This is a genomic window from Jannaschia sp. M317, from assembly GCF_025141175.1.
Classification (GTDB): Bacteria; Pseudomonadota; Alphaproteobacteria; order Rhodobacterales; family Rhodobacteraceae; genus Jannaschia.
In genome coordinates, this window is sequence record NZ_CP081155.1 from 3,233,708 (window position 1) to 3,290,786 (window position 57,079).

The 57,079-nt window shown below is 64.1% G+C and carries 52 protein-coding genes and 1 tRNA gene (2 of these 53 cut by a window edge); 32 read left to right on the forward strand and 21 right to left on the reverse strand.

Translation table 11 applies throughout. The features are described 5' to 3' along the window. Positions 1-88: the start of a PLP-dependent aminotransferase family protein gene (locus K3551_RS16530; protein WP_259915777.1), read on the reverse strand. 1,280 nt of this gene lie to the left of the window's left edge; only the first 88 of its 1,368 coding nucleotides appear in the window; the start codon lies at positions 86-88; its stop codon lies off the left edge, out of view. A 267-nt stretch (positions 89-355) separates the two neighbouring features. On the opposite strand from K3551_RS16530, the gene K3551_RS16535 reads away from it, so the two are divergent. The 8 genes from K3551_RS16535 to K3551_RS16570 all read left to right on the forward strand — a co-directional run bounded on the left by K3551_RS16535 (position 356) and on the right by K3551_RS16570 (position 6,881). Further along, on the forward strand, positions 356-838 hold the full coding sequence (locus K3551_RS16535; RefSeq protein WP_259915780.1) for an MSMEG_0572/Sll0783 family nitrogen starvation response protein: 483 nt from the start codon (positions 356-358) through the stop codon (positions 836-838). A 92-nt stretch (positions 839-930) separates the two neighbouring features. Continuing rightward, entirely contained in the window at positions 931-1,911 is a 981-nt protein-coding gene (locus tag K3551_RS16540) for a Nit6803 family nitrilase (RefSeq protein WP_259915782.1), read from the forward strand. Further along, positions 1,904-3,004 (forward strand): MSMEG_0568 family radical SAM protein, encoded by a 1,101-nt coding sequence (locus K3551_RS16545; protein ID WP_259915784.1) that lies wholly within the window; start codon positions 1,904-1,906, stop codon positions 3,002-3,004. Before K3551_RS16540 ends, K3551_RS16545 begins: the two co-directional genes overlap by 8 nt. Next, positions 3,001-3,549, forward strand: a complete 549-nt coding sequence (locus tag K3551_RS16550; RefSeq protein ID WP_259915785.1) for an MSMEG_0567/Sll0786 family nitrogen starvation N-acetyltransferase — start codon at positions 3,001-3,003, stop codon at positions 3,547-3,549. The genes K3551_RS16545 and K3551_RS16550 overlap by 4 nt, the downstream gene beginning before the upstream one ends. Next, entirely contained in the window at positions 3,546-4,532 is a 987-nt protein-coding gene (locus tag K3551_RS16555) for a sll0787 family AIR synthase-like protein (RefSeq protein WP_259915787.1), read from the forward strand. Before K3551_RS16550 ends, K3551_RS16555 begins: the two co-directional genes overlap by 4 nt. Beyond that, complete coding sequence (locus K3551_RS16560) at positions 4,525-4,803, forward strand: MSMEG_0570 family nitrogen starvation response protein (protein ID WP_259915789.1); 279 nt, start codon at positions 4,525-4,527, stop codon at positions 4,801-4,803. The genes K3551_RS16555 and K3551_RS16560 overlap by 8 nt, the downstream gene beginning before the upstream one ends. Before the next feature lie 9 nt (positions 4,804-4,812). Beyond that, the gene (locus K3551_RS16565) at positions 4,813-6,069 is read left to right on the forward strand and encodes an MSMEG_0569 family flavin-dependent oxidoreductase (RefSeq protein ID WP_259915790.1); all 1,257 of its coding nucleotides are present in this window, start codon (positions 4,813-4,815) and stop codon (positions 6,067-6,069) included. A 62-nt stretch (positions 6,070-6,131) separates the two neighbouring features. Further along, positions 6,132-6,881 carry a Pnap_2097 family protein gene (locus tag K3551_RS16570; protein WP_259915791.1) on the forward strand — a complete coding sequence of 250 codons (750 nt, stop codon included), beginning with the start codon at positions 6,132-6,134 and terminating at the stop codon, positions 6,879-6,881. Positions 6,882-7,026: 145 nt separating this feature from the next. On the opposite strand, the gene K3551_RS16575 is transcribed toward K3551_RS16570, so the two are convergent. After that, positions 7,027-8,121, reverse strand: coding sequence for a hypothetical protein (locus K3551_RS16575; RefSeq protein WP_259915793.1), 1,095 nt, complete (start codon positions 8,119-8,121; stop codon positions 7,027-7,029). A gap of 383 nt (positions 8,122-8,504) precedes the next feature. On the opposite strand from K3551_RS16575, the gene K3551_RS16580 reads away from it, so the two are divergent. Next, entirely contained in the window at positions 8,505-10,079 is a 1,575-nt protein-coding gene (locus K3551_RS16580) for a thioester domain-containing protein (protein WP_259915794.1), read from the forward strand. Between the two features lie 580 nt (positions 10,080-10,659). Here the strand turns inward: K3551_RS16580 and K3551_RS16585 are convergent. After that, positions 10,660-11,595, reverse strand: a complete 936-nt coding sequence (locus tag K3551_RS16585; protein ID WP_259915796.1) for a hydrogen peroxide-inducible genes activator — start codon at positions 11,593-11,595, stop codon at positions 10,660-10,662. Between the two features lie 117 nt (positions 11,596-11,712). On the opposite strand from K3551_RS16585, the gene katG reads away from it, so the two are divergent. Continuing rightward, complete coding sequence (katG, locus tag K3551_RS16590; protein WP_259915798.1) at positions 11,713-13,890, forward strand: catalase/peroxidase HPI; 2,178 nt, start codon at positions 11,713-11,715, stop codon at positions 13,888-13,890. 474 nt (positions 13,891-14,364) lie between these two features. Here katG and K3551_RS16595 read toward each other — a convergent pair. From K3551_RS16595 to K3551_RS16610, 4 genes are all read right to left on the reverse strand, one after another. Next, positions 14,365-14,441, reverse strand: a tRNA-Arg gene (locus K3551_RS16595). Positions 14,442-14,842: 401 nt separating this feature from the next. Beyond that, positions 14,843-16,228: a HAMP domain-containing sensor histidine kinase gene (locus tag K3551_RS16600; protein ID WP_259915800.1), complete on the reverse strand. Its 1,386-nt coding sequence runs from the start codon at positions 16,226-16,228 to the stop codon at positions 14,843-14,845. A 72-nt stretch (positions 16,229-16,300) separates the two neighbouring features. Then, positions 16,301-17,716 (reverse strand): NAD(P)/FAD-dependent oxidoreductase, encoded by a 1,416-nt coding sequence (locus tag K3551_RS16605; protein ID WP_259919666.1) that lies wholly within the window; start codon positions 17,714-17,716, stop codon positions 16,301-16,303. 47 nt (positions 17,717-17,763) lie between these two features. Next, positions 17,764-18,501, reverse strand: a complete 738-nt coding sequence (locus tag K3551_RS16610) for a TVP38/TMEM64 family protein (RefSeq protein ID WP_259915802.1) — start codon at positions 18,499-18,501, stop codon at positions 17,764-17,766. Between the two features lie 372 nt (positions 18,502-18,873). Between K3551_RS16610 and rpmH the strand changes: the two genes are divergently transcribed. The 11 genes from rpmH to argB all read left to right on the forward strand — a co-directional run bounded on the left by rpmH (position 18,874) and on the right by argB (position 27,860). Further along, positions 18,874-19,008, forward strand: a complete 135-nt coding sequence (rpmH, locus tag K3551_RS16615; protein WP_104020418.1) for a 50S ribosomal protein L34 — start codon at positions 18,874-18,876, stop codon at positions 19,006-19,008. 8 nt (positions 19,009-19,016) lie between these two features. Next, entirely contained in the window at positions 19,017-19,400 is a 384-nt protein-coding gene (rnpA, locus tag K3551_RS16620) for a ribonuclease P protein component (protein WP_259915807.1), read from the forward strand. An 81-nt stretch (positions 19,401-19,481) separates the two neighbouring features. After that, positions 19,482-19,703 (forward strand): membrane protein insertion efficiency factor YidD, encoded by a 222-nt coding sequence (gene yidD, locus K3551_RS16625; protein ID WP_259915809.1) that lies wholly within the window; start codon positions 19,482-19,484, stop codon positions 19,701-19,703. A gap of 306 nt (positions 19,704-20,009) precedes the next feature. Further along, positions 20,010-20,225, forward strand: a complete 216-nt coding sequence (locus K3551_RS16630; RefSeq protein WP_259915811.1) for a hypothetical protein — start codon at positions 20,010-20,012, stop codon at positions 20,223-20,225. 77 nt (positions 20,226-20,302) lie between these two features. Then, positions 20,303-21,202 (forward strand): tRNA 2-thiocytidine(32) synthetase TtcA, encoded by a 900-nt coding sequence (ttcA, locus tag K3551_RS16635; RefSeq protein WP_259915813.1) that lies wholly within the window; start codon positions 20,303-20,305, stop codon positions 21,200-21,202. A gap of 55 nt (positions 21,203-21,257) precedes the next feature. Further along, the gene (locus K3551_RS16640; RefSeq protein WP_259915815.1) at positions 21,258-22,811 is read left to right on the forward strand and encodes a bifunctional diguanylate cyclase/phosphodiesterase; all 1,554 of its coding nucleotides are present in this window, start codon (positions 21,258-21,260) and stop codon (positions 22,809-22,811) included. Positions 22,812-23,067: 256 nt separating this feature from the next. After that, a complete protein-coding gene (gene yidC / locus K3551_RS16645) occupies positions 23,068-24,921 on the forward strand; it encodes a membrane protein insertase YidC (RefSeq protein WP_259915817.1) in 1,854 nt (617 codons plus the stop codon). Further along, positions 24,918-25,646, forward strand: a complete 729-nt coding sequence (locus K3551_RS16650) for an MOSC domain-containing protein (RefSeq protein WP_259915819.1) — start codon at positions 24,918-24,920, stop codon at positions 25,644-25,646. The genes yidC and K3551_RS16650 overlap by 4 nt, the downstream gene beginning before the upstream one ends. Before the next feature lie 29 nt (positions 25,647-25,675). Continuing rightward, on the forward strand, positions 25,676-26,287 hold the full coding sequence (locus tag K3551_RS19950) for a CatB-related O-acetyltransferase (protein ID WP_409197434.1): 612 nt from the start codon (positions 25,676-25,678) through the stop codon (positions 26,285-26,287). Further along, the gene (gene yihA, locus K3551_RS16660; protein WP_259915827.1) at positions 26,284-26,937 is read left to right on the forward strand and encodes a ribosome biogenesis GTP-binding protein YihA/YsxC; all 654 of its coding nucleotides are present in this window, start codon (positions 26,284-26,286) and stop codon (positions 26,935-26,937) included. The genes K3551_RS19950 and yihA overlap by 4 nt, the downstream gene beginning before the upstream one ends. 53 nt (positions 26,938-26,990) lie before the next feature. Continuing rightward, a complete protein-coding gene (gene argB, locus K3551_RS16665; RefSeq protein WP_259915828.1) occupies positions 26,991-27,860 on the forward strand; it encodes an acetylglutamate kinase in 870 nt (289 codons plus the stop codon). A 117-nt stretch (positions 27,861-27,977) separates the two neighbouring features. Here the strand turns inward: argB and K3551_RS16670 are convergent, their stop codons facing one another. Together K3551_RS16670 and kynU are read right to left on the reverse strand one after the other, a co-directional pair. Then, positions 27,978-29,255, reverse strand: coding sequence for a DUF3422 family protein (locus K3551_RS16670; protein WP_259915837.1), 1,278 nt, complete (start codon positions 29,253-29,255; stop codon positions 27,978-27,980). Positions 29,256-29,340: 85 nt separating this feature from the next. Next, entirely contained in the window at positions 29,341-30,540 is a 1,200-nt protein-coding gene (kynU, locus tag K3551_RS16675) for a kynureninase (RefSeq protein ID WP_259915838.1), read from the reverse strand. Between the two features lie 273 nt (positions 30,541-30,813). On the opposite strand from kynU, the gene K3551_RS16680 reads away from it, so the two are divergent. Beyond that, positions 30,814-32,388, forward strand: coding sequence for a Re/Si-specific NAD(P)(+) transhydrogenase subunit alpha (locus K3551_RS16680; RefSeq protein ID WP_259915844.1), 1,575 nt, complete (start codon positions 30,814-30,816; stop codon positions 32,386-32,388). Positions 32,389-32,403: 15 nt separating this feature from the next. Continuing rightward, positions 32,404-33,900 (forward strand): NAD(P)(+) transhydrogenase (Re/Si-specific) subunit beta, encoded by a 1,497-nt coding sequence (locus tag K3551_RS16685; protein WP_259915846.1) that lies wholly within the window; start codon positions 32,404-32,406, stop codon positions 33,898-33,900. 74 nt (positions 33,901-33,974) lie between these two features. On the opposite strand, the gene K3551_RS16690 is transcribed toward K3551_RS16685, so the two are convergent. From K3551_RS16690 to hppD, 10 genes are all read right to left on the reverse strand, one after another. Further along, complete coding sequence (locus K3551_RS16690) at positions 33,975-34,448, reverse strand: hypothetical protein (protein ID WP_259915848.1); 474 nt, start codon at positions 34,446-34,448, stop codon at positions 33,975-33,977. 255 nt (positions 34,449-34,703) lie between these two features. After that, on the reverse strand, positions 34,704-35,210 hold the full coding sequence (locus tag K3551_RS16695; protein WP_259915851.1) for a hypothetical protein: 507 nt from the start codon (positions 35,208-35,210) through the stop codon (positions 34,704-34,706). 72 nt (positions 35,211-35,282) lie between these two features. Further along, positions 35,283-35,966, reverse strand: a complete 684-nt coding sequence (locus tag K3551_RS16700; RefSeq protein ID WP_259915853.1) for a D-lyxose/D-mannose family sugar isomerase — start codon at positions 35,964-35,966, stop codon at positions 35,283-35,285. Position 35,967: 1 nt separating this feature from the next. Then, positions 35,968-36,966, reverse strand: coding sequence for an ABC transporter ATP-binding protein (locus K3551_RS16705; protein ID WP_259915855.1), 999 nt, complete (start codon positions 36,964-36,966; stop codon positions 35,968-35,970). Between the two features lie 3 nt (positions 36,967-36,969). Beyond that, a complete protein-coding gene (locus tag K3551_RS16710; RefSeq protein WP_259915863.1) occupies positions 36,970-38,214 on the reverse strand; it encodes an MGH1-like glycoside hydrolase domain-containing protein in 1,245 nt (414 codons plus the stop codon). A gap of 5 nt (positions 38,215-38,219) precedes the next feature. Next, positions 38,220-39,446, reverse strand: coding sequence for a carbohydrate ABC transporter permease (locus K3551_RS16715; protein WP_259915866.1), 1,227 nt, complete (start codon positions 39,444-39,446; stop codon positions 38,220-38,222). A gap of 106 nt (positions 39,447-39,552) precedes the next feature. Further along, the gene (locus K3551_RS16720; protein WP_259915867.1) at positions 39,553-40,809 is read right to left on the reverse strand and encodes a carbohydrate ABC transporter permease; all 1,257 of its coding nucleotides are present in this window, start codon (positions 40,807-40,809) and stop codon (positions 39,553-39,555) included. 55 nt (positions 40,810-40,864) lie between these two features. Next, on the reverse strand, positions 40,865-42,208 hold the full coding sequence (locus K3551_RS16725; protein WP_259915880.1) for an ABC transporter substrate-binding protein: 1,344 nt from the start codon (positions 42,206-42,208) through the stop codon (positions 40,865-40,867). Further along, positions 42,205-43,302, reverse strand: a complete 1,098-nt coding sequence (locus tag K3551_RS16730) for a LacI family DNA-binding transcriptional regulator (protein ID WP_259915882.1) — start codon at positions 43,300-43,302, stop codon at positions 42,205-42,207. The genes K3551_RS16725 and K3551_RS16730 overlap by 4 nt, the downstream gene beginning before the upstream one ends. A gap of 236 nt (positions 43,303-43,538) precedes the next feature. Continuing rightward, positions 43,539-44,645: a 4-hydroxyphenylpyruvate dioxygenase gene (gene hppD, locus K3551_RS16735; RefSeq protein WP_259915883.1), complete on the reverse strand. Its 1,107-nt coding sequence runs from the start codon at positions 44,643-44,645 to the stop codon at positions 43,539-43,541. A 141-nt stretch (positions 44,646-44,786) separates the two neighbouring features. Here hppD and K3551_RS16740 point away from each other — a divergent pair, with 141 nt between their 5' ends. Both K3551_RS16740 and K3551_RS16745 read left to right on the forward strand, forming a co-directional pair. Next, positions 44,787-45,239: an Lrp/AsnC family transcriptional regulator gene (locus K3551_RS16740; protein ID WP_259915885.1), complete on the forward strand. Its 453-nt coding sequence runs from the start codon at positions 44,787-44,789 to the stop codon at positions 45,237-45,239. Positions 45,240-45,338: 99 nt separating this feature from the next. Further along, complete coding sequence (locus K3551_RS16745) at positions 45,339-47,255, forward strand: monovalent cation:proton antiporter-2 (CPA2) family protein (protein ID WP_259915887.1); 1,917 nt, start codon at positions 45,339-45,341, stop codon at positions 47,253-47,255. 36 nt (positions 47,256-47,291) lie between these two features. On the opposite strand, the gene K3551_RS16750 is transcribed toward K3551_RS16745, so the two are convergent. Continuing rightward, positions 47,292-48,719, reverse strand: coding sequence for a Glu/Leu/Phe/Val dehydrogenase (locus K3551_RS16750; protein WP_259915889.1), 1,428 nt, complete (start codon positions 48,717-48,719; stop codon positions 47,292-47,294). A gap of 235 nt (positions 48,720-48,954) precedes the next feature. Between K3551_RS16750 and K3551_RS16755 the strand changes: the two genes are divergently transcribed. The 6 genes from K3551_RS16755 (at position 48,955) to K3551_RS16780 (ending at position 56,691) form a co-directional block, all read left to right on the forward strand. Further along, on the forward strand, positions 48,955-50,760 hold the full coding sequence (locus K3551_RS16755) for a TadE/TadG family type IV pilus assembly protein (protein ID WP_259915895.1): 1,806 nt from the start codon (positions 48,955-48,957) through the stop codon (positions 50,758-50,760). After that, positions 50,757-51,350 carry a TadE/TadG family type IV pilus assembly protein gene (locus K3551_RS16760; protein WP_259915896.1) on the forward strand — a complete coding sequence of 198 codons (594 nt, stop codon included), beginning with the start codon at positions 50,757-50,759 and terminating at the stop codon, positions 51,348-51,350. Before K3551_RS16755 ends, K3551_RS16760 begins: the two co-directional genes overlap by 4 nt. An 11-nt stretch (positions 51,351-51,361) precedes the next feature. Then, positions 51,362-52,297 (forward strand): TadE/TadG family type IV pilus assembly protein, encoded by a 936-nt coding sequence (locus K3551_RS16765; RefSeq protein WP_259915897.1) that lies wholly within the window; start codon positions 51,362-51,364, stop codon positions 52,295-52,297. 84 nt (positions 52,298-52,381) lie between these two features. Further along, positions 52,382-54,343, forward strand: a complete 1,962-nt coding sequence (gene dnaG / locus K3551_RS16770; RefSeq protein WP_259915899.1) for a DNA primase — start codon at positions 52,382-52,384, stop codon at positions 54,341-54,343. A gap of 84 nt (positions 54,344-54,427) precedes the next feature. Then, positions 54,428-56,410 (forward strand): RNA polymerase sigma factor RpoD, encoded by a 1,983-nt coding sequence (gene rpoD, locus K3551_RS16775; RefSeq protein ID WP_259915903.1) that lies wholly within the window; start codon positions 54,428-54,430, stop codon positions 56,408-56,410. A gap of 11 nt (positions 56,411-56,421) precedes the next feature. After that, a complete protein-coding gene (locus K3551_RS16780; protein WP_259915905.1) occupies positions 56,422-56,691 on the forward strand; it encodes an HlyU family transcriptional regulator in 270 nt (89 codons plus the stop codon). Positions 56,692-56,709: 18 nt separating this feature from the next. On the opposite strand, the gene K3551_RS16785 is transcribed toward K3551_RS16780, so the two are convergent. Then, on the reverse strand, positions 56,710-56,844 hold the full coding sequence (locus K3551_RS16785; protein ID WP_259915907.1) for a dodecin family protein: 135 nt from the start codon (positions 56,842-56,844) through the stop codon (positions 56,710-56,712). A gap of 155 nt (positions 56,845-56,999) precedes the next feature. On the opposite strand from K3551_RS16785, the gene K3551_RS16790 reads away from it, so the two are divergent. Continuing rightward, positions 57,000-57,079, forward strand: partial view of a thiol-disulfide oxidoreductase DCC family protein gene (locus tag K3551_RS16790; RefSeq protein WP_259915909.1) — the 5' portion only. The gene runs 382 nt beyond the window's last position; 80 of the gene's 462 nt are visible here — the first part of the coding sequence; the start codon lies at positions 57,000-57,002; its stop codon lies off the right edge, out of view.

Consider the following 57,079-nt stretch of genomic DNA (forward strand, 5'->3'; position numbering starts at 1 on the left):
GATCCTTCATGTCCTGCGCAATGCATTCCGCAATCGCGAGGTATCGAGGCTTGCCCGACTTTTCGATTCGCAGGGGCCAGTTGTCCATGACGTCTCCGGGGTCAGTGTCGCAGGGTGACCGTATTGTATGGATAATTCACCTACAATGCGGGCCGGGCCCATCCGGCACCGAAGGGCAGCGTGAGACCGGAAATGCCCATATAACCTTCAGCTCAAACCCTGAATGCCCAAGAATCCTACAAAGACATACAATCAATACAATTAGATTGATCGCATAATTGTATGGGTAAATAGCGCCCACCCTTGGAGCCGGTCAATCACAGGACATTGCCCCAGCGAACCACAGGAGATCGCAATGCCCGAAGTCACAACCCCGGCCCACAAGGACGGCGATTTTTTCGTAAACTACGAGGAAAAGGTTTTCGAAGACGTCCAGGCCAAGGAAGGCGAGAAAGCTCTCGTCACCTTTCACTCGGTGGCCTTCGAAGGCTCCATCGGATTGGTCAACATCCTGCAGGCCATCCGCCTTCAGCGGAAAGGGTTCGAGACCTCTGTCCTGCTTTACGGTCCCGGTGTTTCGCTTGGCGTGCAGCGTGGCTTTCCGACGCTGGGCGACGAGGCATTTCCGGGCGCACAGAACTACGCGGCCAATCTGACCAAGTTCATGAAGGAAGGCGGCAAGGTCTATGCCTGTCGCTTTGCTCTGCAGATGCTGATGGGCCACGGCGAGCCGTCGTTGCTGCCGGGTATCACGCCGATTGCCCCACAGGACGTGCTGGATCTCAAGCTGCTGCACATCCGTGACAATGCGGTGATCGTCGACACCTGGACGCTGTAGCCGCGTCGGCAGCGAGGCGGTGGTTTCGACCCCGCCTCGGCTGTCCCCTTTCCCAGTCAGACCCACAACGCCAGGCGTTCGCAGGAGGCCCCATGTCAGACCGTATTGTCCGTGCCGCAGCGGTTCAGATTGCCCCAGATCTGACAGGCCGTGCAGGCACCATCGAACGCGTCCTGAACGCGATTGCCGAAGCCGCCGAAAAGGGCGCGGACCTGATCGTCTTCCCCGAGACATTCGTTCCTTACTATCCGTATTTCTCGTTCGTGCTGCCGCCGATGTTGCAGGGCGCGGAACACCTGCGCCTCTATGACGAAGCCGTTGTCGTCCCCTCGCCCGAGACGCAGGCCGTCGCGGATGCGGCCCGCAAGCGGGGCGTCGTCGTCGTACTGGGCGTGAACGAGCGGGACAACGGATCGCTGTTCAACACGCAACTGATCTTTGACGCCGATGGATCGCTGGCCCTGAAACGGCGCAAGATCACGCCGACTTACCACGAACGGATGATCTGGGGGCAAGGCGACGGGGCCGGCCTGAAGGTGGTCGACACCAAGGTCGGACGCGTCGGGGCCCTGGCGTGCTGGGAACACTACAACCCCCTGGCCCGCTATGCGCTGATGTCTCAGCACGAGGAAATCCACGTCGGCCACTTCCCGGGCAGCCTGGTCGGTCCGATCTTTGGCGAACAGATCGAAGTCACGATGCGCCACCATGCGCTGGAATCCGGTGCCTTCGTCGTGAACGCCACGGGCTGGCTGACCGAAGAACAGATCCAGTCGATCAGTGACGATCCAAAGCTGCAGAAGGGTCTGCGCGACGGCTGCATGACCTGCATCATCTCGCCCGAGGGGCGCCACGTGGTGCCGCCGCTGACCGAAGGCGAAGGCATTCTCATCGCCGATCTGGACATGAAACTGATCACCAAGCGCAAGCGCATGATGGACAGCGTCGGCCATTATGCCCGGCCAGAGTTGCTGCATCTGGTCCACGACATGCGCCCGGCCCACCCGGTGCAGCGTGTCGAAAATGTCCACGATCTGACCACACCCGCAGAGACGGAGGCCGAAGATGTCTGAAGCTGATCTTATCAACGAGCTGCAAACCCACGGCATGCGCATGGTCGATCCGACCGTCGGCATGGAAAGCCGCCGGGGCGGGGCTGGTCCGACCGATCACAAGGCGGTCACGATCGGCGGATCGACCGTGATGGTTCCGGTCCACACGGCCCCGGCCTTCGACAGCCCCTACATCGTCCAGGCCCCCGATGCCGACGGCATGGCAGAGGTGACAAAGGCGGGCGTCTCGTTGGGTCGGCTGCGATTTCCGCAGCGTCCCAGGTTTTATGACCTCAAGACCGCCGACGGGATCGAATACCACAAGATCGCGACCCTGCATTCCAAGGACGTGCTGGCCACCACGGTCCTGCAGGAATGCATCCGCTATGCCAGCCGAAAGAAGACCTGCCAGTTCTGTTCGATCGGGCAATCGTTGGCTGCAGGCCGCACGACCGCGCACAAGACGCCGGCCCAATTGGCCGAAGTGGCCAAGGCCGCGGTCGAACTGGACGGCGTAAAGCACATGGTCATGACCACCGGCACCCCGGCGGGCCGGGACCGCGGCGCGCGGGTCATGGTCGAAAGTGCCGCGGCCATCAAGGCGGCCGTGGACCTGCCCATTCAAGGGCAATGCGAACCCCCGGAAGACGACGTCTGGCACGAACGCATGTTCACGGCCGGCATCGACAACCTGGGCATGCACCTGGAGGCGGTAACCCCCGAGGTGCGCGCCCGCGTCATGCCGGGCAAGGCGCAGGTATCGCTGGAAAAGTATTTCAGCAGCTTCAAGGCGGCTGTCCGCGTCTTTGGGCGCGGTCAGGTTTCGACCTATATCATCGCCGGGCTGGGCGACACGCCCGAGGCAATCTTGGAGACCTCGCAAGAGCTGTGCCGGATCGGCGTCTATCCCTTCGTTGTGCCCTTCGTGCCGGTGTCCGGCACCCCGATGGAAAGCCATCCCGCGCCCGACGCGGCCTTCATGGCCAGCATTCTGCGCCCCCTGTCCGGCATGATCCTGCGTGCCGGCATGAGCGCCGAGACATCGAAGGCGGGCTGCGCCAAATGCGGGGCCTGCTCGGCACTGTCGACCTATGAAAAGCTGAGGGTCGCATGAGCTTTCACAGCCCCCGCAGCTTTCTGTCGCCGGATTTCATCATCCGCGCCGCCGCGCGCCCATGGGAGCTGAACGGCCTGCGGCAGCTGCGCCATCAGGTTTTTGTCGAGGAACAGGGCATCTTCGACACCGACGACCGGGATGCCATAGATGACATCGCCCTGCCTCTGGTCGCGATCAGCACCTTTGCCTCCGAGGCCGATCAGGTGGTCGGATGCGTCCGCATCCACGAGGCCGCCCCCCGCGTCTGGCGCGGATCTCGTCTGGCGGTGGCGCAGAGCCACAGGCGTATGGGGCGTCTGGGGGCCGAACTGATCCGCCTGGCGGTCTGCACGGCCCATGGGCGCGGCTGTGACCGGTTTCTGGCGCAGGTGCAGATGCAGAACGTAGCGCTGTTCCGGCGGCTGCACTGGGCCCCTCTTAGGGAAATCGAGGTCCACGGCGTCGCGCACATGGAAATGCAGGCGGACCTGGCCGCCTATCCACCGATCCTGGACCCCTTTGCCGGTTGGACGGCCCGGTCTGCACGGCGGAGGGCGGCATGATGAAACCGCACCTTCCGCTGCGCAAACTGGCGCAGGATCTGCGCGATCACCCATCCGTCCGGGGCAAGCTGGACATCTCGCAAAGCACCGGGACGCTGGGGTTGACCACCCAAAGCGACGGACAGCCCGGCGATGACTGCGCCGTTCTGCCGACAGCAGACGGATTTGACCTGTTTTCCTGCGAGGGGTTCATCAACGCTTTCGTCAAGACCGACCCCTGGTTTGCCGGGTGGTGCGGGGTGATGGTGAATATCTCTGACATCCTGTCCATGGGCGGGCGCCCCCGCGCGGTGACCAATGCGATCTGGGCACCCAGCGCCGAACAGGCACAGCCGGTCCTGGCGGGCATGAAGGCCGCGTCGCTGGCCTATGGCGTTCCGGTCGTCGGCGGTCACACGAACCTGCGCACCGACGACTTGCAGCTCTCGGTGTCGATCATCGGTCACGCCAAGGCGCTGATCTCCAGCTTTGCGGCGCGCGCCGGCGACGTTCTGATCTGTGCCATCGACTTGCGCGGCAGCTACCGGGAACCGTTCGACAATTGGAACGCCGCACTGACCACGGCCCCGGACAAATTGCGCGAGACGATGGAAATCCTGCCCTACCTGGCCGAAGCCGGGCTGGTCACCGCGGGCAAGGACATCAGCCAGGGTGGCATCGCGGGCACCGCGCTGATGCTGGCGGAAACCTCTGGCGTGTCCATCGAGATCCAGCTGGACGCCCTGCCCTGTCCTGCGGGTGTGGACATGGCGCGCTGGCTGCGCAGCTTTCCAAGCTTTGGCTTTCTGTTGTCCGCCCGCCCGGACCAGGCGGCGGCCGTTTGCGCGGCCTTTGCCGGATCGGGCATCGCAGCCACCGTTTGCGGCGACGTCCGCGACGGCAGCGCCGTGCATCTGACCTCCCGCGAGGGCACGGCGCTGTTCTGGGATCATGCGCGGACGCCCTATCTGAACCTATCCGCAAAAGAGACCTCCGATGCCTGAGACCCGCTTCACCATTCGCTGGCCGGATGGCCAGGTCGAGACGTGCTATTCTCCGTCGACCATCGTGCGCGACTTTCTGGCGGCGGATACGACCTATCCGATGACCGATTTCCTGGCCCTCTGTCAGACGGCGCTGACCCAGGCCAGTGCGCGCGTCGAGGCCAAGTTCGGATACCGCTGCACCAGCGCCGAGGCCCAGCTTGCCGCGATAGAAAGCCGGGCCAGAACCTTTTCAACCTCGGCAGATGTCACCTGCCTTTCGATTGCGTGAGGAGGGCAAATGACCCATCGCGAACATAAATCCGTCGTCATCGTCGGCGGCGGCCAGGCCGGTCTGTCGGTCAGCTATTACCTTTGCCAACAGGGGCTGGACCACGTCATCCTGGAACGTCACCAGCGGTTCAATTCCTGGCGCAACAACCGCTGGGACACCTTTTGTCTGGTGACACCGAACTGGCAGTGCCGCCTGCCTGACTTTGCCTATCGGGGCAACGATCCCCATGGCTTCATGGTCAAGGACGAGATCACCGACTATCTGGACGCCTTCGCAGAGACCTTTGATCCGCCGCTCATCGAGAATTGCGACGTCACAAAGATCACCAGGCGTCCGGCTGGCGGCTATCTGGTCGACAGCTCTCAGGGGAACTTTTCGACGGATCAGGTGGTGATTGCCACGGGCGGCTACGACAATCCCATCGTCCCGCCCTATGCCCGCAACCTGGACCCGGCGATCCAGCAGATGCATTCCGTCGATTACCGTCGCCCGAAACAGATGCCCGACGGCGGCACCCTGATCGTCGGAACGGGGCAATCGGGCGTCCAGTTGATGGAAGACATGCACCTGGAAGGACGCAAGGTGCATCTGGCCGTCGGCCCGGCGCCCCGATCCCCGCGTCAATACCGGGGGCGCGATGCAACGGACTGGCTTTATGAGATGGGCCATTACCACATGACCATCGCCGAGCATCCGAACCCCGAACACGCTGTATCGAAGACCAACCATTACATGACCGGTCGCGACGGCGGGCATGAGATCGACCTGCGGAAATTCGCGCTGGACGGTGTCTCTCTGTATGGGTCGGTCAGCGGGATGGAGGGCACCAAGGTCCGGTTCCTGCCCGATCTGGCAACCAACCTGGACGATGCCGACAAAAGTTATGTCGGCATCCGCGACGCGATTGACGCCTATATCGCGAAAAACAACATCGACGCACCGACAGAACCGCCATTCGAAAAAGTCTGGCACCCCACCGCAGAGATGACCGAAATCGACTGTGCCCGCGAAGGCATCACATCGATCCTCTGGGCCATCGGGTTTCGGCCGGACTATCACTGGATTGATGTCGATGTCTTTGACGACAGGGGGCACCCGGTGTTTCAGCGCGGGGTCTGCAAGGAAGACGGCTTCTATTTCATCGGCCTCGGCTGGCTGAACACCTGGGGGTCGGGGCGGTTCCTGGGGATCGACGAGGACGCGCGCTATCTGTCCGATCAGATCCGCTCCAGGGCGGTTGCCACGACCCAGGCCGCCTCATGAGGGGGGTCGCCGAGGTCCTCACGCGCCCTGCATTCCTGCGCCAGACGTCGGTGACGCTTGGCATGGCCCATCTGGCGCCGCGCGGCATCTCGGAGGATTGGTGGCTGAAGCATCTCGGCGATGTCCACTGGCAGCTGATCGCCGACGCGGTCGGCCAGCATACGACCGTGTTTCGTGATGCGCAGGGCCGGCAGCTGTATGCTGCCTTCTGCGCGACCGAGGTGACGCAGGCGCAGCCCGATCTGGCGGGCCTGGGCGAAGGGTTGGAGGTGCAATCCGCGCTTTGGGCCGCAGGGCGAAGTCGCATTCAATCGAACCACCGGCTTCTGTCCAAGGGACGGGAAGTGGCGACGTTCCGGTTGGTCTCGACCTTCGTCGCCCATATGCAGGCCGGGCTGAACGCCAGCGTCCGGCGCGCGACGCCCTACCTGATCCCGGTTCTGGATCCGGCCCCGGACGATTTCGCCGCAACCGCCTCTGCACAGGCCAAGGCCCGCCGGTCGGAGGCCCGCAACAGCGGAAGCGGTGTGACACTCCGCACGCAGGCAGGAACCGATTTCAACGCGGTCGGGCTGCTGTACTTTCCAAGCTACACCCGTTTGATCGAACAGACCGAGGCGACCGTCGGCAGCCGGTCCGCCTGGACCCCGATCAAGCGTCGTCAGGTCCTGTATTTCGGGAATATCGAGCTGGACGAGCCGGTCTTTGGCACGCAGTCGACGGATCAGTCAGGCGGCTTCGACCTCTGGACCGCTGGAAAGGCGGCCACGGACAGATCAATTCTGGCCACCTGCCAGGTGGCGCGTCACTGACCCGCAAAGCAACCTCGCGCCGGATCAGACGCTGCGCAACAGGGTCCTATTCCCCCCCGCCCTTTGATTTGAACAGGCGGCGTGCGCAGCGCCCGCACCGGGGCAGTCACGCGATACGCACGTCCGGATCAGCACGTCGACCCCGTCAGGCTGGCCCCGTGTGTGCCATCTGCACACCGGCGGCGCGGGCCATCCGAGGGCGGCGTCGATGGTCTTGGGGCAATTCATCCTGCCCGTTTCTCAAAATTCCGACAAAGACCGCTTCGGCTTCCTCGAAATCCCGCGCCAAGGGCCGCGTTACGGCGTTTCGGTCGGCGAAGTATTGACCAATGCGACACAGGTGCGCCGCGAATTCAGGGTGAACGCCCACATCATCGTATTTCCGCACCTGCGTCTTGGACAGCCAGCCGCGTTTCTTCGCCTCGTTCACAATCAATTTGAACCGCTGCAAGCAATGGAAGCTGGTATAAAGCGCGAGATAATCCAGGTAGGCGTCCAGGCTGTGACCCGTTTCCTTGTCAAAGCAATCGGCAACCAATTCTTCCATGACGTCGGGCTGCAGTGGCCAGGCTTCGTCCCCGATCAGCCAGGCAAAATCCTCTGCGCCGTGACGGGCCCCGGCATATTCGCAATCGAACCAGCGCAATTTATCATCGCCCCCAATGGCGGCATTGCCGGACCGACAGTCCCATTTTACAAACTGCTTCCCGGGATAGGAAATATTTTCACACAGATCCACCACATCCATATTGGCAGATTGACCGCTCGAATAGGGCCCAAGCACGCTTGTCGACCCGACAAAGCTATCTACCCAAGTCTTGTTCTGGCCCAAGTGTGGCAAGGACTCTTCAAGCTTCGCGCGTCGGCCCGCTGATTGAATCCGGAAGATCGACGCGATTGCATCATGCGCAAGAGACACCCGTTTCGACCGACTGACTTTCGCGATCTCGATATTGAGCCGCTTTCCTCCGACGTCCGATTGAAAGAGGATTTCATCATCCACTCCCAGACACTCCGGCAGGTCAGAGCTGAATCGCCGGATCTGCCGCAACGTATAGGCCTCGACGTGTGTTCTGCGGAAATTCGGACGCAGGGTCGCAATGACGGACCGATCAGCAAAGACCAGCCTGTAGCTCGATCTGCCGTCCCCGCCCGGAGCCTCCAGGTCGAGAACAGTATCACCGAAAAGCCGCTCCGCGCTTTCCACGATCCGCTGTTTGCGCTGTTTGCTGCTGCTCATGCTAACCTCAGACGTTCCACTTGAAAACTTAGCCTCTAGATCCTGGCGACCGGCGGTCTCTCCGTCCGTCACATCTTCTGGAGTTAGCTTTGAATGGTGGCAGACATGTGACCGGTCGGGGGCGGCGCGGACTGCTCTGCCCAATTTTGAACGAAAGCCATGTTCGATTATAGCCTCGACGGAAACACTGACCCACCCTTTGAAAGAATTGTCGCGATTGCCTTGGAAAATTGCGAATAAATTGATGGTAAATGGGCATAATCCCGACACCTTTTGCGCCTAATTTTGCCTGAGTTGCGGCAATCGGACTTTTCCCAGCCAGCCGCCGGTTTTCTTGCTCACACCGTGAGTGCGTTTCATTGGTCTTCAGGAGTGACAGTCACATGCGCCATACTAACCACCGGGATTTCCGTGAAATTAAGGGCACCGGCAATGCCTGCGCGAGTTCGACTGATGCCTACCATAACGGCGGCGTCGAAGGTCATTCCTTCGCCAGCTGGTATGACCGGAATATGGCAGACGACTTTGGTGGCTCCAGAGGCTTCGGCCGCACCCAGGGCTCCGGTGGTACAAAGGGCTCGGGTGGCACCAAAGGCTCCGGCGGTACCAAGGGCTCCGGCGGCACCAAGGGCTCCGGTGGTACCAAGGGTTCCGGTGGCACCAAGGGTTCCGGCGGCAGCAAGGGGTCCGGCGGCACCAAGGGGTCCGGCGGTACCAAAGGCTCATGCGGCACCAAGGGGTCGGGTGGTACCAAGGGCTCCGGCGGCACCAAAGGGTCCGGTGGCACCAAAGGGTCCGGTGGGACTTCTGGCTGCAATGAATGCACGGTCCCGACGCGTGACGAACTGGACCAGGACTTCATCCCCGAGACCAGCACCATCAGCGTCGTGGAACTCAGCAAGAACGACTTCACGCTGACGGTCAAGAACACCGGGACCGAGTTCGATGCCACCTATGAAAAGGCATTCTGCGTCGACATTTTCGCGGACTTCAAGGCAGTCGGCAAGGAACCGGGATCGGGCGGAGACGTCCCGGCCGAGGTCCTGGTCAACGGGTCCAGCGAGGATGTGATCGACTACACCGTCGTCGATCCGAGCGGTCCGATCGAGTTGGGCGACATCGCCAATCAGCTCGAATGGGTTCTCAACAACTCCGAAGGGGTTCCCGACAGCGAAGTCCAGTTGGCGATCTGGGGTCTGACCAACAGTGACCGCGACATGCAGTACGAAATCCGCCAGGCGGGTCTTGAGGGAACCCAATCCGAGGCCAACATCCTGGCCCTGTACGAAGGCGCCCAAGCCAACCCCGACTACGTGGCCGGAGAAGGCGAGGTCGCAGCGGTGTTCCTGGTGCCGCAGGGCGATCCCGACAACGTCCAGCCCTTCGTGATCGGCGTTCCGCTGGACTGCTTCGAAGACGTCACACCAGGCACGGGCGGCACAAATGGCACCGGGGGAACTTATGGCACCGGTGGCACCAAGGGGTCCTGTGGTACCAAGGGCTCCGGTGGCACCAAAGGCTCCGGTGGCACCAAGGGCTCTGGCGGCACCAAAGGCTCCGGTGGCACCAAGGGCTCTGGCGGCACCAAAGGCTCCGGTGGCACCAAGGGCTCCGGTGGCACCAAGGGCTCTGGCGGCACCAAAGGCTCCGGTGGCACCAAGGGCTCCGGTGGCACCAAGGGCTCCGGTGGCACCAAAGGCTCCGGTGGCACCAAAGGCTCCGGCGGCACCAAAGGCTCCGGTGGCACCTGCGCCACGTCTGGCACATCCAAGGCAACCGACATCCTGTCCTCGCTTCCGAAGTTCGTCCCTTTCGGCGCGGACAACGGGGAACCGACCCTGGATGACATCATGTCGCTGATGACCATTCCGGCATCTACCGGAAGCCCGGAAAACGTAGCCGAAGACGACGACTGGGAAGAAGAAGACGGCGAAGTCATGGCCAGCACCTTCTTCTGAGCCACAGTCGCGTCAGACGAAACGGAAACGGCGATCGGTCACCTGCGTGGCCGATCGCTTTTCCTGTCTGGGCCGACCCTGTCGGCAAGATGGGCCTGCACCGCTGCGGGTCTGTCGGTGGCTCATCTGTCTTCGCGGCGCGGCCCTGTCCGATGCGTCCGGGAGCGGTGAAACTGAAACGCGTCGACCTAGTCAGGGGGCGGCAGGTCAGCCCGCTTCAGACCTTGCGCCTCGTATTTCCATGCCCTGATCTTCTGACCTTGTTCGATCGAGACATCGCCGCCCCCGGCAGCCGCGCTCCTCACCCGTTCGTTCCGCGTTTGAGGCACTGAGCCGATCTTGTGCTGACGTACCGTTCACCAGCCACGCCGCATACTCTCCGTCCTCCGGCGAGACGTCAGGTCGCTGATCTCAACGCTGGGCTGCACGCGAAACGATCAAGAGGCATTGCAGCTTGTCGGCGCGCGCCTGAGGTCAACCCAAGGGGGATCCGCAGCCCCGCTGAAGACCCGCCAACCGCGTCACCCCCCGCATGACATATCGGGTGGCGACGGCGCGGCCCCTGACTGCTCGTCGGCCGTCAACTGGCAGTGGCGCGGGCATTGACCGGTTCCACCCCACCACCCCGAGGTGCCCCCAGCCTGCGCAGGATCTCTCCGATGCGCTGCAACTGATCCGACAGAGGGTTGCTGCGGCGCCAGACCAACCCGATGGACCGACGCGGCGCGGGTGCCGGAAAACGGGCAATGGCGACGGCCGTGGACCGGGTTTCCAATGGCACCGCCATTTCCGGGATCAACGTCACCCCCATTCCCGCGCCGACCATCTGCACCAGCGTCGAAAGTGAACTGCCCTCCATCACCTGACGGGGCTGTGGGCCGGACATTTCACAAAACGACAACGCCTGATCGCGAAAGCAGTGTCCTTCCTCCAGCAGCAGCAATCGCATGGCCTGCAATGCTTCGGGGCTGGGAACGGGCCGGTCTGCGTCGGCACGGGGCCGGACCAGGACGAAATCCTCGTCGAAGAGCGGATATTCCCGTAACGACGGCTCCGAGATCGGCAGCGCGACGATGGCCAGGTCAAGGGCGCCTTCGGTCAGATCGGCGATCAGGGATTTGGTGACCGCCTCGCGCATCTCCACCTCCAGCCCCGGCAGATCGTGCGACAGTGCCTTGATCACCTGCGGCAGAAAATAGGGCGCGACGGTCGGGATGATGCCCAGCCGCAGCCGCCCGGCCAGGGGGCCCTCGGCGGCGCGCACCAGGTCCGACAATTCTTCCACGCCCAGCAGGATGGTTTGCGCCCGCGCGACAAAGGCCGCGCCCAGGGCCGTCATGCGGATCGCCCGTCCGCCCCGTTCCACCAGAGGTGCCCCGACCAGCGCCTCCAACTCCTTGATCTGTTGGGACAGGGCCGGCTGGGTGATCGAACAGGACTCCGCCGCGCGCCCGAAATGACGGTGCCGGTCAAGCGCACAGATATAGCGAAGCTGTTTCAGGGTCACACCGATCATAAGCCCTGCTTATCGCAGCGGTCATGATAGTCAATTAGCCCTTTTGCCCGGCAAAGGTTAGAACGCTTCCAGACTCAGGGGCCCAACGCCCCCGGAGCGTCAATCTCGGAGAGACCCATGGACGGAAACAACGCGACCCCAACTGGCGGCTGCCCTGTCATGCACGGCGGCAACACCTCGGGCGGCAACCCTGTCAAGAAGTGGTGGCCCAACGCGCTGAACCTCGACATCCTGCACCAGCACGACGCCCGCACCGATCCGATGGACGCGGATTACGATCACCGCGCAGCGGTCAAGGCGCTCGACTTCGACGCGGTCAAGGCCGACGTCGAGGCGCTGATGACCGAAAGCCAGGATTGGTGGCCCGCCGATTGGGGGCACTATGGCGGCTTGATGATCCGCCTGGCCTGGCACTCCGCTGGATCCTATCGCTTGTCCGACGGGCGCGGCGGTGCCGGATCCGGCAACATCCGTTTTGCCCCCCTGAATTCCTGGCCCGACAATGCCAGCCTGGACAAGGCCCGACGCCTGCTGTGGCCGGTCAAGAAAAAGTACGGCAACGCGCTGAGCTGGGCCGACCTGATCATCCTGGCGGGCAACATGGCCTATGAATCCATGGGCCTGAAAACCTTTGGCTTCGGGTTTGGCCGCGCCGACATCTGGGGTCCGGAAAAGGACGTCTACTGGGGCTCTGAAACCGCTTGGCTCGCGCCCAGCGAAAACCGCTATGGCGACCTGGATCAGCCGTCGACCCTGGAAAACCCGCTGGCCGCCGTTCACATGGGCCTGATCTACGTGAACCCCGAAGGCGTGAACGGACAGCCGGACCCGGCCCGCACCGCGCTGCATGTGCGCGAAACCTTCGCCCGCATGGCGATGAACGACGAGGAAACCGCCGCCCTGACCGCCGGTGGCCATACTGTCGGCAAGGCGCATGGACGCGGCGACATCGACAACATCGGGGTGGAGCCGGAGGGCGGCGGTTATGAGCTGCAGGGCTTCGGCTGGGCCAATGCCGGTCACGACGCCAAGGCGACCAACGCCTTCACCTCGGGCATCGAAGGCGCCTGGACCACCAAGCCGACGCAGTGGGACATGGGCTTTTTCGACATGCTCTTCGACCACGAGTGGGAGCTGACGAAATCCCCCGCCGGTGCCTGGCAGTGGCAGCCGGTGGACATCGACGAAGCGGACATGCCCGTCGATACGACCGACCCGTCGATCCGTCATAAGCCGATGATGACCGACGCCGACATGGCGATGAAGGTCGACCCGATCTACAACGAGATCTGCCAGAAGTTCCGCGCCGATCCCGCCTATTTCGCAGACACCTTTGCCCGTGCCTGGTTCAAGCTGACGCACCGCGACATGGGGCCCAAGGCCAACTACATCGGCCCCGACGTGCCTGCCGAAGACCTGATCTGGCAGGATCCGATCCCCGCTGGCCCGACCGGCTATGATGTCGATGCCGTCAAGGCCGCCATCGCCGACACCGGCCTGTCGGCGGCAGACATGATCGCTACCGCCTGGGACAGCGCGCGCACCTTCCGCGGTTCGGACATGCGCGGTGGCGCCAACGGGGCCCGCATTCGTCTGGCCCCGCAGAAGGATTGGGCCGGGAACGAGCCCGATCGCCTGGCCCGTGTGCTGTCCGCGTTGGAGCCTGTGGCCGTCGCCGCCGGCGCATCGCTCGCGGACGTAATCGTCCTGGCAGGCACCGTCGGGTTGGAGCAATCCATCGCCGCCGCCGGTCAGACGGCCAGCGTGCCCTTCACTCCCGGACGCGGCGACGCGACCGAGGCGCAGACCGACGCCGACAGCTTCTCCGTGCTGGAACCTGTGGCCGACGGCTTCCGCAACTGGGTCAAGAAGGACTACGCGGTATCGCCCGAAGAGATGCTTCTGGACCGTGCCCAACTGCTGGGCTTGACCGCAGCCGAGATGACGGTCCTGCTGGGCGGTCTGCGCGTGCTGGGTGTCAACCACGGCGGCGCGGCCCACGGCGTCTTTACCGACCGCGTGGGTCAGCTGACACCGGACTTCTTTGTCAACCTGACGGACATGTCCAACAGCTGGCACCCGGTGGCCGATGGCACCTACGAAATCCGCGACCGCAAGACCGGCGCGGTGAAGTGGACGGCGACCAGCGCCGATCTGGTGTTCGGCTCCAACTCGGTGCTGCGCGCCTACGCGGAGGTCTACGCCCAGGACGACAACGGCGCGAAGTTCGTCCGCGATTTCGTCGCGGCCTGGAACAAGGTGATGAACGCAGATCGCTTCGATCTGGCGGCCTGATCCCATGCGCCCAGGCGGGCCATCCGCCTGGGCGTTGCAGTTGAAACCGCCCCGTGGCCGATCAGGTCACGGGGCGTCCTTTTGTCCGGGTCATCCTTGTCTGAGGCACCTGGCCCACGACAGGCCAAACCCCTGGCCACATTGGCCAATTCTTGTGGAACGCCCACAACCCGTATCAACTCTTTGACGGCCAGAAGAGGGGGCCTGACAGCTGGATCAGCCTTTGCGCTCAGCGCGTCTTGCTCGCCTTTTCCGTAGGCTCGCCGTTTGCCGCGTGGAGCAGCGGAGCGTCTTCGTCGCGGTCCATTGGCAGGTGTCGGACCGCGACGGCGTCGGTCACGTCGACCCCGCCGGAAACTGGGAAATCTTCGCGGTCAGAGCGGCGCTCGACCTCGGAATAATCCCGGTGGACGGCTGAGAGAGCCTTACGGCTCGGACCTCGGGAAGTCCCGTCAGAAGCATCGATAAGGGTAATGGCGCGCTGGGGAGGATTCGAACCCCCGACCCCTTGATTCGTAGTCAAGTACTCTATCCAACTGAGCTACCAGCGCACTACGTGGGGCGGGATAGACCCAAGGCCGGGGGGGTGCAAGCGGCTTTTTTCAGAGCTGTGAATTTTCAGGGGTGACCGACGGGTGATCCGTGGGTGATCTGGGTCATACCTAATTTTTGCACATCTGGGACCAGACCAGGGGCCATTGGTGCGGCCTGCATTTCTGGCCAGGACCGTCGAACGCCCCCTGCGCCTGTGGTCGAAGGAGCCAGCGCGCGGATGGATCTGACGGGCGATCCGTGCACGGCATTTCGGTCTGCCCTGCCGGGCCCAAGGGCGGGATCAGCGTGCGCCGCATGGGCACCGGGGGGACGCGCCGCCTCGACTTATGTCGAAATCGGCTGGACGCTTTGCAGGCCCGGCAAAGGCAGCTGTCGGGCCCCTTGGGATCAGAGGCCCCTAGCTCACCACTTCGCGCGGGAGCTGGATCAGGAAGACCGTCCCTGTCTCGCCCGTTTCCTCCAGCGTGAGCGTACCGCCGTGGCCCTGGATCAGCTCGCGCGCGATGGCCAGGCCAAGGCCGGTGCCGCCCTTGCGCACCGACCCCTCGAAGGCCTTGAACAGGTTGTCCTGCGCCCGTTTCGGCAGGCCCGGTCCGGTGTCGCAAATGCGCAGGCACCAGTGATCCGCGCTTTCGGAGGCGGCGACGATGATCTGTCCGGGGGTTGCCGTGGCCTGAATCGCCTGGCGGGCGTTGCGGATCAGGTTGCCGACCACGCGGTAAAGCTGCTCGGGATCGGCGCGCAGCATCAGACCGGTGGGGCAATCGGCAGCAATCCGGACCTGGTCGGACGGAACGGCCAATTGCTCCGCTTCGCAGACCTCCTCCAGGAAGGGGGCGGCCTCGATGCGTTGCAGGGCGGGCGGGGCCTCCTCTGCGCGGCCGAAGGCCAGCGTGCCCTCGGTCAGGTTCACGGCGCGCGTCAAGGACGCGACGATCTTGGGGGCCACACGTTTGACGGTGGGGTCGTCGACCATTTCAAGCCGGTCCCCCAACAGCGTGGCAGTGGTCAGGATGTTGCGCAGGTCATGGCTGATCTTGGCCACGGCAGAGCCGAGTTGCGCCAGACGTTCCTTTTGACGCAGGGATTGCGAAAGCTGTGTCTCGAGCGATTTGAGCGTCGTTTCCGCCTCGCGCAGTTCCCGGATGCGGGACTTTGGAACGATGACCCGGTTGGCATCCTCGGGGGCCTCGGCGTAGCGGTTCATGTGCCCGACAAGACTTTTGATCGGGGTCACCATCAGACGCCGGACAGCCAGGAACAGAAAGACCGAGGTGATGGCCGAAATCACCAGCGACAGCCACAAGATGGTGATTCCATAGTCGATCATCGCATCGTGCAGTTCACCGGTGTCGATCGCCGCCTCGATCTGCACCCCCCCGTCGCGTGCGGGTTGGGCGATGACGCGGATCACCTCGGGCGTCGGCGTCACGAACCGGGAGAGCGCGTCGCTGATCAGCACCATGGCCGTCGGGTCGCGCAGATCCACCGTCTTGGTCACCGGCCCCGGCAAGTCAGAGGACAGCACCAGTTGACGCATCGCATCGCGCCGCAGCACGACGTTCAGGACGCCGGCATTGGCCAGCAGCTCTGCCTCCACCTCGGGCTCGATCATGTCCCTTGCCCCCAGCAGCGCCAGGGCCGCGATCTGCGCCCGTTCCATCCGGTTGGTCAGATAATCCGCGCGAAAGCGTGCGATCGAAGGGACGAAGATCAGCACTTCGGCCAGCATCACGAAGACCACCGTGAGGATAAGAAAGCGGCCGGAAAGGGAAGTCAGCATGGGCGTCCAGGCGGGAAAGCGGTTTCGGTCTTGTATGTCCCCTGCCGCGCAATTGCGACAGGGGACATTCCGTCAGGGCAGATAGCGCTGCACCAGGCCCACAACCTTCTTGACGGTCGGGTTCTGGAACAGACGGGGGACGTAGTATTGCCCGGCCGCCCGCTTGGAGATCTCGCCCAGGGTCGGATAGGGTGCGACCATCGCGGCGACGGCCCCGATCTTGAGCTTGTTGGCCAGCACCAGCGCCCAGAGGCCGATCAACTCTCCGGCCTTTTCGCCCGCGATTGACGCACCGACGGGGCGGCCCTTGACGACCATGACCTTGATCAGACCGTCCGTCTTGCCCTCGGCGATGGCGCGGTCGTTTTCGTGATAGGGAAAGCGCAGGACCTCTACCTTGTCGCTGCCATGGGCGTCGATCGCCTGCGCCTCGGTCAGGCCGACCTGGGCCAGTTCGGGGTCGGTATAGGTCGCCCAGGGGATGTGATCGGTGCGCGCCTTGGCGGGCAGGCCGAACAGGATCGGACGGATCACGGTCGCGCCGTGATAGCCCGCGACATGGGTGAACTGAAACCCGCCCGCGACGTCGCCGATGGCGTAGACCTTTCTATTGGTGGTGCGCAGATCGGCACCGACCTTGATCGCGCGGTCATGCTCTATGCCAGCCGCGTCCAGGTTCAGCTTGTCGATATTGGCCTTGCGCCCCACAGCCATCAGGAGCGTGTCGCCGGTAAAATCGCCTTTGGGCGTGTGGACGGTGATCCGCCCCTTCTCGCCCGAAATGCGGCTGGCCTGGGCGTCTTCGATGATCTCGACGCCTTCCTTGCGGAGCTTTTTCAGAACGACCTCGGCCATTTCAGGGTCGTCCTTGCCCAGCGCCTTGCCGCCTTCGATCACGGTGACCCTGGACCCCAGGCGCACGTGGGCCTGGGCCATTTCCATCCCGATGGGGCCGCCGCCGACCACGATCAGGTGCGCGGGCTTGTCCATCAGGTCAAAGATCGTCTCGTTCGTCTCGTAGGGGACCTCTCCCAGGCCGGGGATCGGCGGCACAAACGGAGAGGAACCCGTGGCGATCACCACGCGGCGCGCCTTGATGCGGTAGTTTCCCGCCTCGACGGTATCCTTGTCGACGAAGGTGCCGAATTCGCGGATGACGCGGACACCCATGCCTTCGAACCGTTCCTGGCTGTCGACGGGGGCGATGGTCTCGATCACGCGGTGGACGTGGCGTTTCGCCTCGGCGTAGCTGATCTCGGGCATGACCGGGGTCACGCCCAGCATCTCGCCGGTGCGCATGGCCTGCGCCTGCTTGCCCGCCGCAATCAGCGCCTTGGACGGCACGCAGCCGAAGTTCAGGCAATCGCCGCCCATCTTGTGCCCCTCCAACAGGGTCACGTCGGCGCCCATCTGGCTGGCCCCGGCGGCGAACGACAACCCGCCCGAGCCTGCGCCGATCACCAGCACGTCGGTCTTGATCTCTTCCATGGCGGTGTCCTTTGCGCGCAGCATGTCTTGGGGTGCGGTGTGGGTATTCATGCTTTCCCACCGCGGATTTTCTTGATGACGATCGGCAGCAGCGCCAGGACGGCCAGGCCAATGATCGGGCCCAGGATCTGCGGCTCGAAGATGATGCCGAGGTTGGGGGTCTCGCCGCGGGCAAAGACCTCGCCCAGACCGGCACCGACCCAGGTGTAGACCACGGAGCCGGGCAGGATGCCGAGGAAGGTCGTGATCACGTATTTCGCCAGGCGCACGCCCACGAAGGCCGGGATCAGGTTGGCCACGAAAAAGGGCACCGCCGGGATCAGACGCATGATGAACAGATAGGACGTCTCGTCCTCGCGGATGCCGTCCTTGATCTTCTTCACGGCCCCGCCCGAGGCGTCCATCCTGGCCGCCAGCCGGTCGCCCAGCCCGTATTTCGCCGCAAGAAAGATCGCGGTCGCCCCGATCGTGGCCGCCACCGCGTTGAACAATGCGCCGGGAAACAGCCCAAACAGGAACCCACCCGTCAAGGTCGCGATGGCGGCTCCGGGCAGCGAAAAGGCGACGATCACGATATAGGCGGCCACGAAGATCAGCGCCGTCATCAGGTAATTGTCGTCGCGGAAGCCGATCAGTGTCTCGCGGTTGTCGGCCAGCGTCTGGAACGACAGGTAATCCCGCAGAAAGAAGGCACCCAGGGCGGCGACCGCAAGGATCGCGGCCAGCGGCAGAAACCGCGTCACTTTCGGTTTCTGCTTTGGGAAGGTCATTGTTTGATCCGTCATGGTTTCGGTCTCATGTGTCAGGGGCGGAGCATCTCTCCGAGGATTGACGCCTTCCTGACGCGCTTGGTTCGATGACGATAGCCCGCCTCACGCGCCTGTGTGGGGACGTGTGCGCAAGCGGCCCGAAACGGGCGATTGTTACAGGCTTTGTCCCTGCTCACCGCCGGTCGTGTTACAAGACCCCTGTTCTCTGCTTCATAAATATCCCAGGGAGCGCGAGGGAGGATCCCTCGCTCCGCCCGCTGCGGCATGGGCCGCCATTTCCGGGGTTCGCCCCGTTGACAGCCCCCGGTGCCTCCCCTATTCGGCGGCTTCAACGTTTTCACGCCGTCGATTCATCCCGAATCCGGCCCTAGATCCGGAGAGAAGGCCATGAAACGCACCTTCCAGCCCTCGAACCTCGTCCGCAAGCACCGTCACGGTTTCCGCGCGCGCATGGCGACCAAAGCCGGCCGCAAGATCCTGAACGCCCGCCGCGCCCGCGGTCGGAAGTCGCTCAGCGCCTGATTTCCCCGATGGGGACCGATTGCCAGACGCCGGAGGCCAGCCCGCCTCCGGCGTCTTTGCGCGTGCTTGCGCGCAGGCCGGAATTTCTGGCCCTGAACCGAGGTCACCGCGCGCCTGCGGGATCGTTCCTGTTGCAGGGCCGCGACCGTGGCGATGGAACGCCTGGAATCGGTGTGGGATTCACCTGTTCGAAAAAGGTCGGCAACGCCGTCGCGCGCAACCGTGCCAAGCGGCGGCTGCGCGAAGCCGCCCGGCTGGTCCTGCCGGATCTTGGGCGCCCCGGCTGGGATTATGCCCTGATCGGGCGGGCCGGGGTGACCGCAGACCGCCCGTTCGAGGCGCTGCTCGATGATCTGCGCCGCGCGCTGGCCAAGGTGCATGGCGCGCGCTGACCCCACGATTGCGGCGAACTTTTCGGCGAAAAGTTCAGCCGGAGCCTTTTGCCCCGGCTCTTGTGCGCCCAGGTTCAGACGATGACCCCGCTTGCGCGCCTCTTTTCCTTGCCGGTCCACGCTTACCGCGCGGTGTTCTCGCCGTATGTCGGGCACAACTGCCGCTATCATCCCACCTGCTCTGTCTACGCGCTTGAGGCGTTGCAGAAGCACGGCGGGCTAAAGGGGGGGTGGCTGGCGCTGCGCCGCATCGCCCGATGCCGCCCTTTTGGCGGCTCCGGCATCGACAATGTGCCCGACTAGACACGGCCCGCACCCGGCGCGGAACTTTTTGCTTTGCGGATTGGCGAACCCGACGTAAACCCCGCCTCAGGGTGCCACGTCAGCTGAGGGAGGGCGTTCATGTATCGATTGTACGTCCGACGACCGCAGCCCTGTGTCTGCTCTGCCCGCGCGACTGCGCAGGCAAGCTGAACCCGATCGGTCGCGCGCCCGTCGCGTGATCCTTTCCGACATCGACAGCTAGACACCGTGCCCCGCGTGGGGGCCGTCTGCCGTCGTCGTCATTTCCAAACCCGAACCAGAGGCCCCGTCTCACGGGGAAAATCCATGACCGCATTGCGTCTACCTTCCGCGCCCACGCGCGACATCATCGACACCGCCATCGCCCTGCATGGCCCGGGCCGCGTCCTGCTGGCCGCGCTCCGCGCGATGGTGCGGCCCAAATCCAGGCCGCCTGATGCTGCCCTGCCCGACCATCTGCGGCGCGATCTCGGGCTGCCGCCGATGCCGCCGCCGCTGCCGTCGAGCCGCGCGCTCTATTGACGGCACGCAGGCCCGTCGCCCGGTGGAAGCCGGGCGGCGGATCGGCTAGGGGAAGGCAATCCAGACCCGAGGTTGCCATGCCCGACACCCTGCTGCCCAACGACGGCACCGACGACATCCACGCGCTGTTCCACGGCGCGCCCAAGACGACCGAGTTCCGCAAGCTGCGCAAGCGCATCATCCGCGAAACCCGCGAGGCGATCGACCGCTACGCCATGGTCGACCGAACCGGACCGCGTCAGAAATGGCTGGTCTGCCTGTCGGGCGGCAAGGACAGCTACACCCTGCTGGCGGCCCTGACGGAGCTGCAGTGGCGCGGGTTGCTGCCAGTCGACATCCTGGCCTGCAACCTGGATCAGGGGCAGCCGAATTTTCCGGCCACCGTCCTGCCGGCGTTTCTGGAACGGATGGGCGTGCCGCATCGCATCGAATACCGCGACACCTATTCCATCGTGAAGGACAAGGTGCCCGCCGGGCGCACGTATTGCGCGCTGTGCTCGCGCCTGCGCCGCGCCAACCTTTATCGCATCGCCCGCGAGGAAGGATGTTCCGCCGTGGTGCTGGGTCATCACCGCGACGACATCCTGGAGACGTTTTTCCTGAACCTTTTCCACGGTGGCAAGGTGGCGACGATGCCGCCGAAACTCCTGAACGACGAAGGCGACATGCTGGTGCTGCGCCCGCTGGCCCACGTGGCCGAGGCGGATTGTGACCGGTTTGCGCGGGCGATGGATTACCCGATCATCCCCTGCGATCTGTGTGGCAGCCAGGACGGGCTGCAACGGCAGGCCATCAAGGCCATGCTGGACAGCTGGGAGGCCAAGGTGCCGGGGCGCAGGGGCAAGATGTTCTCGGCGCTGTGCCAGGTGCGGCCGTCGCATATGCCGGACCCGGATCTGTTCGATTTTGCCGCGCTGATCCCCCGGACAGGGGGAACAGACAGGGACAATTCGACAGATATTCCCTTGCTGCGTTAAGGAACCGGTCATGGCCAAGGGGTAGCCGTCACAGGGCGTTTTCCCCGGAGGTTCCATGCCTGCAGCCCCCACACCCGCCACGCCCGCCCCCGTCTGGCGCGACCGCCTGCGCCGCCTGCGACGGCGCGTCGACTGGATGATGCTTTTCCCGGCGGCGGCGGCCATCGCCTGGGGGTTCGGCGAATCGGCTGTGGCCATGGTGTTGGTCGTCGTGCTTCCGGTGTGCATGGCGCTGCAGGCGGGCCGCCGCGGTTTGGTCGAGGCGCCGATCCGAACGGCTGACAGGCACCCCATCCAACGGACCGCCGTTCAGAACTTCGTCGACGAAGTGCTGGAGGATTGCGCCACGCGCGACCGCACCACGGCCGTTCTGCTGATCCAGATTGACGATCTGCATGTGGCCAACGGCGAATGGGGCACCGAACTGTCTGAAACCGTGATGGACCGCGTGGTTCAGCGGATCTCGGCCACCATGCGGGGCCAGGATGCGGTGTTCCGGTCCAGCGACGACTGCCTGACGCTGGTGCTGAACCCCACCCGCCGCGCCGATCTTGAGGTGGTGATGAATATCGTCGACCGGGTCCAGGCCGCCGTGGCGGAGCCGATCTCGATCAGGGGACGGTCGATCCGGGTGCGGTCCTGTATTGGCCTGTGCTCCGAGGCGATGGCCCCGGCGCGGACGGGGGCTGCCTTGCTGGCGGCGGCGGATTGCGCGCTGCGGATCGCGTCGCGCCAGGGTGGCGATACGGTGCGGGCCTTTACAGCCGATTTGCAGACCCAGGTCGAAACGGATCACAAACTGTCCACGCGCATCGACGCGGCGTTGGAGTCCGGGGAAATCCGGGCCTGGTTCCAGCCACAGATCCAGACCACGACAGACCGCATCGCAGGGTTCGAGGCCTTGGCGCGCTGGCACCATCCGGATCTGGGCGTGCTGACACCGGGGCAGTTCCTGGGGGCCATCGCCTCGGCGGGGCGCATGGCCGAGCTTGGCAACGTCATGCTGCGCGCCGCGCTGGAGGCCTTGGTGGAATGGGACCGGATCGGTCTGGACGTGCCCCACGTGGGGGTCAATGTGTCGCTTGAGGAACTGAGCGACCCCCGCCTGGCGGAGCGGTTGACCTGGCAGGTGGATCGCTACGGCCTGTCGCCCGCGCGGGTCGCCGTGGAGATCCTGGAAACCGTTACGTTGCGCGAAAACGACGAAACCATCGTGCGCAACATCACCGCCCTTCGCGAGGCCGGGTTTCAGCTGGACCTGGATGATTTCGGCACGGGTGCCGCCTCGATCAGCCATATCGCGCGGTTCGGTGTGCACCGCATCAAGCTGGACCGCAGCTTTATCCACAATATCGACGGCGACGCGGATCAACGGCGCGTGGTCGGGGCGATTCTGCGCCTGGCGGAAAATCTGGGCATCGACACCCTGGCCGAAGGCGTGGAGCGTGCGGAGGAGCGGGACTGCCTGATCCGCCTTGGATGCCCGCATCTGCAAGGGTTCGGCATCGCCCGCCCCATGCCTTTCGACGATGCGACCACCTGGGCGCGGGCGCAAGCCGGCGGCAAGATCGCCGCCCTGCATCACATGCGCCCCCACGGGACCGCGTGACGGTGCCTGTGCGCCTGAGGGAACCCGCCGGATTTCACGCCTCCCGCAGTCGGGGTCCATCCGGCCGCGGCGGAAGGGGCGGCCCCCCGAAGGCAAACATATCGAGGGGTCCGCGCCGGCCTGAACGCGGTCAAATCCCGTGATTTCGGGGGCGTGCCGAAGGTTTGTCTGCGGCCTCTGCGTCTCTTTCGGGTTGACCTTCGGGCGCATGGTCTGTTGAACGGCGCGCAACTCCCGACATGCCCGGACAGGTCCCATGGACGATCAGAACAAGAACCTCATTCTCGCGACCGTGCTCTCTGCGGTGGTCATCCTGGTGTGGTTCTTCCTGTTCCCACCAGAACAGCAAGCGCCCACGGTAGCCGAGGTGCCCACCGCCGATGGCATCGTCGACCCGGCCACGGGCGCGATCACGCCCCCCGTCGCCCCCGGTGACGCAGGCGTCGTACCTGCCCCGGCGGAAGCCCGCGAAGCCGCGCTGACCACTGCCGCCCGGGTCGAGATCGATACACCCCGTCTGACCGGCTCGGTGTCATTGGCAGGCGGGCGCATCGACGACCTGTCGCTGAAGGACTACCGCGAAACTTTGGACGATGATTCGCCAATCGTGACCCTGCTGAGCCCGGCTGGCGCCCCGAACGCCTATTACGCTTTGCACGGCTGGGTTCCCGGCGGCACGCTGGCCAGCGATGCGGTCCCCGGTGCCACGACCGTCTGGTCGGCCCCTGCCGATGCGGTCCTGACCCCCGAGACGCCTTTGGAGCTGACCTGGGACAATGGTGCGGGCCTGACGTTCCGCAAGGTGATCTCGATCGACGCGAACTACATGTTCACGGTGGCCCAGTCGGTGGACAACACCACGGGCGAAGCCGTGCGCCTGGCCCCCTATGGCCTGATCGCCCGACAGGGTGAGCCGGAGACGGTCAACTTCTTCATCTTGCACGAGGGTGTCGTTGCCCGGTCGGACGGCGAATTGTTGGAGATCGACTATGACGACATGGTCGACCTGGATCCGGTCGCGGCCGAAGGCGGGCGCGTGCAGATCACCGAAGTGGCCGAAGACGGCTGGATCGGCTTCACCGACAAGTACTGGATGGCGGCCCTGATCCCCAGCGCGGGCGTGCCGTTCAGCGAGGTCGTCAAGTACGTCGACCGCGCCGACCGTTACCAGACCGAAACGCGCCTGCCCTATCGCACGGTCGAAGCCGGCCAGACCCATGTTTCCGAAAGCCGTCTGTTTGCCGGTGCAAAGGAATGGGAACAGCTGCGCGCCTATCAGAACGACGAAGGCATCGCCGGTTTCGTCGACAGCATCGACTGGGGTTGGTTCTATTTCCTGACCAAGCCGATCTTTGCCGCCCTGCACTGGCTGAACGCTCAGATCGGCAACATGGGCATCGCGATCATCGTGCTGACCCTTGGCATCAAGGCGATCCTGCTGCCGCTGGCCTATAAATCCTACGTGTCGATGGCACGGATGAAAGAGCTGCAGCCCGAGATGGAGAAGCTCAAGGAGAAGGCGGGCGAAGACCGTCAGAAGCTTCAGCAGGGGATGATGGAGCTTTACAAGAAGAACAAGGTGAACCCTGCCGCCGGGTGTCTGCCGATCCTTCTGCAGATCCCGATCTTCTTCAGTCTCTACAAGGTGATCTTCGTTACGCTGGAGTTGCGCCACGCGCCCTTCTTTGGGCCGTTCCAGGACCTGAGCGCGCCGGACCCGACCTCGATCTTCAACCTGTTCGGGGCCTTCCCCTGGCCCGCCCCCGAGGCCGGGACGATCCTGGCGCTGGTCTTCATCGGGATCCTGCCGATCCTGCTGGGCGTGTCGATGTGGTTGCAGCAGAAACTGAACCCGGCCCCCACCGACCCGACGCAGGCAATGATCTTTGCCTGGTTGCCCTGGGTGTTCATGTTCATGCTGGGCGGCTTTGCCTCGGGCCTGGTGGTCTACTGGATCGCGAACAACACGATCACGTTCATCCAGCAGTATTCCATCATGCGGTCGCACGGGTCGAAGCCGGACCTGTTCGGCAACATCAAAGGCGGCTTCAAGAAAAAGCCCGCCGCCGCCAACGATACCAAGGCCCCCAAGTCCGGTCCGAAGAAGTGAAGCTCGCCTCGATCTGGCGGCATCCGGTCAAGGCCATCGGCCGGGAGGAGATGGCCTCTGCCCGGCTGGAAGTGGGCCGCACCCTGCCGTTGGATCGTCGCTGGGCGGTGACCCACGAAAACACCCGCGACTCCGGGCCCGGCTGGGCCCGGAAAGCCAACTTTCTGCGCGGCGTATCGGGCCCTTCGCTGATGGCCGTGACAGCAGAGACGTCGGGCGATGCGATCATCCTGCGCCACCCGGACCGCCCGGACCTGACCATCGATCCCGACCGGGATGGCGATCGACTGGTCGACTGGCTGGCCCCGATCTGGCGCGACGACCTGCCGCGACCGACCGGCCTGGTGCGGTGCGACACCGGGTTCACCGATGTGCCCGATCCCTGGATCTCGATCCACAACCACGCCTCGCACCGGGCGGTCGAGGGTCGGCTGGGTCGCCCTCTGTCGATCCATCGCTGGCGTGGGAACCTGTGGCTTGACGACATGGATCTTTGGCACGAGTTCGAGCTTTTGGATCGGGACATTCAGATCGGTGAAGCCGTCCTGCGGGTTCGGCAACGCATCACCCGATGCCGCGCGACCGAAGCCAACCCGGACACCGGCGAACGGGACGCAGATACACTCGGCACCCTGCGCAGTTGGGACCATCAGGACTTCGGCATCTACGCCGAAGTCATTCGCAGCGGCACCATCGCCCCAGGCGCGCCGGTCCAGATCCTGTGACCGGCCCCGATCCCGATACCCTGACGCCCATGGCTCCGGCCTATGGCGGGACCATCTTTCTGCGCCCATTGGCCAAGGGCCGCGACAACGTGACGGTCGGGCCCTACGCCTATTACGACGACCAGGATGAGACGCGCGATTTCTTCGATCGCAATGTGCTGCACCACTACGACTTTGTAGGCGACCATCTGACCATCGGTGCCTTTTGCGCAATCGCCCATGGCGCGCGGATCGTGATGAATGGTGGCACGCATGCAATGGACGGATTTTCGACCTTTCCGTTCAACATTTTCGGTCACGGATGGGACGCGGGGTTCGACCCCGCCAGTTGGGAGGCCGGGCGCAAGGGCGACACGGTGATCGGCCCCGATGTCTGGATTGGCAACGGCGCGACCATCATGCCCGGCGTGACCATCGGGGCAGGTGCCATCGTGGCCGCCGCGTCGGTGGTGACGCGCGACGTGCCCGCCTATGCCGTCGTGGCGGGCAATCCTGCCCGCACCGTGCGCCGCCGTTTCGACGACGCCATTGTCGCCCGCCTGTTGGCCATCGCCTGGTGGGACTGGGATGTGGCCCGGATTGCGCGTAACCTGAATGCCATTCGCGGGGCCGACCTGGCCGCGCTGGAGTCTGCCAAATGACCGCCCTGCCCTTTCCCGTCGTCGATGCCCCGGATCCCGAAGCGGAGGAGCGCGGCCGCAAGCTGTTCGCGTCTGGCGGAGAGTTCCTGAAGGGCGTGGTTGCCATGTCCGGCATGCCCCCCGCAGACCGGATCGAGGTCTGCTTTGCCGGTCGGTCCAACGTGGGCAAATCGTCTCTGATCAACGCATTGACCGGGCGCCGTTCATTGGCCCGCGCGTCGAACACGCCGGGCCGCACCCAGGAAATCAACTTCTTCACGCTGGAAAACAGCCATTATCTGGTCGACCTGCCCGGCTATGGCTTTGCCAAGGCACCGGTGGCAACGGTCGCGAAGTGGCAGGCCCTGCTGAAAAGCTATCTTGCGGGGCGACAGACGCTGCGCCGCGCCTTCGTCCTGATCGACGCTCGCCATGGGGTCAAAGCCGTGGACGAGGAAATCATGTCCCTGCTCGACGCCTCGGCGGTGACGTTTCAGACGGTTCTCACGAAGGCCGACAAGGTGAAAGACGCGGAACGGGAGCAGGCGCTGGACCAGACGCGGCGTGCGCTGGCCCGCCATCCGGCGGCCTTTCCCGAACTGATCGTTACATCCTCCGAAAAGGGCTGGGGCATCCCGACCCTTCGATCCGTCATCGCCGAAATTTCTTGAACAAAGAAAATTTCCAAACTCTTGTGCCAAGAGTTTTCGCCCCGGAGCCGCAGATGAAACCCCAGGACGCCATGACCAACCGCGACAACGCCGCCATTGCCCGCACCCTGAACGAGGCGCTGCCCTATCTGACCCGTTACGATGATGCGATCGTCGTCATCAAACTGGGCGGGCACGCCATGGGATCGGACGAGGGCATGGCCAGCTTCGCCCGCGATGTCGTGCTGATGCGGACCGTGGGGATCAACCCGGTCATCGTCCACGGCGGTGGACCGATGATCAACGCCATGCTGGACCGGCTGGGCGTGACGTCGGAATTCGTGCGCGGCAAACGCGTGACCGATGCCGAAACCCTTCGGGTCGTCGAAATGGTCCTGGGGGGCGAGATCAACAAACGCATCGTTCAGGCCATCAACACCGCAGGCGGCCGCGCGGTGGGTCTGACGGGCAAGGATGCCGACATGATCACCTGCGTGCAGGACGATCCGGATCTGGGCTTCGTCGGAACCCCGTCCGAGGTCGATCCCCGCCTGCTGCACTCGTTGTTCCGCGACGAGATGATCCCCGTCATCGCCCCCATCGGGACCGGTGAAAATGACGAAACATTCAACATCAACGGAGACACGGCCGCAGGTGCCATCGCGGGCGCGCTCAAGGCGGACCGCCTGCTGCTGCTGACGGATGTGACCGGGGTCAAGGACGCCACGGGCGAAGTCGTGACACAACTCAGCGCGTCGCAGGTGCGCGACCTGACCGCCGACGGCACGATCGCGGGTGGGATGATTCCCAAGACACAGACCGCGCTGGATGCGTTGGCCGCAGGCGTCCGCGCGGTTGTGATCCTGGATGGTCGCGTCCCGAACGCGGCCCTGCTGGAGCTGTTCACCAGCCACGGCGCCGGCAGCCTCATCCGATCCGAATGACCCGCCATTCAGGTTAACGCGCGGTCGGCAACGCGCCCCTGTTTCTTCTCGGCGAAAATACTCCACGGGGGTCCGGGGGTGTGAAACCCTCGGCGCTCTCCGATGAAGGGTCGGTCGTTACGACTCCATCCCGCGCCGGATCCGCCGAACCACCCACCAAACGGCCGCGACGACAGGGATCACGGCAACGGCCGACACCATTTCCTTGGACCAGCCGAGCTGGGCCCCAAACGGATAGAGAGCCGCGGCCACCAGGCCCAGCGCGTAGTAGCTGATCGCCACGACCGACAGGCCCTCGACCGTCTTTTGCAATCGCAACTGTGCCGCGGCCCGGTCGTCCATCGACCGCAGCAACAAGGCGTTCTGTGTCGCGCGGTCGACGTTTACGCGGGTGGACAACAGATCGCCCGCCCGTTTGGCCCGCTCGGCCAATGCTTCCATCCGGCCCTGGACAGACCGGCAGGTCCGCATTGCCGGATCGAAGCGGCGCATCATGAATTCCGCCAGGGTCTGACGTCCGCCAAAGCGGTCTTCTCGCAGGACCGAGATCCGTTGCTGGACCAGCGCGTCATAGGCATCCATCGCACCGAACCGGAAAGAGGATCGCGCCAGCATCCGTTCCAGGTCAGAGCCGATTGTCAGCAATCCTTCCAACGTCGTCTCGGTCTGTGCCTCACCCGCGCGCAGTGCGCCAACCAGGTCCGACAGGGTCTTGTCCATCTCCCCCAGCTCTGCCGACAACGCCCGGGCCCGTGGCAGGGTCAGCATGGCCATGGTCTTGTAAGTCTCGATCTCGCAGAGGCGCTGGACGATCCGCCCGACGCGCCGATCGCCCGCGTCGTCCGAGGCGAAGACGGCAAAGCGGATGTGCCCGCCGGTATCGATACGGAAATCGCTGGCGATAATGGCGCTGTCGTCCAGAACGCTGGCCACGGCCAGGCTTTCTGGAACAAACCACCCGGCCAATTTTTCGTCAATCGCGCTGTCTTCGGGCCGGTTTTCCACCCGGATCAGGGCCGAGGTCAGACGCATCCCCGGCGCGTCATCCAGCCAATCGGCGGGAAATTCATTGAAGACACTGCCGTCAAAGGGCCGATCCGCGACGCCATCCGAGAACAGCGTGTAGGTCACGAACTCCGTATGGCTTTCCCATTTCAGGCGGTGCTTGCCAAGCTGGCCAAAGAAGTGCGTGGCCCCCGGTTTCGGGTGATCGGCCCCGAACCGATCCAACAGCGCCTCCAGGTGGGCGCGGTCGACGGCACGGTCGCGATTGGCGGCGTCGTCTTCGCGCTTGATCGCCAGAAATGCGGCCCGGCATGGGGCCGTCAGGACCGGAAAAGGCCGCGCGTGCAACTCGTTGGCCAACTCGTATCGGCGGGGGTGGTCGCGCAGCATCGGAACCTCATGCGTTTCTGCTGAGCTAGCGCGCAAGCGACACTGCGCAAACGGGGGGGACGGTATGCCTTGGTATTCGTGACTTTCACGTCACGCGACGACGTATCGCAAATTCCGGACGGCGGTATTCACCCTGGTCCATCACCTCGCGGATGTGGCCGACCGCCGCGTCGACATCCGCCTCTGACAAGAACAGCGGGGTAAAGCCGAACCGCAAGATGTCGGGCGCGCGGAAATCGCCGATGACGCCGCGCGCAATCAGGGCCTGAACGATGGCGTAGCCGTCGGGATGCCGCAGGCTGACCTGCGACCCGCGCGGCACGCCGGGCACCAGCGCAGGCATCAGATCGGGGCAGGCGCGCGTCACGGCGTCCAGAAACCGATCCGACAGTTCCAGAGATCGGGCGCGCAGCGCGGGCATGTCGACCTCGTCCCAGATGTCGAGCGCGGCGTCCAGCGCGGCCAATTGCAGAACCGGCGGCGTGCCGACGCGCATCCTCTCGATCCCGTCGCCTGGCGCATAATCCAGATCGAAGGCAAAGGGAGCGGCATGGCCAAGCCAGCCCGACAGCGCCGGGCGCACCGCATCGTGCAGCCCCTCGCGCACGTAGATGAAGGCAGGCGCGCCCGGCCCCGCATTCAGGTATTTATAGGTGCAGCCCACGGCGAAATCCGCCCCCGCCCCCGTCAGATCCACCTCATGGGCACCGGCGGAATGGGCCAGGTCCCAAACCGTAAGTATGCCTTTACGCTTTGCCGCCGCCGTCAGGGCGGCCATGTCGTGCAGCCGTCCCGTGCGGTAATCGACCTGGGTCAGCATCAGAACGGCCACATCATCCGTCAGCGCCCCCTCGATGGCTTCGGGGGCTACGGTGCGCAGCTCAAACCCCTGACCTAAAGTAGAAATCAAGCCCTGCGCCATGTAGAGATCGCTGGGAAAGTTGCCGCTGTCCGACAGAACAACGCGGCGGTCCCCGGCCAGATGCAGGGCCGAGGCCAGCGCCTGATAGACCTTGATCGACAGGGTGTCGCCGGTGGTGACGGTGCGCGGAGCGGCCCCGATCAATCGTCCGATCCGGTCGCCCAGCCGCGTGGGCCAGCCCATCCAACCGGCACCGCCCGCGCCCTCGTTCCAGCCCCGGATCAGCAGCTTGCCCCAGTCATCCTCGATGGTCTGGCGCACCCGTTCAGCCGCGGCTTTGGGCAATGGCCCCAGGGAGTTGCCGTCAAGATAGATCACCCCTTCGGGCAGAAAGAATCGCCCGCGCAACTCGGTCCAATCCATCGAGAAAACTCCGCTTCTTCGGCGTAGCACGCCAGGTGCCGCGACCCTGCGACACTGCGGCAGGTGGGTAAAGGCCATGCAACGCGGACCCTGCGTAAGCTGCTCCAGCGCTTAAACTCAAAATTAATTTTGATATTTGAGCCATTTGTTGTCATTTTCCAACACGTCAGACGCTGTGACGCAACATAGTTTCACTCGTCCGTTGCTTAGCTTGAGCATCTTGCGTGCCACAGATAAGAGGCGACATCGCCACCAGTTTCCGGAGACCAAGCAATGAAGATCGGCGCACCGAAAGAGGTTCACGAGGGCGAAGCCCGCGTGGCGATCACCCCAGACAGCGCGGGGCATCTTCAAAAGCTCGGCTATGACGTCGCCGTCGAGGCCGGCGCGGGCGAAAAGGCTGGCTTCACCGATGCCGCCTATCGCCAGGCAGGTGTGGACGTCATCGACGGCACCGATCAGCTTTGGAAAATCGCAGATATCGTCGCCAAGGTCCGTCCCCCCACCGAGGACGAAATCGCCCGCCTGGAACACGGCAAGACGCTGATCTCTTTCTTCTACCCCTCGTCCAACCAGGCTCTGATGGAGTTGGCCCGCGACAAGGGTGCGTCGGTCATTGCGATGGACATGGTCCCGCGCATTTCGCGTGCGCAGAAGATGGACGCGCTGTCGTCGATGGCCAATATCGCGGGCTACCGTGCTGTCATCGAGGCGGGCAACAACTTCGGCCGCTTCTTTACCGGCCAGGTCACCGCTGCGGGCAAGGTGCCCCCGGCAAAGGTTCTGGTCGTCGGCGCCGGCGTGGCCGGTCTGGCGGCAATCGGCACCAGCACGTCGCTGGGCGCGATCACCTACGCCTTCGACGTGCGCCCCGAAGTGGCCGAACAGATCGAATCGATGGGCGCGGAGTTCGTGTTCCTCGAATTCTCCGACGATGAACTGCCCGACGGCGCCGAGACCGGCGGCTATGCGCCGCCGTCCTCGCCGGAATTCCAGGAAAAGCAGTTGGCGAAGTTCCGCGAAATCGCGCCGGACATCGACATCGTCATCACCACCGCGTTGATCCCGAACCGCCCGGCCCCGTTGCTGTGGACCAAGGATATGGTCGAGGCGATGAAGCCCGGCTCCGTCGTGATCGACCTGGCCGCCGAGCGGGGCGGCAACTGCGAGTTGACGGTCCAGGATCAGAAGATCGTGTCCGACAACGGCGTGACGATCATCGGCTACACCGACTTCCCCAGCCGTATGGCGACGCAGTCCTCGACGCTTTACGGCAACAACATCCGCCACATGATGGCCGATCTGACGCCCGAGAAAGACGGTCAGGTCGTGCACAACATGGAGGACGACGTGATCCGCGGTGCGACCATCGCGCATGAGAACGCGATCACCTTCCCGCCGCCGCCGCCAAAGGTCGCAGCGATTGCGGTGCAGAAGAAAGAGAAGCCCAAGGAGCTGACACCCGAGGAGAAACGCGCCGCAGAAGTCGCCGCCTTCAAGTCGGAGACGAAGTTCCAGGTCGGCCTGCTGGCCGTCGGCGGCGCGCTGCTGCTGTTGGCAGGGTTGTTCACGCCTGCCAGCTTCATGCAGCACTTCATCGTCTTCACGCTGGCCTGTTTCGTCGGCTTCCAGGTTATCTGGAACGTCGCCCATTCCCTGCACACGCCTTTGATGGCGGTCACGAACGCGATTTCGTCGATCATCATCCTGGGGGCGCTGGTGCAGATCGGCTCTGGCTCGATCCTGGTCACGATCCTGGCTGCGGCCGCGGTCTTCATGGCCGGGGTGAATATCTTCGGCGGCTTCCTCGTCACCCGGCGCATGCTCGCCATGTTCCAAAAATCTTAAAGCGGGGCCAGACACATGGAACTCGGATTCACCAATGCGGCCTATGTCGTCGCGGGCGTTCTCTTCATTCTGTCGCTGGGCGGGCTGAGCAGTCAGGAAAGCGCCAAGCGCGCAATCTGGTACGGTATCGTGGGCATGGCCCTGGCGGTCGTCGCGACGATCGTCGGGCCGGGCGCGGGGCTTTGGCCGCTGTCCATCATCCTGATCGGCCTTGGCGGGGCCATCGGCTATCAGCTGGCCACCAAGGTCCAGATGACCCAGATGCCGGAACTGGTCGCCGCGATGCATTCGCTTGTCGGTCTGGCGGCGGTTTTCGTCGGCCTGAACGCGCATATAGAGATCGGCCGCGTGGCGGCTGCCTTTGCGGAGGCTGGCGCAGCCTTCCCGCGGGGCTACGGCGAGACCCCCGAGGTCGCGCTGGCCGGGGCTGCCGTGGCTGAACAGTTCAGCGGTTTCGCGGCGCTGGTCGCCAAGAAGATCCCGGTCGAGATCACGATCCTGCAGATCGAACTGTTCCTCGGCATCTTCATCGGGGCCGTGACCTTTACCGGGTCTGTCATCGCCTACGGCAAGCTGGCCGGACGGGTCGACAGCACGGCGAAAAAGCTGCCCGGAGGTCACATGCTGAACGCCGGTGCTGCCGGTCTCAGCCTGCTGATGCTGGTGATCTACATGTCGTCGGGTTCGACGCTGGCGCTGGTCGTGATGACGTTGGCCGCGCTTTTCATCGGCTATCACCTGATCATGGGCATTGGCGGGGCGGACATGCCTGTCGTCGTTTCGATGTTGAACAGCTATTCCGGCTGGGCGGCTGCCGCGATCGGCTTCTCGCTCGGCAACGATCTGCTGATCACGGTCGGCGCGCTGGTCGGTTCGTCTGGTGCGATCCTGTCCTACATCATGTGCAAGGCCATGAACCGCAGCTTTGTCTCGGTCATCCTGGGTGGCTTTGGCGGCCCGGCGGGTGAGCAGATGGCCGTCGAAGGCGAGCAGATCGCCATCGACGCCGACGGTGTTGCCACGGCCCTGAACGAGGCCGACAGCGTCGTCATCGTGCCGGGCTACGGCATGGCCGTGGCGCAGGCGCAGCAGAACGTCGCCGAACTGACGCGCAAGCTGCGCGCGGCAGGCAAGGAGGTCCGCTTTGCGATCCACCCGGTCGCCGGTCGCCTGCCCGGTCACATGAACGTGCTGCTGGCCGAAGCGAAGGTTCCCTACGACATCGTGCTGGAGATGGACGAGATCAACGACGACTTCCCCGACACGGACGTCGTGATCGTCATCGGGTCCAACGACATCGTGAATCCGGCGGCGCAGGACGATCCGAACTCCCCGATCGCGGGAATGCCGGTTCTGGAAGTCTGGAAAGCCAAGCAGGTGTTCGTGTCCAAGCGCGGTCAGGGCACCGGGTATTCCGGCATCGAGAACCCGCTGTTCTTCAAGGACAACACGCGGATGTTCTATGGCGACGCCAAGGCGTCGCTCGACACGCTGCTGCCCAAGATCGACTGACCGCAGGGCACCGATCCCAAACCAGAAAGGGCCGCCCAACCGGGCGGCCCTTTCCTATTCGACCTGAGGTCGAATTACATGTTCAGGATGGTTTCGATTTCGTCCCGGTCACCATTGTCGCTGTCGAAGGCACGGAAATAGATCTCGGCGATCTGCGTGTCGGTCAGCGTGGAGGCGTCCACCTCGAAGCCTTGGCGGTCGAGGAAGTTCTGCACCGACTTCACAACCGAGGCTTCGCCGATCGGCTCCAGGCCCAGTTCGTCGGCTTCGGCCAGCGTCATGCGACGCTCAGACAGCGCATAGCCTGTGCCTTCACCGGCGAGGACCTGCTTGATCTGCTGCGCTTCGGGCGCATCGCCCTGCGTCAGGGCATAGATCTCGACGATCTGCTCATCCGACAGGGTCGTCATGTCGTAGTTGGCGAACCCGTTCGTCTCGAGGATGTTCTCGACCGAGTCGACCATGGTCGGCGACACGCCGGTATAGGCGAGGGCCGGGGCGGTCAGGGACAGGGCGGCGGCGGTGGAGATAACGGCAAAGCGTTTCATGTAGTATTCCTTTCACATTGTGACGGCCGCTGCTGTGCGGCGTCTTGCAATCACAACAGCCTCAACCGCGATTCAGTTTCCAAATTTCCGATTTTTTTTCTTTGGAACCCGTAGGTTAGTTGTGCGTTTGAACGGGTTTTCCGAACGCGTCAGCGGTCTCGCAGACACACGAACGCCCCGGCCGTTTCCGACCGGGGCGTTGCTCAACGAATACCTTCCAGTCCGCACAACCAATCGGAAGGCACCCGGAGGGGGTCAGGCCGCAGTAAGGACCGACGGGGACATTGCGCCATCGCGCATCGTTGCGGCCAAATCTGTCAGGTGGCTTCCATAGCGGCGCATGGACTGCGCGCTGGTCACTGCCGCACCGGGCGCGGCCCAAGTCATCGCATGGGCATCGGCCAGCGCCCAGAGGTCGGCCTCGGTCGAGGCGTCGCCGTCCCGGATGTTCATGCCATCGGTCAGAACCGCTGCCAGCTTGCCTTGCCAATCGCGCGGCGACAGGTGGCTGCGGCTGGTGTCGGCAAAGGCCCGCATTCTAGGCGAGAGGCCATTGGCCCCTGCCTGGCTTGCGAAAACGATGACGTCTGCGGCATCCAGACCTTCCCAGACCTCAGCAGGCAGGTCGCCGGCAGGCAGTTGCCACAGGCGCACTGTTCCGCCTGCGGCGGCGGCACCATCGGCCAGCGCCTCTGCCCTCCGAACAAGCGGAAGCGTGGCGGAACACAAGATGATCTCGATCTTCGGGGCCTGGGGCGTCATGGGGCGTCCTCTCGGTCGGTGTGCATGTGCAACGACCGAGAGGTTGATCTTGTTCCAGGCGGTGCCAGCCGGTCAGAGCAGGCGCGCGTAATCGCTTGCCAGCAGGTGCACCGGATCGACGTCTTCGTCGATGTCCGCAAAACGGCCGATCGGTTCGCGGAACCAATTGTCGGTGTTGTCGTCGTTGACGGTCGACACCTCGCCGATCAGCACGTCGCCCCCCTCGCCCCAGAAGGCGTGCCAATCGCCCGGCATCAAGGTGACGCTCTCGCCCGGGGCGAATTTCAACACTTCGCCGGGGGCGAAATCGCGGCGGATACCGTCGCAATACACCGTGCCGCCCGCGGTCTCATCGAAGGCCCCATCCTCGGCCGAGCCATAAAGCTGGATCGCCAGCGTTGCCCCACCCCGGTTGATGATGTCCTCGGCCTTGAGCCAATGGGAATGCATCGGGCTGAGCTGATCCTTGCGCGAAATCATGATTTTCTCGGCATAGCACATGCCGCCACCGCGCTTCAGATCCTCCTGCCGACCGTTGCGGGTGGTGAACAGAAACAAGCCCATCTCGTCGAACTTGCCCGCGCCATAGTCGGTGATGTCCCAACCGAACATCCCGTCGATCAGCGGCTGGATATCCGTCTTGCGGGCCCGCATCTCGTCGGGGGACCAATAGGCGAAGGGGGGCATCACATACCCGAAGGAGCGGATGAATTCATCCCCCCGAAGGAGGATGTCGTTGATTTCAGACCGTTTCATGTCAGATCCTGTTACCGTCGGCACCAAAGTAGTGCAGCGGCGCATTCGAGAAATCGAGCCCGATCGTCTGTCCCGGCCTCAGATCCGTCGTCCCGTCGGTCCGGACGGTCAGCTTGCCCGCCTCACCACAATCGACGATCAGATAGGTATCGGCACCCAGATATTCGGTGACGTCCACAACGCCCTGCAGGTCGCTGCCGCCCAGGCCGATGGCCTCGGGGCGAATGCCCAGGTGAACGGCCCCCTCGGGCGCGTCCGCGCGGACCGAGGCAGGCATGATGTTCATCTTGGGCGATCCGATGAACTGCGCCACGAACAGGTTTCCGGGCCGATCGTACAGCTCGCGCGGCGATCCGACTTGTTCGATCCGACCCGCCTGCAAGACCACGATCCGGTCGGCCAGGGTCATCGCCTCGACCTGGTCGTGGGTGACGTAGATCATCGACGCCTTCAACGATTGGTGCAGCTTGGCAATCTCGTAGCGCATCTCGACACGCAGGGACGCGTCCAGGTTCGACAGCGGTTCATCGAACAGGAACGCGGTGGGGGCCCGCACGATGGACCGACCGATGGCGACGCGCTGCCGTTGGCCACCTGACAGATCCTTGGGCCGCCGCTCCAGATATTCCTCCAGGCGCAGGACGCGGGCGGCATCGCCGACCTTTTCCTCGATTTCCGACTTCGGCGCGCCGGACGTCTTGAGCGAGAAGCCCATGTTCTCACCCACCGTCATGTGGGGGTAGAGCGCGTAGCTCTGGAACACCATCGCCAACCCGCGCTTGGCGGGCGGCTCTGCGGTCTTGTCGGCCCCGTCGATCAGGATCTGACCGCGCGACGTCTCCTCCAGGCCGGCAATCATGCGCAGCAGGGTGGACTTGCCGCAGCCGGACGGCCCGACAAAGATGACGAACTCGCCGTCGTTGATCTCCAGGTCGACGCCCTTGATGACCTGCACTTCGCCGAACCACTTTTCGACGCCGTTGAGTGTGATGGATCCCATCGTTCAGTCCTCCTGCCCGGCCCAGCCGAGCCACACGGCTGCGGTCCAGGTGAATGTCTTGCCGCCCGCAGGCGTCCCGTCGCCGGGGTGGTAGTATTCTGCAAACCCCTGCCGCCTGATCAGATCGGCGGTATCCGCCTTCAGGCGCGCGGCTTCCTGCGTCAGGCCCTGCTCTTCCAGGCCGAAGCCGATCAGACAGTTCATGATCGGCCAGATCGGCCCCCGCCAATAGCGCAGCGGCTCATACTTCGGCCCCTCCGGGTCGTAGCTGGGGATGCCCCAGCGCGCCGCGTCCCAGATCCGCGCCATCGGCGCCCGCATCCGGTCGTCGGCCACGCCGCCATACCAGCACAGGCAAGAGGCGTTGGTGACCACGCCCGACCATTCGCCAGTCAGCACGTCGCGGGAATCGTAACTGCCGATCCCGTCGTTCCAAAGGCTCGCGGCTCCGGCCTCCAGGGTCTCGATCCAGCCCGCGATGTCCGACGTATCCATCCCCAGCGCCTCGCCCGTGGCCAGCAGGTCGCGGTGCGCACGCAACAGGATAAAGGTCATCGTCGGATCGGCCACCCGGAACGGGTTGTTCGCCTTGATCTCGGCGTGGTCCCAATTGCAGGCGACCCCGAACTGCACCAAGGCGATATAGCGATCATAGTCGAACTTGGTCGGCCGCATCGCCGGGTCCACGTGGCCGGTGTCGCGCCGGGTGTATTCCCCCACGCCCGAGGGATCGACCGCCGCCAGCGCCCCATCCCAATCGGGGGCATTGTCGCGCCCTGCTTCCCAGGGATGCGTGATGCAGCAGGCGCCGTCATCGTCCAGACGCCAGTCCATGAACCACTGATGCCAGCGTTTCAGCCCCGGCCAGATCGCGCGCAACCGGTCAGCGCCTGCCTCTGGGTTGGCGTCGTACATGCGCCGCGCAAAACTGGCCGCCACCGGCGGTTGACTGATGCCCGACGATGCAATGGGCCCGCGCCCCTGCCAGACATCCGGTCCAGGATAATAGCCGGGGTCCTGCCGGTGGAACAGGATATGCGGAAGCATTCCGTCGTCCCATTGGCCGGACATCAACGTCTCCAACTCCTGCCAGCCACGCCCCACGTCGAAGGTCGAAAACCCCCAGGCCGCAAAGGCCGAGTCCCAGTTCCACTGGTAGGGGTACAGCCCTGCGGTCGGCACCGTATATCCGCCCCGGTCGTTGCCGGTCAGGATCGCGCGGCCCTGCGCGTTCAGATCTTGAGTCATGTCGCTCATCCTTTGACGCTCCCGGCCGTCAGGCCCTTCGTCATGAATTTTTCGAGGCCAAGGAAGATCACCATGATCGGCAGCGTGGCGATCACCGCGCCCGCCATCAGGTGTTGTCTTGGCACTTCGGAGGAATTGAGGGCCGAAACCCCGCGTGTCAGCGTGAAGATTCCGGGATCATCCAGCAGCATGAAAGCCAGCAGGAACTCGTTCCAGGCAATCATGAACACATAGAGCGATACCGAAGCCAGCGCCGGCAGAGACAGCGGCAGCGTGATCTTCCAGATCACCTGCAACCGAGACAGCCCGTCCATCAGCCCGGCCTCTTCAACCTCGGCCGGAAGCCCCCGGAAATAGCCCTGCAACATGTACAAGGCGACCGGGATCGTCGTGACCGGATAGATCATCAGCAGCCCAGGGATGGAATTGCGCAGCCCGGTGACGCTGAAGGCGATGTAGATCGGCAGCGCCAGAACGATCATCGGCACCATGTAGATCAGCAGGATAGACCGCGAAAACGCCGCCCGCCCCCGGAACTTCAGCCGCGCCACCGCATAGGCCCCCGGCACCGAAAACAGCAGCGTCAGGATGACGGTGAACACCGAGACGTAGAACGAGGTCCACAGATAGCTGCCGAAGCCATAGTCGCGGAACAGCTCCTGATAGGACCGCAGCAGGCCCCAGCCCTTTTCCCAGTCCAGCGAAAAGTCGAGCGGGTTCTGCAACAACGCCTGCTGCGACTTCAGCGAGGTCATGACCATCACATAGAACGGAATGGCGATCATCGCGGTAAAGAAGACGTAGCCGAAGCCGGTCAGGAAAGCGATGATCGCCTCCTCCCACTCGTGTTTGGTCGCATCGCCTTTGGGCAATGGCGCGCACATCTTGCGCAGGCCCAGCCCCGTGCCGATTGCCACGGCCAACTGCCCGAACAGGTTGGACCCAAGACTGGATTCCGCCAGCAAGGGGCCGAAGCCGACCCAGCCCAGAACCACCAGCGCCAGCGCGGCAGGCCACAGCCATTGCCGGTTCCAGACAGCCGCGAACCCGACCAGAGCCCCCCAACCCAACGAGGGCAGGATCAGCGGGCGAAACAGATCGCCGGTGGCGAAGGCCATGACGACCGCCACGGCAACGGCCACGGTAAAGGTCCAGAGCGCCCCAAGAACGGCACCGGTCACCGAACCATTGCGCCAAATCGGCCCGCCGGTGTTCACATCGGTCGCGCTCATCGTGCCGCCTCCCACTTCTCTGCTTGAAAAATATCCCGGGGGGTGTGGGGGGCTGGCCCCCCGCTTGCCCGGTCGGACCGGCCCCGCCGGTTCGAGACGATGCGCATCACAGGCCCTCCTCCTGGCTGATGAAGCGGAAGAACAGCGCCGCAAAGACCAGCAGCGTACCGAACACGACGACCGCCACAGCCGCCCCGGCACCGATGTTGGAAATCGCAAAGGCCTGCTCATAGACGTTCACCGTCAAGGTCCGCGTCCCGGCGTTGCCCCCTGTCAGCAGGAAGATGTCGTCGAACTTGTTGAAGGTCCAAATGAAGCGCAGCAGGAACAGCACCGACAGGATGCCCAGCAGCATCGGCAACGACAGATAGCGGAACTTCTGGAACGGGCTGGCCCCGTCCATATCGGCCGCCTCGTACATGTCGGTGTCGATCGACTGCATCCGCGCCAGGATGAACAGGAACGACAGCGGAAAATAGCGCCAGATCTCGAACACGGTGACCATGATCAAGGCCAGGGGCCGGTCGCCGAAGAAGTTGATCGGCGCATCCGTCACGCCCATCTGCAGCAGCAGCGCGTTGACCGAGCCGGAAAACGGGTTGAACAGCGTCACCCAGGTAAAGGCCACCGCAATGACCGGGGCCACGTAAGGGAAAAGGTACAGGCCCCGCAGCAACCCCTGCCCCCTGAACGACTGGTTGAGCAGCAGCGCCGCCATCAACCCGACACCCAGCGCGCCGATGGTGCCGACGATGGTGTAGAACGCAGTGGCGAACAGGACCGAGCCGAAGTCGCGGGCGCTGAACACCTTGGTGAAGTTCTCCAACGTGAAGTCGAAGTTGGTGAGGATGAAATCGCCCTCTCCGCGCAGAACGGCGGGGCTGTCCTCGTTGTCGACGGGATTGGCGGCGAACGCCGGCCCGATGACCGCCGGAATGGTCACCCGCTCGCGGAAGCGGCCTTCGACATCGCCCCAGTCACAATCCAGATTGCGCCCGTCCAGGGTGCAGGGCGCGGGCACGGCGCCCACAATCAGCCCCTCGGGGATCACATCCGAGAAGCCGACCCCGGTCATCGTCGCATCCGCGGACGACAGCCGCAGGCGATAATCGATGCCCAATTCGGCACCTTCGGACATGTCGCGCCCGCGCCAGCCCTCGTTCATCACGACGGTCGGTGGCCGAAGGTCCGAAAGCTCGACCGGTTTCACGGAGATCCAGAAGATCGCCAGGAGCGGCAGCAGCACGACCAGCGACACGATCGCCAGCGTCGGGAACAGCAGGCCCCAGGCCAGTCGCGCCTCACGTTTGGCAAGCGGCCCCGGCCCCTTGGGCGGAGTAGGAGAATGCGTCGTATCTGTCATGACAATGCCCTTGGCGTGGGTTGCCGGGGCGCAGGACGCGCCCCGGCGGGGTGGCTCACTCGACGGCGGCCAGTTCTTCGTTCATCAGCGCGACGGTATCCGCAGCCGAGCGTTCGCCGTCCACGAACTCCCGGACCAGGCGGTTGAACACCTGGGCGTTGATGATCTTGGAGGCCAGCGCCAGCTGCCCGTCCTCGACGCCCCAACGCTGCGCGACATCCAGACCGCCCACGATCTCGTCGATCATCGACGCCTCATAGAGGTCTGCCAGCGGAGCCTTGCGGTCGACGCCGACCGGCAGGGCCTGCCAGGCCTTCACGTTGGCTTCGGGGTCGGTGCCGTCACCGCGACGCACGGGGAACTTGCCCTCGGGTGCCATGGACAGCATCGGCGCATAGCCCTCGCCCATCAGGAACTCGACGAACTGCATGGCGCTGTCGGTGTCCGCGTCGGCAGTGATGCCCATGTAGCGGACATCACCCCAGGCCGCGCCATCGGGGTTCGACGGACCGGCAAAGGTGGTGACAACGCCGGTCTTCGACGCCAGCTCGGACGAGGTGGGATCGTCGGTGATGGTGGGCGGGGCGCTGTCGCGCAGACCGGCCAGTTCGTCCAGGATGAAGGGCGACCAGATGATCATCGCCGCCTGACCTGCGAAATACAGCTCGCGGGATTGCTGCCAGAACAGGTCCCCGTCCGGGCTGGCGTCGACGATCTTCTTGTAGAACTCCAGCACTTCGGTCGTGGCGTCCACGTCCAGTTCGGCCAGGCCGTCGGCATCGACCGGCGACACGCCGTTGGCCAGGAACACATGTTCCAGAACCTGGGACATGAAGCCCTCGTCAACCTTGGTGGCGGCAACGAAACCATACATCTCCGGCGGGTTGTGCAGGGCCTCCAGCGCGGCCTCGACGGCGGCGTAGGTGGTCGGCGCCTCCAGGCCCGCCGCGTCGAACAGGTCCTTGCGATAGACCAGCATCTGCGTCCAGCCATCGACCGGAACCGAGGTAAAGCCGCCCTCGTAGGCCGCCATGCCCAGCGCGCCGGGCGCAAAGGTGTCCTGACCCAGCATCTCGATCACGTCGGACGCGGCGTCGGTGTCCAGGATACCGGCTTCGGCCCAGGGCAACGCATACTGCAACGAGTGATAGATCACGTCCGGCAGGTCGCCTGCGGCAAAGGCCGCCGTGGCGCGGGTGCCCAGGTCGTTTTCGGTGACCGGGATGATTTCCACCTCGATGCCGGTGGCGGCGGTGAAGGCGGCGGCGACCTCTTCCTGGACGGCGACGCGCTCCGGCTGTTCCTCGGGCGTCCACATGCGGATGGTCTGGGCGCTGGCCATACCGGCGGTCAGCGCGGTGATGGCAGTTGCCGTCAGTAGCGTGTTGCGAAACGTCATGCGTTTCCTCCCTCTTGGTTGATCATCTTCTGGCGCAGGTGCGCCGAAGTCCGTGCGGGCGGCCCGTCAGAGCCCCCCTCTACAAGGGTGGCATCCGCCAACCAGCGCAGCGCCTCGGGCTCCGCCTCCCCCTTGATCCTTTCGATCAGCATCCGCGCCAAAGCCGCGCCCGCCGCCTTTGTGTCCACCTTCCAGGTGGTCAAGGGCGGGCTGGCATTCGCAGCCTCGGGGATGCCGTCATAAGCCATGATCGACACGTCCTGTCCGACCGTCAGCCCGCGTTCCTTGACCGCGCGGTACCCCCCCAGGGCCGCCTGATCGAGAACGTAGATAATCGCCGTGGGCGGGGCATCCCGGTCCAAAAGCTGCCGCGTCGCGCGCACGCCGTCGGCATGATCGCGCGCGCCCCAGACCACGTCCACCGGGGTCAGCCCCTCGGCCGCCATGGCCGTCAGGAACCCCTGGGTGCGCAGATGCGCATAGTTGTATTCCGACCCGCTGGTCACCAGCGCAATGTCCCGGTGCCCCATCTCGACCAGCCGCCGCACGCCCGCACGCATCGCGGCCCCGCCACGGATGTCGTAGTAGCTGATCCCGGTCAGATCCTCGCACCGACCATAGAGAACGAACGGCACGCCTTTTTCGCGCAGATACTCGATCCGCGGGTCTTTGCGCAGGGTCCGTTGCAGGATGAAACCATCGGCCTTGCGGTCCTCGATCAGCCCGTCCAAGACGTCGCGCATCTGCTCGCCCGAGGGGGCGGTGGCCACCGTCAGCGTCCAGCCCTGAGCGCCTGCTGCCGTCGTCACGCCCGCCAGAAAATCGGTCAGGAATGGCGAGTGTCCGTCATGTTCGCTGACCTCCATCACGAGACCCAGCGCCTTGGCCCGCCCCGTACGGATCGCCTGCGCCTGCGCCATCGGACGATAGCCCAGCCGGTCAGCCGCCCGCTGCACACGCGCACGGGTTGCCTCGGCGATATCGGGATACCCGTTGAGCGCCCGACTGACCGTTCCCTTGGTCAATCCGGTCTCAGCAGCAAGCTGAGCGATGGTGACGCGCGCACCTTTCCCGTCCACGCGAACACGTGTCATGCCGTTGGCAATCTGCACCTTACAAGGTCCTCCCTTGCGAGTCAGATTGTGCCACCGAAACCGGTTTCGGCAAGAATTTTTCCGATTACTTTGCAGGCATTTCGCGCAACATCAGAAAGCCCGCCACGCAGGATGCGTGACGGGCTTCATCGAAAACCGAGAAATGTGTCCGTTTTTACAGGGCCATACGGGTCCCGACCGCAGCGTGATCCTCGCCGCCGCCAGCGTCCGAATACCTAGCCCGCTTTCAGGACGCCCCTGTCGATCTGATCCTGCTCGATCGCCTCGAACAAGGCCTTGAAGTTGCCTTCGCCAAAGCCGTCGTCGCCCTTGCGCTGGATGAACTCGAAAAAGATCGGTCCGATGCAGGTCTTGGAAAAGATCTGCAACAGGATGCGCGTCTCGCGCCCCTGCCCGCCATCAAGTTCGACCACACCTTCGCCGTCGATCAGAATGCCGTGCTTTTCCAGCGCGTCCAGCGGCTCTTCGTGACCGGCGACCCGGTCCTGCGACAGGGGGTAATAGGTGGCGGGCGGCTTTGGCATGAACTTGACGCCGTTGGCGGCGATGGCATCGACCGACTCGTAGATGTCCTTGGCCCCGACCGCGATGTGCTGAATGCCCTCACCGTTGTAACGCTTGAGGTATTCGACGATCTGCCCGGTCTCGCCCCGGTCCTCGTTGATCGGAATCCGAATCCGTCCGCAGGGCGAGGTCAACGCGCGCGACAGCAGGCCCGAATGCTTGCCCTGGATGTCGAAGAACCGGATTTCGCGGAAGTTGAACAGATCGCCGTAGAATTTGAACCAGACGTCCATGTTCCCTTTGTGGACGTTGTGCGTGAGGTGATCGAGGTAGTGAAAGCCGACGCCCGCAGGGTGCGCGTTCGCGATCCAGTCGAACTCCGCGTTGTAAGGGGAAGCGTCGCGATACTGATCGATGAAATAGATCAGGCTGCCGCCGATCCCGACAATGGCGGGCGCGTCCAGCGACTTTGCCCCTTCGAACGGCTTGCCCCCCTTGGACACGGCATAGGCAAAGGCATGATCGGCGTCGGCCACCCGCCAGCCCATCGCGGGCGCGCAGGGGCCGTGTTCGGCGACGAAATCCATCGCATGGCTGCCCGGCTCGGCGTTGATCAGATAGGTGATGTCGCCTTGCTGCCAGACTTCGATGGCGCGCGTCTTGTGGGTGGCGACATGCGTGTAACCTTGGCGCGTAAAGACGTCGCGCAAATCCTGGGGTGTCTCGCTGGCGAATTCGACGAACTCGAACCCGTCGGTGCCCGCGGGGTTCTCGGCGCTGATCTCGGCATAGGGGGCATCGTGAGGGAACGGACCCATGGCATCTCTCCTGGCTGTTGGTTGGACTTATGCAACAGGGGGAACGCGGTGTATGCGCGAAGGTTGACGCGGTTCCGGCCCGGTCCGGTGGTTTCCCGCGCAAATCTTGCCTATTTCGCGCGAAATCCGCATAATCCGGAAATGGATGACACCGACCGCCGCATTTTGCACCTGCTTCAACGGGACGCCAGCCTGACCGCCGATGCCTTGGGCCGGGCGCTTGGCCTGTCGGCCAGCCAGGCCGGTCGTCGCCGCGCCCGGTTGGAAGGCACGGGCGTCGTGCGCGCGACCGTGGTGCGCCTGGACCCCGCGCAGCTGGGTCTGGATGTGCAGGCCTTTGTTCAGGTGCAGATGACCAGCCATGCCCCCGTGCGCGCCCGCGCCTTTCTGCAACTGTTGGAGGCGGAACCGCGCGTCGCCTCGGTCTGGACCATGACCGGCGAGGCCGATTATCTGCTGCGGGTCTGGTGTCGCGACCTGAGCAGCCTCAACGACCTCGTGCATCGGGTGCTGCTGCCACACGACGCCGTGGCGCGGGTTCAAAGTCAGATCGTGATGGATCAGCCCAAACGCGACAGCCCCCTGCCGGTATAGTGCCCCGACATCGGGGGCAGCCCGCCAAAGATAGGGGCGCGTGCGCGTATGTACATGCCGCCCGTTGTCCCCGGCGCGCGCCTGCCCTAGCGTCGACACATGGAAAGCTTTCTCTTTCAGGCCGCGATTTACCTCGGTGCCGCCACGCTCTGTGTGCCGCTGGCCGTTCGCTTCGGGCTGGGCTCCGTTCTGGGCTATCTGGTTGCCGGTATTCTGATCGGACCGGTTACCGGTCTCGTCGGCTCTGAAACCGAAAGCTTGCAGCATTTCGCTGAATTCGGCGTCGTCATGATGCTGTTCCTCATCGGGCTGGAGCTGGAACCCCGCGCGTTGTGGGACATGCGGGCGCGGTTGCTGGGACTGGGTCTGGGGCAAGTCACGCTGACCATGGCCGCGATTTCGGGGGCCGCGTTCTTTTTCGGGATGACCTGGCAGGTTTCGGTGGCGATCGGTATGACCCTGGCGCTGTCATCCACGGCGATCGTGATGCAGACCCTCAACGAGAAGCAATTGACACCGACGCGGGGCGGGCGCTCCGCCTTCTCGGTGCTGCTGGCGCAGGACATCGTGGTGATCCCGATGCTGGCGGTCATGCCGCTTTTGGCAACGGGACAAAGCCATGGCGATGGCGGCCACGGGACCGATGCCATGGGCGACGGGGAAAGCGCCCAGATGGTCGCGGATGTGACCCATTGGGTCGACACCCTGCCGGCCTGGGGCCTGACCGCGCTGACCATCGGAGCGGTGGCCATCGTGATCCTGGGCGGGCTGTTCCTGACGCGCCCGATCTTTACCTTTGCCGCTCAGGCTCGCCTGCGCGAGATGCACACCGTTGTCTCGCTGCTGTTCGTGATTGGCGTCGCAGTCTTGATGAACCTCGTCGGCCTGTCGCCCGCGCTGGGCACGTTTCTGGCGGGGGTCGTTCTGGCGAATTCCGAATTCCGGCACGAGCTGGAGGCGGATATCGAGCCGTTCAAGGGCATCCTGCTTGGCTTGTTCTTCATCACCGTCGGCGCGGGCATCGATTTTGGCACCTTTGTTGGTGCGCCGCTGGTGGTTCTGGGGGTCGTTGCCGGGCTGATGGCGGTCAAGGGCACGATCCTGTTCGTGCTTGCCCTGATCTTCCGCATGAAGGGACGTGACCGGATCCTGTTCACCCTGTCACTGGCACAGGCGGGTGAATTCGGGTTTGTCCTTGTGTCGGTCGGCGTGCAGGACGGGGTCTTCGGGCAGGAGGTGTCGGCCATCCTGTTGCTGGCCGTGGCGCTGTCCATGCTTCTGACGCCACTCTTGTTCATTGCCCATGACAAGTTGGCCGCCCGGCACAAGAGCGAGGCCGACGTGCCCGCAGACGAGATCGACGAGACGGCCGAGGTCATCATCGCCGGCGTCGGGCGTTTCGGTCAAATGGTCCACCGGATGTTGCAGGGGTCCGGCGTGTCGACGGTGGTTCTGGACCGCGACATGGAGACGATCCAACTGTTGCGCCGTTTCGGGATCAAGACCTATCTGGGTGACCCGACCCGCCCCGAGCTGCTGAAGGCGGCGGGGCTGGCCACGGCCAAGGTCCTTGTCGTGGCGCTGGACGACCGGGCGGACGCCGTGAAACTGACGAAGATGGCCAAAAAGGCGAACCCGGACATCCACGTGGTCGCCCGTGCCTATGACCGGGTGCATGTCTATGAGCTGTACCGGGCCGGTGCCCGCGATATCGTGCGCGAAATGTTCGACGGCTCGCTGCGGGCCGGGCGCTATGCATTGGAACGTCTGGGGTGGACCGAAACGGACGCCCACGAAGCGCGCGAAGCGTTCTACAAACACGACCGGGAGTCGCTGCTGGAACTGGCGCAGTTGTGGAAGCCGGGGGTGCCGATCAGCGAGAACCCGGAATACACCGCCAAGGCGCGCGAACTGTCAAAGGGCCTGGAGAATGCCATCCTCACCCGGTTCGGGGAGGATGACGACGCCGCCGCGGCCGCCCGCGACGACTCAGAGCCATCGGACCGCCAGATCTGACGGAAACCGGGGCGCGCGGCACCCCGGTCCGTTCTGTCACAGTCCCTTGGCCTGATAGCTGGCCGCGATCCGGCTGATGGCGACGATGAACCCCGCCGTGCGCAGGTCCGGGACCTCCTCGCGGTGGTGCCAAACCTCTCGCATGGCCCCATAGGCCGCGCGCATCGTGTCATCCAGACCGGACCGGACCAGTTCCAACTCGCCCGCGCCGCGCAGGTAGTTGCGCTTGAAGTCGTCGGACAGGGTCCAGGGCACCTCCTTGTTCTTGGACAGACGCTCCAATTCGTCGACCAGCACCTGGTGGCGCGACTCCTCGGCGCGGCGCTGCATCCGGCCAAACCGAATGTGACTGAGGTTCTTGACCCATTCGAAATAGCTGACCGTCACCCCCCCGGCGTTCGCATAGAGATCGGGAATGATGATCACGCCACGCTTTTGCAGCATGTCGTTGGCGTCCGAGGTGATCGGCCCGTTCGCCGCCTCGATGATCAGCGGGGCCTTTACACGGTCGGCGTTGCCCGGGTGGATCACGCCCTCCAACGCGGCAGGGATCAGGATGTCGCACTCGGCTTCCAGCAGCTTGGACCCATCGGCGTCGAAGGTCGCGCCGGGGAAGCCCTTTACGCCACCATGTTCGCGGATGTGCAGGTGGACCATGTCCACCTCCAACCCATCGGGGTTATAGATGCCGCCGTCCCGTTCGATGATGCCGGTGACCTTGCAGCCGTCCTCACGCTCCAGGAAGGAGGCGGCGTGGAAACCCACGTTGCCCAGGCCCTGGACGATCACCCGTTTGCCATCGAGTGTGCCATCCAGACCGGCCGCGGCCTTGTCCTCGGGGTGGCGGAAGAATTCGCGCAGCGCATATTGCACGCCCCGGCCCGTCGCCTCGACCCGGCCCGCGATGCCGCCCGCATTCGCGGGTTTGCCGGTGACGCAGGCGTTGCCGTTGATGTCGGTGGTCTTCATGCGTTTGTACTGGTCTGCGATCCAGGCCATTTCCCGCTCGCCGGTGCCCATGTCGGGGGCGGGGACGTTCTGGGCGGGGTTGATCAGGTCGCGCTTGATCAGCTCATAGGCGAAGCGGCGGGTGATCTGTTCCATTTCATGCGGTTCCCATTGACGGGGATCGACGCAGAGCCCGCCCTTGGAACCGCCGAAGGGCGTTTCCACCAGCGCGCATTTGTAGGTCATCAGCGAGGCCAGCGCCTCCACCTCGTCCTGGTCGACGGCCATGGCGAAGCGGATGCCGCCCTTGACCGGTTCCATGTGTTCGGAATGCACGGACCGATAGCCTGTGAACGTGTGGATCTCGCCCCGCAGGCGCACGCCGAAACGGACCGTGTAGGTGGCATTGCAGACCCGGATCTTTTCGATCAGGCCGGGGCTGAGATCCATCAGGCCTACTGCTTTGTCATACATCGCGTTGACCGAGGCGCTGAAGCCGCCGTGTTTACCTTGCATGAAGAAATTCCTCCCTCTCGCCCCCCTGTTGCGGCAGGCTTCGGGGGCATTGGCCTACATTTTAGGCAACGATGCTACCCCTAGCGGAAGAACGTTCACGGTTTGTGAACGCTGCCATGGTTTCACCACAAGGCGGTCCGCGCGGTTGCGCAATCGTGGCGGATAACGACCCAACGACTCGCTTTGCGTCCAATGCCTGTTAACCCGTATCTGCGTGGTATCTGCCGTGTTTACATTGTTCCAACCGCTTCGCCGCCTGTCTCAGCTCCGCTGTTCCGTCGCGCGTTTCCGACGACAGGAAGATGGCGCGCTCACGATTTTCGGCCTTCTGCTCTTGATCATGATGATGGTCGCCGGTGGCTTTGCCCTGGACATCATGCGGTCCGAGGTGGATCGCACGAACCTTCAGAACGCGGTCGACCGGGCCGTTCTGGCCGCCGCCGCGCTGGAACAGGACCGCGACCCCCGCACGGTGGTCGAGGATTTCCTGCGCGCGTCGCAAGTGGATGTCGACGACGTCCAGATCGTAGTCAGCGACACCGGCAGCGTCCGAAGCGTGTCTGCCGCGACCACATCCGAAATCGACAGCCTGTTCCTGGGCATGCTGGGACATGAAACCGTGTTGCAGCCGGTCTCGTCCGAGGCACGCGAAGAAGAGACGGAGCTGGAGCTGTCGCTGGTCGTCGACATTTCCGGGTCGATGGGCGGGACGAAGATCACCAACCTGCGGTCCGCAGCCACGGATTTCGTGACCGAATTGCTGCGCGACCGCGAGGATCTGACCACGATTTCGATCGTGCCCTACAACGACCGGGTCAACCTTGGCTCGTTGCTGCCGAACTATTTCGAGATGACGGATGAGCATGACCTGTCCAACTGCGTCGTTTTTGACAACACCGACTTCTCCAGCACCGGCCTGACGGCTGGCACGGTCCTGCAACGCATGGGGCACTTCGACTGGGTCAGCGGCGGGGCCACAAATGCGCAGGGCAACATCAGCTCTCCGCTGTGCCGCGAGGATGACTATGGCGCGGTCCTGGCCTGGTCCAACAACGTGACCGAGCTGACCACCCATATCGCCGGCCTCGGCGCAGGCTGGAATACGGCGATGGACCTGGGGGTCAAGGTCGGCACCATGCTGCTGGATCCCACGTCGCGCGATGAACTGGGCGAAATGATCGCCGACACCCACGTCGACGCGGTCTTTGCCGGACGGCCCTTTGATTACGGCACCGAAGGCGTGCAAAAGGTGCTGGTCGTGATGACCGACGGCGTGAACACCAGCCAGTGGGACCTGCGCGAGAGCCGCAAGAACGGGCCCTCGGGGGTCTTCGTGCACAACACTGCCGTGACCGCACCCGGAAACCCGAATGCAGGGAACAACGGAAACGGCGTCGGCGACTTCGACGGCAACAATGGCCTGGCCAATGGGCTAATAGACCAGCTGGTTCCGTCCCTTTTGAACGGAGTCTCCAACTATACCAATGCCTGGACGAACCTGCGCGACAACGTCCCGCTGAACGACCATACCGGGTGGTGGGCATCTGACGAGCGGGAGTTCTTTACCGCCTGGGACGGCACCGAAAACGCCAACACGTTTTTCTCGGTCTGGTCCGACGACCAGAACGCGTTCTGGGTGCCGCATCTGGGTATCTACCAATCCACGCCTTTTGGCGCCACGGACGCGGTGGAACTGACCTATCCGGAACTGTTTTCGCAGATGTCGATCAACTACCTGGACGACACGCTGCTCGGCAGCGCCGATACCAACACCCGCAACCACTACAACGGGGCCTGGCAGACGACGCAGTGGCATTCCTCGGCCAATGCGAACCTGGCGGCGATCTGCGGCGCGGCGCGCGCGGCCGACATCATCATCTATACGATCGCCTTCAACGCGCCGACGTCAGGCCAGACGGCCATGCAAGGCTGCGCCGGGGTCGGCAACGAGGCCAATTTCATCAACGTCACCGACCTGGATATCGAGGCGGCCTTTGACGACATCCTGGCGTCGATCAACCGGCTGAGGCTGACCCAATGATCCGCTCTGCCTTGAACATCTGTGCGGCCCCGCTGCGCCGGGCCACGGCCCTGCTGGATCGTGGCGACCGTGCCCTGGGCCTGGGCGACCGGGCGCGAGAGGCGGGCGGCGCAACGGTGGAATTTGTCATCCTGCTGCCGGTCTTTCTGCTGGTCTTCATGTCGTCGGTCGAGGCGTCGCTGCTGCTGACCCGACAGGTGATGCTGGAACGCGCGGTGGATCTGGCCGTGCGCGACATCCGCCTGGGCGGGGGGGCCGTGACCCAGACCGCGCTGCGCGACGACGTCTGCGACCGCGCCCTGATCCTGGCCGATTGCCAGGCCAACCTGCTGGTCGAACTGACCGAGATTTCCCGCAGCACCTATGCGGTGCCGTCGTCGGCACAGCCTTGCGTCAACCGGTCCACCTCGATCACGCCGACGCCCGGTTGGGCAACGGCGGGACCAGGCAAGATGATCCTGCTGCGGGCCTGCTTTGCCGTCGACCCGATCCTGCCGGGCGTGGGCCTTGGCACGCAGCTTGTCAGCAATCTCGACGGCGACAGCGTGCGCATGGTGGCCTCCACCGCCTTCGTCGTGGAACCGGATTAAGGGGTATGTCGATGTTTAACCTGTCAAACCTGCGTCGCAGCCGCACCGCCATCGCCGCCTTCCTGCACGATGAGGATGCCGCCATTTCCGTCGAGGCCGCAATCATCCTGCCGGTTCTGGGCATTTTCTATGTCGCGGCCTTTTCCTACTTTGATGCCTACCGGCGCGAGGCGGTGATGACCAAGGCGACCTACATGGTCAGCGACATGCTGTCCCGCGAAGAGGGAACGATCACGCCCATCGATCTGGAAGGATTGCAGGACGTCTTCGAATTCGTCACCTTCTCGGAGGGGAACACCTGGATGCGGTTCACCGAAGTGCGCCGCGAAAGCGATGAGATCCGGGTGATGTGGTCATATGCCACCGACGGCAATCCGCTTCAGACCAACGCGACCATCAACGCCCACCTGCGCAACATCCCCGTTTTGCAGGACAATGAGCGGACGGTCGTTGTCGAAAGCTTCACCAACTACGAGCCGCCTTTCAACGTGAACCTCTCCGACCGCACGTTCGAGCGGTTCGTCACCACGCGGCAGCGCTATGCCGCGCGGCTCGACTTTGACGGGACAATCCTCCCGACCTCGGTCGCAACCGTCAGCGCCGACACCTCGGGCTGCCTCAACAATGGCTTTGCGAACGGCCTCTACAACGGCAATTCCAACGGAGTGGGCACCGGCAATGGCAATGGCTGTGGGCACGGTCTGACAGGCCTGCAGGGTGTCGGCGCAACCACACCGGGCAATTCCGCCAACAGCAACGGCAACAGCGCGCCCAGCACCACGACCACCACAACGACCACGAGTTCCAACGGCAACAGCGGAAGCTCTAGCACCACCAGCACCAGCACCAGCACGACGAGCACCACGGTCACGAGTGTCACGACGAGCACTGGCAATTCTGGAGGCAACGGGAATTCCGGGAACAACGGCAACGGCAATACACCCTGACGCCTGCGCCTTTTCCTTCCGTCATCTTGCTTGATCGCGGCGTGGGTTCTGGACTCCTCCGCGCTGCGCCCCGATATTCCATCAATGCGCCTGCCCGACAGTTTTCTCGACGACCTCCGCTCCCGGCTGAGCCTGTCTCAGGTGGTCGGGCGCAAGGTCGTGTGGGACATGCGCAAGACCAATCAGGCCAAGGGCGACTGGTGGGCCCCCTGCCCGTTTCACCAGGAAAAATCCGCCAGCTTCCACGTCGATGACCAAAAGGGATTCTACTACTGCTTCGGCTGCCAGGCGAAGGGCAACCTGTTCGGATTCGTGCAAGAGACCGAAAACGTGGGCTTTCTGGAAGCCGTGGAAATCCTGGCCCGCGAAGCCGGAATGCCGATGCCCGCCCGCGACCCCAAAGCCGCTGAAAAATCAGATCGCCGCACCCAACTGGCCCAGGTGACCGAGGCCGCGACCCAGTGGTTCCGCCTGCAGCTGAACACCGGGGCCGCAGCCGAAGCCCGCGCCTATCTGGACAGACGGGGCCTGCGGCAGCGGACGCTCGACACCTTCGAGATCGGGTTTGCCCCTCGGTCGTGGGAGGCACTGACCGAGGCCCTGACCGCCAAGGGCGTGGCCTTTGACCTGCTGGAGGCGACGGGACTGGCGGGCACGAACGACCGGGGCAAGCGGTTCGACAAGTTCCGCAACCGGATCATCTTTCCCATTCGCGACGTGCGGGGCCGCGTGATCGGGTTCGGCGGGCGGGCGATGGACCCGGATGACAAGGCCAAATACCTGAACTCCTCCGAGACGGAGCTGTTCGACAAGGGGGCCAACCTTTACAATCTGCGGGCCGCGCGGGCGGCGGCGGGCAAGGGGAAGTCCTTTGTCGTGGCCGAAGGCTACATGGACGTCATCGCCCTGCATCAGGCCGGGTTCGAGGCGGCGGTCGCCCCCCTGGGCACCGCAGTCACGGAACGTCAGTTGCAGATGATGTGGCGGGTCACACCCGAGCCGCTGATCGCGCTGGATGGCGATGCCGCAGGGCAAAAGGCGGGCCTGCGGGTGGCGGACCTGGCGCTGCCGCTGATCGAGGCGGGGCAAAGTCTGCGCTTTGCCATCCTGCCCGAAGGTCAGGACCCCGATGATCTGATCCGAGGCGAGGGGCGCGAAGCGATGCAGGCGGTTCTGGACGGCGCGCGTCCGATGCTGTCGCTGATGTGGGATCGTGCGGTCGAGGGGCGCAGCTTTGACAGCCCCGAACGCCGCGCCATGCTGGACCGCGACCTGCGCGACCTGGTTCGCAAGATCCGCGACCCCGCCCTGCGCCGCCACTACGCAGAAGAGATCGCCCGCCTGCGCGCGGACTTGTTCGGTCTGGCCAATCCGGTCCAGCAGGCCCCGCCACCCGCGCGCCCCGAACGCCCCTGGACACCCCGCCCGCCCGGTCGCGGACGCTGGCAGCCCCCCGCAGGAGCCGCCGAAGCGACCCGCGCGTCGGCCCTGGTACGCGGCACCCTGACGGCAGAGGACAAGTTGGAACAGGTGGCCCTGGCCGGGCTGGCGCTGCACCCCTCTCTGGTGAACGATTTCGCTGACGCGCTGGAAACGCTGACCTGGGCCCGGACAGAGCATCAGCAGGTGGCCACGGCCCTTTTGCGGCTGCCGGATCGGTGCGACGCACAGGTCGCACAGGAACAACTGTTGGCATTTCTGGGCGAAGACACCCTTGAAACCCTTCTGGCTCAAAGCCATGTCCGCATTTCGCCCGCAGCTCGTGCCGGGGCGGACCGCGAGACGGCGCGCCTGTGCATACGCGATATCCTGACCCGCCTGGAGGCCCGGCGCGGGGCAGACCGGGAACGCCGCGAGGCGCTGGAAGATTTCGAGGAGGATGCCGATGAGGCGATGACATGGCGCCTGGCACAGGCCACGCGCCGCAAAGAGGCCGCCCAACGGGCGCGCCAGGACAGCGAGGGCACCGCCGATGAGGCGTCCCACGCGGACCACTACGATAGCCTTTTGGCCACGCCCAAAGGTTCCAACAGCCGCAAGAAGTGATTCGGGGTGCGGCCCCCGACGATTCGCGCTAGTGATTCGATCACGCCTGGATTTAACAGAATCACTCCGCCGGAGGAGCGTCGCATGGCCAAAGACACTGACGACCAAAAACAAGACAACGAGGGCGACATCTCGCTCGATATGAGCCAGGCCGCCGTCAAACGGATGATCGCCGAAGCGCGTACGCGCGGCTACATCACCTACGACCAGCTCAATCAGGTGCTCCCGCCCGAGCAGGTGTCCTCCGAACAGATCGAGGACGTGATGTCGATGCTGTCCGAAATGGGCATCAACATCATCGAGGCCGAGGAAGCCGAGGAAGAAGACGACAAGCCGCAGGGATCCACCGCCGTCGTCGACGCATCGAACAAAAGCGGTGATGTCGCGACCACAAGTGCCGCCGATCAAAAGCTGGACCGCACCGACGACCCGGTGCGCATGTACCTGCGCGAAATGGGCTCTGTCGAGCTGCTGTCGCGCGAGGGCGAAATCGCCATCGCCAAGCGGATCGAAGCGGGGCGCAACACGATGATCCTGGGGCTTTGCGAAAGCCCCCTGACCTTCCAGGCCATCACGATCTGGCGCGACGAACTTCTGTCCGAAGACATCCTGTTGCGCGATGTCATCGACTTGGAAACGACCTTTGGCGACCACCTGGAGGAAGAGGCCGAGACCCCCGTGGTCGGTGCCGCCGCCCCCGCCAACGACAACCCGAAGACCGAAACCAAGCAGGAACTGGACGCCGACGGCAATCCGATCGCCACGGATGACGACGAGGACGAGGACGAAGGCGCGAACCTGTCGCTCGCCGCGATGGAAGCCGCGCTGAAGCCGCGCGTGCTGGAAACGCTGGACCGGATTGCCGACGACTACACCCAACTGGCCGAGATGCAGGACCTGCGGATCAGCGCCACGTTGAACGAGGACGACAGCTTTTCGACCGGCGAGGAGAGCGCGTATCAAAAGCTGCGCTCCGAAATCGTGGAGTTGGTGAACGGGCTGCACCTGCACAACAACCGGATCGAAGCGCTGATCGATCAGCTCTACGGCATCAACCGCCGGATAATGTCCATCGATTCGGGCATGGTGAAGCTGGCTGACCAGGCGCGCATCAACCGGCGCGAGTTCATTGAAGCGTACCGTGGTCACGAACTTGATCCCGGCTGGGTCGACCGCATGGCCGAGCAGCCCGGTCGCGGCTGGCAAGCCCTGTTCGAACGCAATCGCGACAAGGTCGAAGAACTGCGGTCGGACATGGCGCAGGTCGGACAGTATGTCGGCGTGGACATCAACGAATTCCGCCGCATCGTGAACCAGGTCCAGAAGGGCGAGAAGGAAGCGCGGCAGGCCAAGAAGGAAATGGTCGAAGCGAACCTGCGCCTCGTGATTTCCATCGCCAAGAAATATACGAACCGGGGTCTGCAATTCCTGGACCTGATCCAGGAAGGCAACATCGGCCTGATGAAGGCCGTCGACAAGTTCGAGTATCGCCGCGGCTACAAGTTCTCGACCTATGCGACCTGGTGGATCCGTCAGGCCATCACCCGGTCCATCGCCGACCAGGCGCGTACGATCCGCATCCCGGTCCACATGATCGAGACGATCAACAAGCTGGTCCGCACCGGGCGTCAGATGCTGCACGAGATCGGTCGCGAACCGACGCCCGAGGAGCTGGCCGCCAAGCTGCAGATGCCGCTGGAGAAGGTCCGCAAGGTGATGAAGATCGCCAAAGAGCCTATCTCCCTCGAAACGCCCATCGGCGACGAGGAAGACAGCCAACTGGGCGATTTCATCGAGGACAAGAACGCCGTCCTGCCGCTGGATTCCGCCATTCAGGAAAACCTGAAGGAAACCACGACGCGCGTGCTCGCCTCGCTCACCCCACGAGAGGAGCGGGTTCTGCGGATGCGTTTCGGCATCGGCATGAACACCGATCACACGCTGGAGGAGGTCGGTCAGCAGTTCTCGGTCACCCGCGAACGGATTCGCCAGATCGAGGCGAAGGCCCTGCGCAAGCTCAAGCACCCAAGCCGGTCGCGGAAGCTGCGCAGCTTCCTCGACCAATAGGGGGCGGATAGATGGCTGGTTTTCTGTCGAAGCTTTTCGGTGGCGGTGCCCCCGCTGCCGAGCCTGCCGTCGAGACGGCGGAGTATCAGGGTTTCAAGATCACGCCGACCCCGATGAAGGAAGGCAGCGAATACCGCATTGCCGCCCTCATCGAGAAGGACGGCCAGTCGCACCAATTGATCCGCGCCGATGTGATGCGCGACCGGGACGAATGCGCGACGCTGTCGCTGGGAAAGGCGCAGCAGCTGATCGACCAGATGGGCGACCGGCTGTTTCACTGATCTGGTCCGGCGCGCCATTCAATCCTCCAGGATGAATGTGACCATCATGTTGCCCTGATAGTGATCGACCTTGCTGTCTGTCACGTGGACAGAATGCTCCTTCACCCAAGCGCTTTGGACATTGCGCAGGGTATCGTAAGCGCGCTGGGCCACGGCATCTTCTATGCTGGCTGTGCAGGTCGCGGAAATTTTCGTCACGCGGACGATACTCGTTGGCTGTTCTTTCGAGACGTTGCAGGCGGTAGGGTCGCCATCTTAGCGAGCGCGCGGGGATGGAATGGGGTTCCGTCGCGCGCTAGACGGGGCCCATGTCGCGCGCCACAACCCTCCTCTCCACACCCGTGCGCCAAGCCATCGCAGGCCGCGACCTGATCGTTTTCGATGGGGA

Excerpts from the sequence above, each read along its gene's own strand:
- K3551_RS16535 (WP_259915780.1), top strand. The coding sequence starts at position 356 with ATGCCCGAAGTCACAACCCCGGCCCACAAGGACGGCGATTTTTTCGTA.
- K3551_RS16540 (WP_259915782.1), top strand. The coding sequence starts at position 931 with ATGTCAGACCGTATTGTCCGTGCCGCAGCGGTTCAGATTGCCCCAGAT.
- K3551_RS16545 (WP_259915784.1), top strand. The coding sequence starts at position 1,904 with ATGTCTGAAGCTGATCTTATCAACGAGCTGCAAACCCACGGCATGCGC.
- K3551_RS16550 (WP_259915785.1), top strand. The coding sequence starts at position 3,001 with ATGAGCTTTCACAGCCCCCGCAGCTTTCTGTCGCCGGATTTCATCATC.
- K3551_RS16555 (WP_259915787.1), top strand. The coding sequence starts at position 3,546 with ATGATGAAACCGCACCTTCCGCTGCGCAAACTGGCGCAGGATCTGCGC.
- K3551_RS16560 (WP_259915789.1), top strand. The coding sequence starts at position 4,525 with ATGCCTGAGACCCGCTTCACCATTCGCTGGCCGGATGGCCAGGTCGAG.
- K3551_RS16565 (WP_259915790.1), top strand. The coding sequence starts at position 4,813 with ATGACCCATCGCGAACATAAATCCGTCGTCATCGTCGGCGGCGGCCAG.
- K3551_RS16570 (WP_259915791.1), top strand. The coding sequence starts at position 6,132 with ATGGCCCATCTGGCGCCGCGCGGCATCTCGGAGGATTGGTGGCTGAAG.
- K3551_RS16575 (WP_259915793.1), bottom strand. The coding sequence starts at position 8,121 with ATGAGCAGCAGCAAACAGCGCAAACAGCGGATCGTGGAAAGCGCGGAG.
- K3551_RS16580 (WP_259915794.1), top strand. The coding sequence starts at position 8,505 with ATGCGCCATACTAACCACCGGGATTTCCGTGAAATTAAGGGCACCGGC.
- K3551_RS16585 (WP_259915796.1), bottom strand. The coding sequence starts at position 11,595 with ATGATCGGTGTGACCCTGAAACAGCTTCGCTATATCTGTGCGCTTGAC.
- katG (WP_259915798.1), top strand. The coding sequence starts at position 11,713 with ATGGACGGAAACAACGCGACCCCAACTGGCGGCTGCCCTGTCATGCAC.
- K3551_RS16600 (WP_259915800.1), bottom strand. The coding sequence starts at position 16,228 with ATGCTGACTTCCCTTTCCGGCCGCTTTCTTATCCTCACGGTGGTCTTC.
- K3551_RS16605 (WP_259919666.1), bottom strand. The coding sequence starts at position 17,716 with ATGGAAGAGATCAAGACCGACGTGCTGGTGATCGGCGCAGGCTCGGGC.
- K3551_RS16610 (WP_259915802.1), bottom strand. The coding sequence starts at position 18,501 with ATGACGGATCAAACAATGACCTTCCCAAAGCAGAAACCGAAAGTGACG.
- rpmH (WP_104020418.1), top strand. The coding sequence starts at position 18,874 with ATGAAACGCACCTTCCAGCCCTCGAACCTCGTCCGCAAGCACCGTCAC.
- rnpA (WP_259915807.1), top strand. The coding sequence starts at position 19,017 with ATGGGGACCGATTGCCAGACGCCGGAGGCCAGCCCGCCTCCGGCGTCT.
- yidD (WP_259915809.1), top strand. The coding sequence starts at position 19,482 with ATGACCCCGCTTGCGCGCCTCTTTTCCTTGCCGGTCCACGCTTACCGC.
- K3551_RS16630 (WP_259915811.1), top strand. The coding sequence starts at position 20,010 with ATGACCGCATTGCGTCTACCTTCCGCGCCCACGCGCGACATCATCGAC.
- ttcA (WP_259915813.1), top strand. The coding sequence starts at position 20,303 with ATGCCCGACACCCTGCTGCCCAACGACGGCACCGACGACATCCACGCG.
- K3551_RS16640 (WP_259915815.1), top strand. The coding sequence starts at position 21,258 with ATGCCTGCAGCCCCCACACCCGCCACGCCCGCCCCCGTCTGGCGCGAC.
- yidC (WP_259915817.1), top strand. The coding sequence starts at position 23,068 with ATGGACGATCAGAACAAGAACCTCATTCTCGCGACCGTGCTCTCTGCG.
- K3551_RS19950 (WP_409197434.1), top strand. The coding sequence starts at position 25,676 with ATGGCTCCGGCCTATGGCGGGACCATCTTTCTGCGCCCATTGGCCAAG.
- yihA (WP_259915827.1), top strand. The coding sequence starts at position 26,284 with ATGACCGCCCTGCCCTTTCCCGTCGTCGATGCCCCGGATCCCGAAGCG.
- argB (WP_259915828.1), top strand. The coding sequence starts at position 26,991 with ATGAAACCCCAGGACGCCATGACCAACCGCGACAACGCCGCCATTGCC.
- K3551_RS16670 (WP_259915837.1), bottom strand. The coding sequence starts at position 29,255 with ATGCTGCGCGACCACCCCCGCCGATACGAGTTGGCCAACGAGTTGCAC.
- kynU (WP_259915838.1), bottom strand. The coding sequence starts at position 30,540 with ATGGATTGGACCGAGTTGCGCGGGCGATTCTTTCTGCCCGAAGGGGTG.
- K3551_RS16680 (WP_259915844.1), top strand. The coding sequence starts at position 30,814 with ATGAAGATCGGCGCACCGAAAGAGGTTCACGAGGGCGAAGCCCGCGTG.
- K3551_RS16685 (WP_259915846.1), top strand. The coding sequence starts at position 32,404 with ATGGAACTCGGATTCACCAATGCGGCCTATGTCGTCGCGGGCGTTCTC.
- K3551_RS16690 (WP_259915848.1), bottom strand. The coding sequence starts at position 34,448 with ATGAAACGCTTTGCCGTTATCTCCACCGCCGCCGCCCTGTCCCTGACC.
- K3551_RS16695 (WP_259915851.1), bottom strand. The coding sequence starts at position 35,210 with ATGACGCCCCAGGCCCCGAAGATCGAGATCATCTTGTGTTCCGCCACG.
- K3551_RS16700 (WP_259915853.1), bottom strand. The coding sequence starts at position 35,966 with ATGAAACGGTCTGAAATCAACGACATCCTCCTTCGGGGGGATGAATTC.
- K3551_RS16705 (WP_259915855.1), bottom strand. The coding sequence starts at position 36,966 with ATGGGATCCATCACACTCAACGGCGTCGAAAAGTGGTTCGGCGAAGTG.
- K3551_RS16710 (WP_259915863.1), bottom strand. The coding sequence starts at position 38,214 with ATGACTCAAGATCTGAACGCGCAGGGCCGCGCGATCCTGACCGGCAAC.
- K3551_RS16715 (WP_259915866.1), bottom strand. The coding sequence starts at position 39,446 with ATGAGCGCGACCGATGTGAACACCGGCGGGCCGATTTGGCGCAATGGT.
- K3551_RS16720 (WP_259915867.1), bottom strand. The coding sequence starts at position 40,809 with ATGACAGATACGACGCATTCTCCTACTCCGCCCAAGGGGCCGGGGCCG.
- K3551_RS16725 (WP_259915880.1), bottom strand. The coding sequence starts at position 42,208 with ATGACGTTTCGCAACACGCTACTGACGGCAACTGCCATCACCGCGCTG.
- K3551_RS16730 (WP_259915882.1), bottom strand. The coding sequence starts at position 43,302 with ATGACACGTGTTCGCGTGGACGGGAAAGGTGCGCGCGTCACCATCGCT.
- hppD (WP_259915883.1), bottom strand. The coding sequence starts at position 44,645 with ATGGGTCCGTTCCCTCACGATGCCCCCTATGCCGAGATCAGCGCCGAG.
- K3551_RS16740 (WP_259915885.1), top strand. The coding sequence starts at position 44,787 with ATGGATGACACCGACCGCCGCATTTTGCACCTGCTTCAACGGGACGCC.
- K3551_RS16745 (WP_259915887.1), top strand. The coding sequence starts at position 45,339 with ATGGAAAGCTTTCTCTTTCAGGCCGCGATTTACCTCGGTGCCGCCACG.
- K3551_RS16750 (WP_259915889.1), bottom strand. The coding sequence starts at position 48,719 with ATGCAAGGTAAACACGGCGGCTTCAGCGCCTCGGTCAACGCGATGTAT.
- K3551_RS16760 (WP_259915896.1), top strand. The coding sequence starts at position 50,757 with ATGATCCGCTCTGCCTTGAACATCTGTGCGGCCCCGCTGCGCCGGGCC.
- K3551_RS16765 (WP_259915897.1), top strand. The coding sequence starts at position 51,362 with ATGTTTAACCTGTCAAACCTGCGTCGCAGCCGCACCGCCATCGCCGCC.
- dnaG (WP_259915899.1), top strand. The coding sequence starts at position 52,382 with ATGCGCCTGCCCGACAGTTTTCTCGACGACCTCCGCTCCCGGCTGAGC.
- rpoD (WP_259915903.1), top strand. The coding sequence starts at position 54,428 with ATGGCCAAAGACACTGACGACCAAAAACAAGACAACGAGGGCGACATC.
- K3551_RS16780 (WP_259915905.1), top strand. The coding sequence starts at position 56,422 with ATGGCTGGTTTTCTGTCGAAGCTTTTCGGTGGCGGTGCCCCCGCTGCC.